This is a genomic window from Streptomyces sp. NPDC006733 (assembly GCF_040636125.1).
In the GTDB taxonomy this organism is placed as follows: Bacteria; Actinomycetota; Actinomycetes; order Streptomycetales; family Streptomycetaceae; genus Actinacidiphila.
The window spans coordinates 1-55,153 of sequence record NZ_JBEYJD010000048.1 but is presented as its reverse complement, the minus strand read 5'-3'; the positions used below and the strand labels follow the sequence as shown (position 1 = coordinate 55,153).

Sequence of the window (55,153 nt, the reverse complement as noted above, 5' to 3'; positions counted from 1 at the left end):
GACCCCGAGCCGCGGGGCACGCACACCGTCCAGGTCCTGCGCACCTACCCCAACCGGCTGTTCACGGGCTATCCGTTCGCGCCCGACGGAGAGCGCAGCATCGCCCGCGCCTATGTGAAGGCGCTGCGGCGGGCCCGCAAACTGATCTACCTCGAGGACCAGTACCTGTGGTCGGACACCGCCGTCCTGCCCTTCGCCCAGGCGCTGGCGGACCACCCGGACCTGCGGATGATCGCCGTACTGCCGCCGCTGCCCGACCAGGAGGGCCGGGTCAGCACCCCGATGAACCTGGTCGGGCGGGTGCGCGCCCTGGAGGTCCTGCGCCAGGCCGGCGGGGACCGGATGGCCGTGTACAGCCTGGAGAACCACGCCGGGACGCCGGTGTACGTCCACGCGAAGGTCTGCGTCATCGACGACGTGTGGGCCTCGGTCGGATCCGACAACGTCAACCGGCGCTCGTGGACGCACGACTCGGAGCTCAGCTGCGCGGTCCTCGACGACACCCGCGATGCCCGGGAGCCGGCGGACCCGGGCGGCCTGGGCGACGGCGCCCGCGTCTTCGCGCGCGACCTGCGCCTGTCGCTGCACCTGGAACACCTCGACCGCGAGGGGGACGCGGCAGCGGCCGCCCTGTGCGACCCGGGGCACGCGTTCGCGGCCTACGCCGATACCGCCGCCGCGCTGGACGCGTGGCACGCCGCCGGCCGCCACGGTCCGCGCCCGCCGGGACGGCTGCGCGCCTACCACCCGCCGCAGATGTCCCGCCTGACCCGGACCCTGACCGACCCGCTGTACCGGTTCGTCGCCGACCCGGACGGCCGCCCGTTCGCCCTGCGCCGGCACGGAGACTACTGACCCCTCCCCTCCGGCCGCGGCAGACCCGCGCCCCGGCCGATGCCGGCCGGGGCCGGTCAGGTCTCCCGGCGCCCTTGCAACGCCTCCACCGCGGCCCGGGCCGCGGCGCCGATCACGGCATCCGCGCGGGGGAGTTTGGTGTCGGCCCGCGCGGCCTGCGTGAAGACCACCGCGGTGTAGGTGCTGCCATCGGCCAGTTCCACGACGCCCGCTTCGTGGCGCAGGGCCCCGAAGCTGCCGGTCTTGCCGGAGACGATGACGTCGTCGTAGGGAAAGCCCGAGCCCAGACGGTGCGCCCACGGCTGCCGGCGCATCACCGTGCGCATGAACGCGCAGCGCTCGGCGGAGGCGGCCTGGTCCGTCCAGATCGCGCGCAGCAGCCGGGCGAGCTCCGCGGGCGTACTGGAGGCCTTGTACGCCGGGTCGTAGACGCCGTCCGGTGCGACGGTGTCGTTGTCCGTCACCTGGGCCAGGGCCGCGTCCAAGGAGGCCGCTCCGGTGTCGGCGAGCAGCCGGCTGAACGTGTTGACCACCCCGCCGTGGATGCGGGTGGCGGGCAGACCCAGGTCCTGGCACATCGCGTCGACCACGTCCGCCCCGACCGCGTGGAGCACGGCATCGGCCGCGGTGTTGTCGGAGATGGTCATCATCAGCACCACCAGGTCGCGCAGTGACATCGTGACGGCGTCGTGCAGCACAGAGATGCCGGTCGGGCCGGGCACGCGGTCCCGGGGGTGCAGTGTCAGCCGGCGGGCCGGGTCGAGCAGCCCCGCGTCGGCGAGCCGGCAGAAGGCCACCATCACCGGCACTTTGTAGATCGAGCCCATGGGCAGCCGCGCGTCGGCATCGATGACCACCTGGGCTTCGGGCCGGTGCACCGCGGCCACGTGCAGCCAGCCCCGCACGCCCGCGTCGTCGAACAGGCCGCGGATGGTCCGCTCCACACTACTGCCGCGCCCAGGTGCGGTCATGACGCCACCTGCCCGGCCAACGTGTCCTCCAGCAGACGCGCGGTGCGGGCGATCTCCGGCGCGCCCGGACGGCGGGGATCCCACGCCACCCGCAGCCGCAGCGGCAACGCGGGATCGGCCGACGGGTGCCGCGCGACACCGGAGGCGGTGAGCGCCGCGTCCGCCGTGACCATCACCGCCTGGCCCGCCGCGACCAAGGCCAGCCCGGCCCGCTCGTCGGAGACCACCACGGTCGCCACATGACGGCCGCGACCGGCCAGGGTGTCGAGGAACAGATCGTGGGCCGCCGGGGCCTCGGCGCGGGGACGCACGGCCACGGGCAGCCGCGCCGCCGAGGGGTCCGGGGCCTCCCCGCTCCCGGCGGGGGACAGCACCCAGGTCGGCAGCAGGATGACGCGACCGGCGGCGAGACCGTGCAGCACCGACGGGTGCAGGACGACGGCGAGGTCCAGCCGCCCGGCCGCCACGTCGCCGAGCAGCGCGACCGTCGACGCCGTGACCAGGCCGATGCGGGCGCGTTCGCCGGCCCGCACCGGGGCGGCTGCCACGTCGGCTGCGAGGGTGGTGGGCACCTCGGGCGCCAGTCCCAGCCGCAGCCGCTGCCCGTCGGCGTGCTCGCGCGCCCCGGTCTCGCGCAGCTCCGCCAGCGCGACCAGAGCCCGGCGGGCGTGCGGCAGCAGCAGCGCCCCCTCCTCGGTCAGGGACACGCCCCGACTGCGATCGAACAGCCGCACCCCGAGCAGGGTCTCCAGCCGGCGCAGGCCCTGCGACAACGGCGGCTGGGTGATGCCCACCCGCTGCGCCGCGTCGCCGAAGTGCTCCTCCTCCGCCAGCGCGACGAAGATCTCCAAATGCCGCTCCGTCAGCACGCTGCCCCTCTCACCTGCACTGATATGGCTTGCGAATGATCTGCTGCACAAGAGCGTATTCGACATGCAGTCCGCCGGCAGGCTTGACTCCCCAGGGAGCCGGCCCGGCGACCGAAGCAGCTCCCTCGCCGTCCCGCGGGGAACCCTGCCCCCTGATCCGCCGACGCCGGACCGGTCTCCGCCGAGCCGATCACCACCGAACCGAACGGAGCGCACCTTGACGTACCCCGACAGCCCGCACGGACTCGCTCCGCGGCGGCGGCCCCGGCGTGTACGGCGACCGCTGATCCTCGCCGGGGCCCTGCTCCTGCTGGCGGGCGGCGGGTACGCCGCCTTCGGCCGCGAAGACGGCCCGCGACCCGAGGACGCGCACGTGGCGGCCGCCCGCCCGGCCCTGACCGCGTTCCTCACCGCGTGGGCCGGGCAGGACGTCCCGAAGGCGGCCGGCTACACCGACACCCCGGACGCCGCCGCATCGCTCCTGACGTCGGTGCTGACCAACCTCAAGCCGTCCCACACCACCATCGCCGCCGGCCCGGGCCGCCCGCAGACGCCCGGCGAGGTGACCTTCCCGTTCACCGTGACCATGGCAGTCCCCGGTGCCGGAGAGGTCACCTGGCGCTCCGCCGCCCAGGTGCGCGACACCGCGGGAACGTGGAAGGTCGCCTTCACCCCGCCGGTGGTCCACCCGGACCTGACCCCCGGACAGACGCTGGCACTGCAGACCGCCACCACCCGGGCGAAGGTCCTCGACGCCACCGGCCACCCGCTGCGCGCGGACAGCCTCGTCGGCACCGTCGACCCCGTCAGCGGCAAGGGCACGTCCGGTCTCGAGGCCCGCTACGACGCCGTCCTGTCCGGGGGCGCGACCGCCGCCAAGTCCCTGGTGATTGCGGACCGGCAGAGCGGACAGGCCGTCAAGAACCTCACCGCCGCCGCACCGGCCACCGGGCGCCCGGTGCGCACCACCATCGACCCGCGCATCCAGCAGGCGGCAGCCGATGCCCTGAGCGGATCCGCGGTCAACGCCGCCCTCGTCGCCATCGACCCGCGCACCGGCCACATCCTCGCCGCCGCCAACCGGCCCGGCGGCTTCAACCGCGCCCTCGAAGGACGCTACCCGCCCGGCTCCGTCTTCAAGGTCATCACGGCGGCGGCCCTGCTCAAGGGCGGCACCCAGCCCGCCGACCCCGCGCCCTGCCCGAAGTTCGCACAAGTCGACGGGCAGCGCTTCGAAAACCAGAACCAGTTCACCCTGCCCACCGGATCGACCTTCACCGACGCCTTCGCCCAGTCCTGCAACACCTACTTCGTCAACGTCCGCAACCAGCTCGCCGCCACCGACCTGCGGGACACCGCCCAGGCGTTCGGCCTGGGCGGCAGCTGGGACGTGGGCACGAGCACCTACGACGGCAGCGTGCCCGTCACGACGAGCGACAACGACAAAGCCGCCGCCACCATCGGCCAGGCCCGCGTCCAGGTCTCCCCGCTGGTGATGGCCTCCGTCGCGGCCACCGTCCGCAGCGGCACGTTCCACCAGCCGGTGCTGGTACCGGACGCGGTGAAAACGCCCTACCAGGCCCCCGTCGGGCTCGACCCCCAGGTCGCGGGCGCGCTGCGCACCTTGATGCGGACCACCGTGACCTCCGGCTCCGCCCACGCGCTGAAGAACCTGCCCGGCCGACCGCACGCCAAGACCGGCACCGCCGAATTCGGCAGCGCCAACCCGCCCCGCACCCACGCCTGGATGATCGGATACCAGGAGGACACCCCGCTCGCCTGGGCGGTGCTCCTCGAGGACGGCGGCTCCGGCGGCGCCGACGCGGGCCCGGTCGCCGCCCGGTTCCTCACCGCTCTGACCGCCCCGCGCCGCTGACCCCGGCCCCGCCCCGGCCCCGACCTCCGTCGAAAGGAACGCCCGCCCCCATGGACCACCGCACCGCCGTCCCTCGTCGCAGGGTCCTCGCCACTCTGGCCGGGATCACGGCCCTGCCCCTGGCCGGATGCACCACCGCGGACACCGCCGCCCCGCCCGCAACCCCCCGCACCCCCTCCGCCGCCCCGCCCTCCCCACCGGCGCCAACCGATCCCCGGACCGCTCGCGCCTTCGCGGACCTGGAGCAGCAGTTCGGCGCCCGGCTGGGGGTCTACGCGCTGGACACCGGCAGCGGCCGGACCGTGACCCACCGGCCCGACGAACGCTTCGCCTACGCCTCCACCTGCAAAGCGCTGCTCGCCGGCGTCATCCTGCACCACCACACGCTGCCGCAGCTCGACCGGCTGGTGCGCTACAGCCGGGCCGACCTCATCAGCAACTCGCCGATCACCGAGCAGCACGTCGCCACCGGACTGACCCTGCGCGCGCTGTGCGACGCCGCCATCCGCTACAGCGACAACGCCGCGGCCAACCTCCTGTTCCGCGAAATCGGCGGCCCCCGCGGCCTGCAGGACGCCCTGCGGGCCCTGGGCGACACCGTCACCCGCTGCGACCGCTACGAGGCCGCCCTCAGCGACGCGGTCCCCGGCGACCTCCGCGACACCAGCACCCCCCGCGCCCTCGCCGACGACCTGCGCGCCTACGTCCTCGGCAGCGCCCTCCCGGCCGACAAACGGGCGCTCCTGACCGACTGGCTCCAGCGCAACACGACCGGTGACCACACCATCCGCGCCGGCACCCCGGCCGGCTGGCAGGTCGGCGACAAGACCGGCACCGGCGGCTACGGCACCCGCAACGACATCGCCATCCTCTGGCCGCCCGCCGCCGCCCCCCTCGTCCTGGCCGTCCTCTCCCGCCGCGCCACCCAGGACGCGACACGCAACGACGCCCTGCTCGCCGGTGCCGCCAAGGTCGCCCTCGACACCCTCAGATAGGGCGTGGCGCCCCGGCTGACGGCCGCGGCCGGACCGGCCCGTGCGGGACCAGGACTGGGTGGCGCGGGCGGGAGGGGGCGGCTGGTCCTCACCCGCTGCCGGTGAGCCGGGTGCGGAAACAGTGCGTCACATACGGCATCGCCAGCTCGTGCGCGCTCGCGAGCGCCGGGTGGGTGGCCAGCAGGTCGCGGACGGCCGCGACGAGCGCCGACCGGTCGGCGGGGGGAAGCGTGATCACATAGCTGCGCGAGGCGACGAGGTCCAACAGCTCAGCGGGCGTGAGGCGGTGGTGCCATTCCACGCGCTGGTGCTCCACGGTGCCGAACGGTGCCGCGATCGCGTCGACGCCCACGCCGCTGGTGGGCGGGGTGCTGTAGGGGTGCAGGATGCGGCCCAACCGCGCGACCCAGTCCTCGCGCTCGTCGCGGGTATTCCACACCAGGCCCAACTGCCCGCCCGGGGTGAGAACCCGCGCGACCTCGGGAAGAGCACGCTCAGGGTCCACCCAGTGCCACGCCTGGGCGATGACCACCGCCTCCACGCTCCGGTCCGGCAACGGGATGTCCTCGGCGGACCCGGCCAGGGCGGGCACCGCCGGCAACGCGCCGGTGAGCTGCTCGCGCATCCCGGCGGACGGTTCGACCGCGACGACATCCAGACCACGCGCGCTCAGTTGACGCGTCAGCTTGCCGGTACCGGCCCCCAGATCGAGGACCCGGCGCGCGGAGGCCGGCACCACCCACGCGACGGCACGGGCGGGATAGGACGGCCGCCCGCGTTCATAGGCGGCGGCCGCCGCACCGAAGGACCGCGCTTGCACTGACCGGTCGCTCATCTCCATGGCCGCCATCCTCACGCACTCTCCCCACCTGCGGCAACGCGCCACCGGGCCCCGTCTCGAGGCACCCGACGGCTCCCCCCGATCCCGACCGCGCCGACGGGCGGCCCTACGCTGACCCAGCCGCCCCCGGTGAGGGGGCGGGCGGTGACGACGATGGGGGTTTGTTGACAGGGCATCACGCGGTAGCAGGGCTGGCGAGCAATCCCGCGGCACCCAGCGCGGTGCTGCTGCGGGTACTCGCGCTGGACGACCGATGGATCAGGTACCGGCTCAAGTATCGCGCTGTGCTGCCGGACGAGGTGGCCGAGGCCATGCTCCACCATCCGGACCGGGATGTGCGGGCCGCTCTGGCGGAGAGCTGCGGCGCGGATCCGGCCCTGCGCGCCCGCCTGCTGGACGGCCCGGCGGCCGACGCCATGCTGGTCGCCGTGGGGCCGCAGCCCTACCGGAGCACGGCACCCGCGCTGCCCGACTGGGCCTATGAGCGGCTGCTGCAGGACGAGCGCTCGATGGTGGCCGCGGAGACGGCCAACTCCGTCAGCATCCCCGCGCACATGCTGACGCCGCTGGCTGTCCATCCGCACTCCTTTATGCGCGAGGCGGCCTGCCGCCGTGTGTGGGACGAACTGTCCGACCCCGTGCGCGCCACGCTCCTCAGCGATCCCGAGCCTGACGTGCGCAACATGGCGGCGCTGCAGGTGATGCGCGAGGATGCCGAGCGCACCTCCCACCTCCTTGCAGCGTTCGCCGGTACCTGGCGCATCATGGACGTGGCGGAACACGGCCGGTTGACGCGGGAGGCCTGCGAGGGGCTGCTGGCCGCAGGCGAGCACCTGGACCAACTCGCGCGCAACCCCACGCTCCCGGCCGACCTGGCGGCCGTCCTCGCCACGCACGAGGACCCGGCCGTGCGGCTCGCCGTCTCCGCCCGCCCCGGCCTCTCCGAGCAGCAGCGCGCCGCCATCGACTGGACGGTCCGGCCGGAAGACCGGTTGGACACCCTGCGCTGGGTCTGGGACGCACGCGACGACCCCCAGACCCTGCGCCAGTGCGCCACCTCGGCACACACCTGGCTGCGCCGCAGCGCCGCGGTCATCCCCGACCTGCCCGACGACTGCGTGCAACGACTCGCCGAGGACGAGGACTTCGCCGTCCGCCTGCTCCTGGCCGAGAACCACCCGAACGCGCCGGCGGAGCTCCTGCTCGACCTGTACCTGCACGGCACGCACCGGGCCGTGGCCATGCTCGTCTCCGTGCCGGGCTTCCCGACCACCGGACTCGCGGCCCGTTTCGCCGACGCACCGGACCACCGGGCCCGGGCGCTGGCCGTCCGTGACCCCGGGGCTTCCCCTGAACTCATCGAGCGGCTGAGCCGGGACCCGGACGCCTGCGTGCGGGCGGCAGCGGCCGGCGACCCGCGGCTGCCGGTGCCCCGGCTCGTCGAACTCCTGGAGGATCCCGTCGTGGGCGCGGTGGCAGCCGCCAACAAGGCGTTGCCGATCACAGCGATGGAGGCCCTCCTCGCACGGGCCGCCGTCCCGGACATCGGCCGCCACACCGACCGGGAATGATGGTGCGAGCGGGTCGCCGACCGGGGCGGGCTCCGTGTGGGGACGAGTTCTGCCCTACGTTCCGGAGGTCTCGCCGCCCGGGGCGGCGGCGTGCAGGAGTTTGACCGCCACGGCCCGGAGGGTGTCGCGTTCCGCGGTGGTCAGGGACGCGGTCAGCGCGGCGACCGCCTGATCCATCTCGGCGGTGCACCGTTCCGCGAGGCTGCGGCCCGCCGGGGTCAGGCCGATCAGGACACCGCGGCCGTCATGGGGCGAGGGCCGGCGCTCCACCAGCCCGCGCTTTTCGGCACGGCCGGCCAGGCCGGTCATGGAGGACTTGTCCAGGCCGAGGTGGCGGGCGAGGTCGAGCATGCCGGGTGTGCGGTCGCGCAGGATGCCGAGGAGGCGGATCTGGATCAGGGACAGGTCGTGCGTGGCGGCGATACGGGCGAGGGCTCCGTGGACCAGGAAGGACAGTTGGACCAGGGCGTCGACGGTGGTCTGGGGCTCGTCCGCGTCCTGGGGGATGGTGGGTGCCACGGGGTCCGCCTCCGGCTGATCTGGTACGTGACGCGAACCACTTGACGTAGTACGTGCCACGAACTACTTTCGAGGTAGTACGTTCCACAAACTATACGCGGTCATGCCGCCCCGGAGGCCCCCATGCACGCCGCCGTCGTCCACTCCTTCGACACCCCGCCCCGCTACGGCACCGTGCCGACGCCCGTGCCCCGAGGCGAGCACGAGATCCTGGTCGAGGTACTGGCCGCCGGCCTGCACCCGCGCGTACGATCCTCCGCCGACGGCAGCCACTACACCTCCTCCGGTGTGCTGCCCCTGGTGCCGGGCATCGACGCCGTCGGCCGCGCGGCGGACGGCGACCTGCTCTACTTCGTCGCCCCGGACACCGCCCTGGGCACCCTGGCCGAGCACGCCGTCGTGGACCGGCGCCGCGCCATCGCCCTGCCGCCGGGCACCGACCCGGTCGCGGTGGCCGCGGCGATGAATCCCGCGATGTCCTCCTGGGTCGCCCTGCGCCGGCGCATCGCCCTTCCGGCAGGCGCCCACGTCCTGATCCTGGGCGCGACCGGCAGTGCGGGCCGCCTGGCCGTGCAGATCGCACGGCACCTGGGCGCCGAGCGTGTGGTGGCGGCCGGTCGTGACCACGAACGGCTTGCCCTGCTGCCCGCCCTGGGCGCGGACGAGACGGTTCTGCTGTCCGGCGCGTCCGGGGAGATCGCCGAACGCCTCGGCAAGAGTGCCGGCGACGTCGACATCGTCATCGACTACGTGTGGGGTGCGGTCACCGAGCACGCCCTGCCGGCGCTGCTGACCGCCCGCCCCGACCGGAGCAAGCCGCTGACCTGGATCCAGATCGGCTCTGTCGCGGGGCCGGACCTCACCTTGCCGTCCTCGCTCCTCCGTGCCGCCAACCTGCAGATCATGGGCAGCGGCCAGGGCTCGCTCACCACCGCCGGAATCCTCGCCGAACTCCCCGCCCTGGCCGCCGAGATCACCTGCGGCACGTTCACGATCGACCCGTCCCCCGAGCCGCTGTCGGAGGTCGAGCGGGTGTGGACCACGCCGACGCCCCCTGGACGGCGCGTCGTCCTCGTCCCCTGAGGTCCCCTGAGCACTCCGCACACCAGGGGGACGGCGGGCCCGTTCGCGATCACGAGACGCTCTCGCGACCGCCTTGCCCACCGCGGCCCCGGGGACGAGATCACGACGGGTCGGCGGCCCGCTGCTGCGACGCCTGCGCGGCCTCGTAGGCCGCCTTGGCCGCCGCGTACTCCGCGGGGTTGCCCTCGACGCAGAACTCATTGCCCGCCGGGTCGGCCATCACCACCCAGCCTCGGCCGTTCGGCTTGCGGCGGTCGTCGTGGATCGTGGCGCCGAGCGCGGTCAGCCGCTCCACCTCCTCGTCCCGCCCCAGTTCCGGCGCGAGGTCGAAGTGCATCCGATTCTTGACCGTCTTGCCCTCCGGGACCCGGACGAACAGCAGGTCCGGATGGCCCTCCGGCGTGAGCACACAGCTCTCGTCGTCGTCCGGGTCGTCCTCCGGGTCGATCGGCAGGCCGAGCACCTGGCTCCAAAACGTCGCCACCCCGTGCGGCGTGACCGGAGGGGCGCAGTCAATCGTGAGGTGCCGAATGAAGGTGGGCACGTCCGAACTCCTTGTCGGTGGGATCGGCGCGGCCGGCGCCGTGGCGGGTGCACGGCCGACGGATCCGGATGAGGGTATAGGTCTTCTGCGCCACGTAGGCGCCCCGGACGAAGACCGGGCACTTCCCTGATCCGACGAAGTAGTCGTGGACGAGTTCCCCTGGACGACCCCGGTCCAGTCGACACAGCCGTCCCCGGGGTAGTAGCGCATCGCCGCCGCGGCGCCGGGGCTGTCGGTGACGTTCGGGCACCAGGCCCGCACGACGTTCGTGGCCCCGCGGGCGACGAAGATGTCATGGATGTGACGGTAGGCGCGGACGTACTTGGCCGGGTCATGTCCGCCCCAGCCTTCCTCCCCGTTCATCTCGGCCGCGAAGTCCAGGAAGAACTCCTTGCCGAGGGCCTTGGCGCCGTCGGCGCGTGCCCGGATCGTCGCGTCGAGCTCTCCGCTGATGATGTCGTCGAAGCCGATGTCGAACGGCTCCCAGTCGGCCAGGGGATGCGGCCGTCGGCGAAGTCGGCGCGCGTGGCCGGGGACGTCGCCCAGCCGTCCGTCCAGTTGTAGTAGGTGAGGTGGACCGCGGGCTTCCTGCCGATGCGGGCGTCGGTCCGGGCGATGCTGCCCGCGCCGTAGTAGTGGCCGAGCAGGGCTCCGTGCGCGGGAGCGAGGTGGTCCGTCGATCCGCTCACCGCCCGGTCGGGGCCTGTGGCGTGGGCCGGTACCCGGTGGCCGGGGGTTGCCCCGGAGCCCGAGCATGCGGTGGTGAGCACGGTGAGGGCCAGTAGCAGGCGCTGGTGCCGAGGAATGAGGTGCGGGATCTCTGCGTGGGTTCAGCATGCCGACCCGAAGATGAGGGGACGATGAGGCGATCAGGTGGGGCCGCGCGCGGGACCCGCGAGAGGCCGGCGGGGATCGCCGCCGGGGGCACCTGGGGTGAGCCGTCCCTGGCCCCGTCGATCTGGTTCAGGCCGGCAGGGAGGCTAGCCAGGTGGTCAGCAGGCGATTGACCTCGTCCGGGCGTTCCTGCTGGATCCAGTGGCCGCAGCCGTCCAGGAGGTGGGAGGAGACCAGGCCGGGGAGGGTGGTCGGGTGGGCGTCGATCGCGTCCGCCATCCAGGTCGTGGAGGCGTCCAAGGCGCCGCCGAGGAACAACGACGGCTGGGGGATCGGGGCTCCGCGGTAGGGCGCGAGGTCGTCCCAGTCGCGGTCCATGCTGCGGTAGCGGTTGAGGGCGCCGGTCAGGCCGGTGCGCTCGAACTCCCCGGTGTACACGTCCAGGTCGTCCTCGGTCAGCCAGGCGGGCAGCCGGCCGGTGGGGAAGCGGTCGCGCAGCCGGCCGCCGTCGCGGGCCACGAAGTGCGGGTCGGGCTCACCCGGGGCGGGCATGGTGTCGGCGGACAGGGCCGCGTAGAAGCCGGCGAGCCAGCCCCGGACGTCGGGTTCGATCTCGGCCTCGGCGCGGCCGGGCTGTTGGAAGTAGGAGACGTAGAACTCCTGCTCGGGGCCGCCGATCCGGCCGAAGAGGTCGGAGGGGCGGGGGCCGCCGGGCGGCGCGTAGGGCACGCTCAGCAGGGCGACGGCCCGGAAGATGCCGGGGTGCAGCAGGGCGGAGGTGGCCGCGATGGTGGAGCCCCAGTCGTGCCCGACGAGCACCGCCGTCTGCTCGCCCAGGGCTTGGACGAGGGCGACGTTGTCCTGCACCAGGTCGAGCATCCGGTAGGCATCCGTTGCGGCCGGCCGGGAGGAGCGGCCGTAGCCGCGCACATCGAGTGCCACGGCCCGGTAGCCCGCCGCGGCGAGAGCCGGCAGCTGGTGGCGCCAGGAGTACCAGGATTCGGGGAAGCCGTGGACGAGCAGGACCAGCGGGCCGGTGCCCTGCTCGACCAGATGCATCCGACCAGCGGGAGCCTCGATCGTCCGGTGGCGCAGGTCGGCGGGCGGCGCGGGATGCATGGGCTTCTCCTCGGTTCACGGGCGGACGTGGCTGCCTGTCGATCATGCGGCCCGGCGGCCGTCCTCCGCGATCGTTCTTGCCATTCTGGCAAACTTGCAGGCAGGGCGGTGGAAGCGGTGCGGCCGTAGTGAGGGGATGACGGTGGTGGACGACGGGATTACCGAGACGCTGGCGGCGATGGGCCCCCGGCTGCGGGCCGCGCGTGAGCAGCGTGGCGCCACGCTCACCGGCGTCAGCTGTGCGACGGGCATCTCGCCGAGCACGCTGTCGCGGATCGAGACCGGGCGGCGCAAGCCGACGCTGGAGGTGCTGCTGCAGTTGGCGCGGGAGTACCGCGTCTCGCTGGACGAGCTGGCCGGTACCGCACCGACCGGACCGCGCGTCCCGGTGTCGCCGCGGTCCCGCGCGGACAAGGCGGTGCTGCCGCTGACCCGGTACGTCGGGGGCCTGCACGCCCACAAGCACGTCCTGCCCGCCGTCGACGCGCCGCCGGCCCGGCCGCGGCAGGTCTCCCACGACGGGCACGAATGGCTGTGCGTCCTGTACGGGCGCCTGTGGCTGGCACTGGGGGACCAGGACCTCGTCCTGACCGCCGGGGACGTCGCCGAGTTCGACACCCGCACCGCGCACGGGCTCGCGAACGCCCAACCCGGCGGACCGGTCGAGTACCTGGTCGTGTTCGGGCCGCAGGGAGAGCGCCTGCGACCGCGCACCCCACCGGTCGCCGGTCGCGGGGCCCGCCGACCGCACCGCGAGCCGATGGATCGCGGAGCGCTGCCGTAGGTCGCGCCCTCCGCAGCGTTCCCGGCGGACGCGTCCGGCGCCCGCGGACCACACCCTAGAGGCGCAGGAGCGCCGTCACCGTGACCGCGGCCACCAGCGCCACCGGGAGCGGGGCCCGGCGCCACAGGAGCAGCGGGACGACCGCGAGTCCGGCCACCACCGTCAGGTCCAGGGACTCCCAACGGGGTCCCAGGACGTCCACGACGATGAAGCCGGCGAGCAGGGTCGGGGCGGTGAGGGCGATCACCGACTGCGCCCGTGGGGGCAGCGCGCGCCCGCCGAACAGGGCAGGGCCGACGGCTTTGCAGGTGAAGCTGAGGACGGCGACGGCGCCAATGGTGAGCCAGAGCATCATGGGGCGACCTCCTCGTCGCAACGAACGGGTGCAGCGGCCCCGGTGGCCGCGTCAGCCTGCCGGGGCACCGCCGTTGCAGCCTCGTCGGGCCGGGTCGGCGGCGTGGCGGGCGCCCTGACGAGGGCGACGAGTGCCGCGAGCGCCGCACCGACCAGGGCGGGCCCGGCGGGCAGGATCACGATGAGGCCGGCCGCGAGGATGGCGCCGAGCAGAGCTGGTAGCCGGTTGACGCGTTCGCGGCGGATTTCGTCGCACAGCAGCGCGACGAAGAGCGCCGGCGTGAGGACGTCCAGTCCGAGCCGGTGCAGGAGCTCGGGGTCGGGGGAGACCGCGACGCCCAGGATGGTGCCCGCCACCCAGGCGGGCCACTGGATCGCGGTGGCCCCGAACAGCAGGTACCGGTCGAACCGTCCGCCGCCGCGATGGGCCGCGGCCCACGATGCGTCGACCACCGCCTGGCCTTCGAGCGCGCGGCGGAACCGGCCGCCGCGCAGATCGCCGGCGACGGCGATGCCCATAGGGATGAAACGGCTGTTAACCAGGGCCGCGGACGTCACGGCGCCGAGCAGCCCGCCGCCGGAGCCCAGGGTGGCCAGCAGGGCGAATTGGGCGGACCCCGAGAACACGACCATCGAGCAGATCACGGGCGCCAGGTGCCCCCAGCCCTGCGAGGCGCTGATCGCGCCGAAGCTGACGGCGAGGAGGAAGGACGCGGCCGCGAGCCCGGAGCCGGTCTTGAGCCCGGTGAGGAAGCTCGCTCGCGGGGAGTCGGCGGCCGGTGCGGAACGGAGACTGCTCATCTTATGAGCCTAACAGGCAAAAGCGCGTATGGACGTTAGAGAGGAGAGTAGGCTGAGACGGTGATGAGCAAGCAGCCGGCGCTTCCCGCCCCCGTCGCCTCGGACAGCACTCCCGACGCCGGGGTGGCACTCGTGGGTGGCCACCCGGTCCTCGACTTCGCCAACACCGTTGCCTGGCGCCTGGATCCCGCCCGCATCGTTGACCGGATCCAGGGCGCCGCGGCCTGGACGACCTGGGCGCTGGCCGCCGGACTGGTCACGGCCGACCAGGCCGCGGCGCTGCTCTCGGCCGCGACGACGGACGCCGCGCCCACGACAGCCGCGACCGAGGAGCTCCTGAACCTGCGCGCCACCCTCTGGCCGATCCTGGACGCCCTCGTCGACGACCAGGAGCCTCCGGCTGAGGCCTGGGAGATGCTGCGGCGGGCGCTGGTCCTCGCCCGCCAGGACGCCGCACTGCCCCCCGCCTTTCCCCTGCGGTGGCAGCCCGCCACCGACCACCCCGCAGGGCTGTGCCACGCTTTGGCGTTGCTGACGGAGGATCTGCTGAGCGGGGACACCCTGGACCGCGTCCGGCGCTGCGCGGGCCCCGGATGCGGCTGGTTCTTCCTCGACCGCTCCCGCAGCGGGACCCGACGCTGGTGCAGCTCACAGGACTGCGGCAACCGGGACCGCGCGAGGCGCCACTACTCCCGGACCCGACAGCACGGATGACCACGCGGTGCCGGCGCCCACCGAACGCTGGACGCGAGCACGCGCCGCAGCCACCGCGCGGTCGTCGGGAGCCCGTGCCCCCTGATGATCATGCGGTGGCCGGTCGATCCTGCCCCGGTCCGACGCCGGTTCGCGACGTCGGACCGGGGCAGCAGCGGGCGAAAGTCGCCCGCGCCCAGCGTGCGCCCACCGCGCCGACCGCGCCGGTCGTGCGCGTCGAAGCGCGGTCACCGGGGGCAGGCAGGTCAGCGCTGCAGGGTGAGGACGCCGGGCCGGTACGGCAGTTGGTCGTAGGGGCCGCTCGCGGAGGGGGACTTGCCCTGGTAGAGGAACTGCAGGTTGCAGGGGTCGATGGTCATGGTCTGGTCGGGGTTGTTGCGGACCAGGTCACCGTGGCTGATGTCGTTGGTCCAGGTGGCGCCGCTGTTGGCCTTGCCCGCAAAGGGGGTGTTCTCGCCGGCGGCCTGCGGGGTCCATGCACCGCTCAGGCTGGAGGCGGTGAAGGAGCGGAAGTACCGCCCGTTCGCCCCCACCGCCTCAACGATCATGAGGTACTGGTTCTGGCCCTGCACCTTGTAGACCTGCACCGCCTCGAACAGGTTGTTCGTCGAGTCGCTCAGGACCGTCGTGGACGCCGCGCCGAAGTTGCCCGGGAAGTTCCCGATCGGCATGCTCGCCCGGTAGATCTTGCCGTTGTCGCCGGCGAAGAACAGGTACATGTTCTGGCCGTCGCCGATCAGGGTCTGGTCGATCGGGCCGGTACCGGAGTTGGTGATGCTTCCGGTGAACAGCGGCTGCGGCGCGGACCAGCCGTTGGGGTTGGCAGGGTCGCTCGACGTGCGGTAGATGAACGGCCACGCGCCCCACTGGTAGGTCAGCACCCAGATGTTCTTGGGTGCGAAGTAGAACAGCGTGGGCGCCACCGCGGACTGGCTCATCCCGCCCTGTCCGCCCGACGCCATGTCCGACCAGTTGGTGAAGGGGCGAAACGCCATCGAGCCGTACGACGATCCCGACACGGTTGACGCGTAGACCAGGTGCTTGCCGTTGTACACCACGGTGGTGAAGTCCTTCAGCGAGACCCACCCGTTCGCCGGCTGCGCCAGCGCACCGGTCGACGTCCACCGGTACGTCGACGGCAGCGCGCACGTGCCGCTCGTCGGGGGCGGGGTGGAGGCCCCGGACGGGCCGGTCCACTTCTGGTTGCCGCCCGACCCGCAGGAGTACAGCTGGATCCTGGTGCCGTTGGCGGTGGCGGCGCCGACCGCGTCGAGGCACAGCCCGGACTGGACGCCGGCGATCGTGCCGTTGGCGTTGACGTTCCACTGCTGGTTGGAGCCGCCGTTGCAGTCCCAGATGACCACCGCGGTGCCGTTGCCGGTGCCCTTGGCCAGGGCGTCCAGACACTTGGTGCCGTAGACCATCAGCTGCTTGCCGGCGGTGTAGGTCCACCGCTGGTTGCTCTGGGCGTTGCAGTCCCACAGCTGCGCCTGGGTGCCGTTGACGGTGCTGGAGCCGTTGATGTCGAGACACCGGCCGGAGGCGACGCCCTTGATCTCCCCGGTGCCGCTCTCTCCGGTGCCCCCGCCCGGGGCGGAACCGAGGGCGTTCATGACGGCGGTGTACGCGGCCTTGGGGCGGCCGTTGGCGTCGAACAGCAGGGGGCTGTCGCCGCTGCGCCAGGAGTCGGTGTCACGGATACCCCAGACCGTGATGCCGGTGCACCGGCTCACGGACAGGCAGGCGTTGACCGTGGTGGCGTACTGGGTGGGCGACGCCTGGGCGATGTCCAACTCGGTGATCTGGACGTCGACGCCCAGGGCGGCGAAGTTGGCCAAGGTGGTCCGGAAACTGGACGGCGGGCCGCCGGTGCCGAAGTGGCTCTGGAACCCGACGCAGTCGATCGGCACGCCGCGGGACCTGAAGTCCTTGACCATGGTGTAGACGCCCTGAGTCTTGGCGTCCGACCAGTTCTCGATGTTGTAGTCGTTGTAGCAGAGCTTGGCCGCAGCGTCGGCGGACCGGGCGGTGCGGAACGCCTCCTCGATGAAGCCGTTGCCCAGCACGTTCTGGAACACCGAGCTGCGGTGCTGGGTGGAGCCGTCGGCGAACGCCTCGTTGACCACGTCCCAGGCGTAGATCTTGCCCTTGAAGTGAGTCATCTCGGTGGTGATGTGGTGGTTCATCACGCTGCGCAGCGTGGTGGCGTCGCGGATGGAGCTGACCCAGGACGGCAGCTGGGAGTGCCAGACGGTGGTGTGGCCGCGCAGCCGCTGGCCGTGCGCCAGGGCATGATGGACGATCTGGTCGGCGGGGCCGAAGGTGAAGGTGCCGCGGGACGGCTCGATGCTGTCCCACTTCATCTCGTTCTCCGGGGTGACCATGGTGAACTCCCGGTCCAGGATCCCGGAGTACGTGGAGTCGCCGAGCTTGCCGGCGGCCACCGCAGTGCCGAAGTACCGGCCCGAGGGGGCCGCCTGCGTCCCCAGGGCCGCGGCCCCTGCGGAGCTGGGCAGGAGTGTGGCGATGCCGGCCACCACGGCCGCGGCCGACAGTCCTGCCACCAGGGCGCGGCGACGTCGGCCGAGCCGGTGCAGGCCTTTCATGACGCTCCCCGGGGGTTGCGGGGCGCAGTGGCGGCCGGACGGATGCGCGCATCGGCCGGCAGGGCTCGATCCGCCGCGTGGTGGGCGCGGTGCAGGACAAGGGGCGATTCCTGCGGGCCGGGCGCCGGGGAAGCGTGGAGGTGTCGCGTCATGGGAGCAGCTTTCTGCCGGGGGATCCGTCAACAAGGGAGTCGGGGTTCCACCCCGCCGGCACGCCGGCACGTGCGGTGGGAGGGGCACCCCATGAGTGGAGGCCCCGCCCGCGGGGCGGCGTAACAAGAAACGTCGCGCCGTCCGCCCGATGACGCTGTGAGGCATCTCGCAGGAGAAAACCGTTACGCCCCACCCCGCGATGGGGCCGTCGCGGCGGTAGTGGTGATCAGGTGGCCGTGCGCGCTGTGCGCGGCCCGGCTCCCGCAGCGGTTCTCAGGCCCAGGCCCGGCGCACGCGGAAGGACGCCTGGCCGGCGAAGGCCGCGGTGCCGTCGGAGCCATCGAGCCAGATGCCCCCGTCGCGGTGGCGGATGACCGACCCGGGGTAGTTGTGCGCGTGCAGGGTCACCGACCCGGCGAGCGCCCCGGGCCGCGGGCAGAACGTGGCGTCCTGACGGAACAGGGCGCTGCCGTCGCCGGCGCTCAGCTGGAGCCGCAGGTCACGATGGCGCAGATAGCGCCCGTCGGCGGCGCGCAAGGTGACGCAGTGCGGGTCGGCCAGCCCCCGCACGACCGTGAACGTCACCCGCTGCCGGGCTTGCACGCTGCTGGCCGCGGAGACCTGGCCGAGGGTCGCGAAGTCCTCGGCGTACGCGAGGTAGCGGCCCGGTTCGTCCACCGACTCCAGCGACCGCGCGCCCAGCGGAACCGTGTCCGCGACGGCCGGGGGACGGGCCGGGGACGATCCGCCCGCAGTGGGGGTGCGCGACGGCTGCGGCGCGGGGTGGCCGCCCGTGGACGGGGCGACGACCGCAGGCCCGCGGTGTGCCGGTTCGGGCCAGGTCACGTAGGCGGTGGTCCCGGCGATGAGCACCGCGCCGGTGGCGAGGCCCACCAGCGGATGCGCGGTCACCGCGGAGAGCTTGCCCATCAGCGAGCCGTGCAGGGTGCCCGCGCCCGTCGCCGTGCCCGTAGCGACCGGCACGCCGGCCAGCCCGGCGGCGCTCGCGGCCGTGCCCGCCAGCAGGCCCTTGGCGGACAGCGCGGTGATGAGGCCGGCCGGGACGGCCAGCGGCGCGAGAGACAGCAGCAGGCGCTCGGGCGGAATCCGTTCGGTCGTCGTCGCCAGGCAGACCGGGCAGGCGCGGGTGTGCCGCGCGATCCGCTTGCGCCACACCGAGGTGTGGCCGCCGTCCCAGCCGGCGAGCGTCTCGGTCAATTGCGGACAGCGCGGGTCGCGCCGCAGCGCGGAGACGACCGTGCGGCTCACGTCCAGTTGCTCACGCATGCGTTGCACGCGGACGCCGACGTGGGCGACGGTCAGCCCCATCGCGGCGGCGAGGTCGTCACGGCTCAGCGAGCCCGCACATTCCTGCCACCACAGCGACAGCAGCACCCGATGGTCCGGGTCGAGCCACCGGCAGGCCTCGACGACCTGCCGGCGCTCGTCCGACACCTGCAGACGCAGAATCGTCACGTCCTCGGATGCGGCGCCGACATCCGGCAGCGCGCTGGCCTCGTCGATGACGGTGGTCCGGTCGGCGACAGTGCGTTGCCGCTGCCAGTACGAGTTGATCTGATGCAGGGCGATCGCCACCAGCCAGGACCGGAAGCTCTCCGGGGCCCGCAGCGCCGGCAGGTCGCGCACCACGCGCAGCAGGGTCTCCTGGACGACGTCATCCGTGTCGGCATGTCCCCTCAGCGCCCGCCCGACGATGTTGTACAGCAACGGCAGGTACGCGGCGATCAGCTCCTCACGCGCCCGATCGTCCCCGGCCTGCGCCGCGACAACCAGTCCCGCGTGGTTCGTATTCATGAGGTTCCACTCCCAGCTCCCGCAGCGGGAGCGATCCGCCGAGTCCGGCGGCACACCTTAGCGGCGGCCCGGGGATGCGCCCAAGTCGGTGGCCGGCTCGAACAGATCAAGCGCCGGTGCTCGGGCTGCGGGCGGCCGACGCGTGGACGACCCCCTTCTGTACGGGTTCGGTGTGGCGCTCACCAGCCCACCGGGGTTCGAGGCCGGGTGCAGGGGTGGTGCGGTTCCGCCAGGAGTGGTCACCGGCGACCGGTCCCGTGTAGGGCGGATCCACCGGCACCCGCGGTCGTCGAACCCTCAGCTCCCGGCACGCATTGCGGTGCGGCGCACGTAGGCATCCGAAAGAGAAAAAGAGGCCTTGACCTGCGCCTTTAAGTCGGTACTTACAGGCTTGTCGGCGCGAAATGCCGTCTGCCAAGGTGGCAACCAGACACAAGATCAGGTCACGCCAACGGAATCTCGCGACACCAATGGCCCGGGCACTTGGGTCCGGGTCCTCATGGAAGGGGAACATCGTATGAGGCGTAGGACCAAGAGCCTGACCGCTCTGACGGGAGCGGCCCTGGGGGCAGTTCTGTTCGCAGCCGGACCGGCCGTGGCGGCACCGTACTGGCAACCCCTGCCGGCCGGTCTGGCTCTGCACAACTGCACAGCGACCAACACTCTTCCGGGAACCAATGTCATCTATCAGGTATGTGTCGTCATCGGACGTTCCTCCGCCCAGTCGGTGCTCATCGTGAAGAACCAGCAGTCGACCAACGTCCGGATCCGGGGAGGTTCCGGGCTCAACTACACCGGCAGCTACGCCTCCTGTTACGAGTCCACCCTCTCGCCGGGCTACCGAACCGTCTGCTTCGCCAACACCGTCAGTATTCCGGCGGGCGCCAATCCGACAGTCTGGCAGTACGACCTCACCGTCGGCTAAGGGCTCCGGGCCACAGGAGACGAGGAGCAGGCGCGTCCAACCAGACCCATCCCACCGAGCGTCAACAGCCCCGGCGAGGGCCGTGCGGCCTTGCGTGTCGACGGCCCGCCTGGCCCCCCACAGGCGCCGGGCCCGGGTCGGTGCCCCGACGCTCGCGTTCCAGGAAGCCGCACTGGCACCGGGGAGCAGACGCAGCACCATCGGTGACAGCCCGGGTGGCCCGTCATCGCGCGAGCCGTACAGCGCACGACAATGGGCCCGGCAGGTAGTCATACTTGCCGGGCCCATTGTCGTGCGCTGTACGGCGCTGTTCGTCGGCTACCAGCGGTACCAGCGGCCGCGGCCGCCGCCGGAGTGGGTGCCGCGCATGACGAAGCCGAGCAGCCACACGACCAGAACGACGACCGCGACCCACCAAAGGATCTTCAGGGCGAAGCCGGCGCCGAACAAGATGAGTGCGAGCAGTAGAACCAAAAGCAGTGGACCCATGGCTATCAACCTCCTGACCAGCGCCTTCCCCTTTTTGCCCCGATCATGCACCGCTGATTTCCGCCCCAGGTCCGGCCGGGCAGGCCCGGTGGCGCCGCCGGCGTCACCACCGCCACGCAGCGTTCCATGCCGCGGCGAACGTCCTCGCCGCACCCGGCCCGCGCGCCCGCCCAGCGCCCTTTCGGCACCGTCATACGCCACCCCGACGGCAGAAACCCCCTGGTCAGGGGCTTTCTGTGGTGCAGCAGTGATGGCTTGCTCGCCACGGGGAAGACGGGTCAAGGTCAGAAACTTGAGGAGGCGGTTGGGATGCGGGACCGGATCGGGCTGGCCGATGTGCTGGTAGCAGCGGAGAGCGCCGCGCCGACGGGCTCACTCGATGTGGTGGCGCGTAATCTGCGCGACCGGTTCGGCGCGCAATCGGTGTCGTTCCTGTTCGTCGATGTCGTCGGTCGGCGCCTGGTGCGCGTCAGTGACCAGGCGAGCAAGGCCCAGGGGCACCTGGCCGAACAGGTATCGCTGGCCGGTAGCGGGGTCTACGACGAAGTCCTGCGCTCGCAGAAGCTGGTGCAGACGGCGGCGAAAGACGGGGAGCAGGGCCAGCGGGTGCTGGCGCCGGTGACCAATCGTGGTGACACCATCGGCGTTCTCGAGCTGTTTCTCCACCAGACGACGCCGCAGGTGCTGGAACAGGTGGAGGAGGCCGCGCACGCGCTGGCGTACATCATCGTCACCGACCGCCGTTTCACCGACCTCTATCACTGGGGCAATCGCACCACCACGGTGAGTCTGGCTGCCGAGATCCAGCGTCAGCTGCTGCCCTCCGCCTCGTCCTGCGAGGCGGCGCAGTTCGCGCTCGCCGGCGGCCTGGTGCCGGCCTCCGACATCGCGGGCGACACCTACGACTACAGCCTGGACCACGACGTCCTGCACCTGTCGGTCACCGACGCGATGGGCCATGACGTCAACGCCTCGCTCATGGCCACCCTCGTGGTCAACGCCTCCCGCGGCGCGCGCCGCGCCGGCGCGGATCTGGTCGAACAGGCCCGCCAGACCCACCAGGCCCTGCTCGACCACGGCCGACGGACCTTCGTCACCGGCCAGCTGGTTCGCATCGCCCTGGACGGCAGCAGCGCCCAACTCGTCAACGCCGGCCACCCGGGGCCGCTGCTGCTGCGCGACGGCGTGGTCGACGAGCTGACGCTGGCGGTGAACCTGCCGTTCGGTGTCGTGGGGCAGGGCACGTACCAGGTGCAGGATCTCGACCTGCGCCCGGGCGACCGCCTGGTGCTGTTCACCGACGGCATGCAGGACCGCGAAGCGGCCGCCGTCGACCTGCCGGGGCTGCTGCGCAAGACCGCCGGTGAGCACCCGCGGGAGGTCGTGCGCACCCTGGTCGCCGCGGTGGCGAGCGCCTACCACGGCCTCCCGCCGAAGGACGACGCCACCGTCCTGTGCCTGGACTGGTACGGCCCCCACACCGCCGGCCGTCCCGCGAGCGCCGACGACCGATAGGCACCCGCCAGGGGTGTCGCAGCCGCGGGCGTTCCCGCTGCGCGAGGGGGACAACCACGCTGCCCCGCGCGGTGCCGGGGATCGTCCACCGGTCACCGCGAGTTGCTGTCCTGACCAAGATCAAGGCGTAGGGTCGAAACGGGATGGGCCGCCCGGGGGGAATGACGGTGGCTCCCCACGGCGACTCTGCTCGGCCGCCTGCCCTTCCTCCGCTCCGATCGAGGCAGCGGCGGTGGCCGAGGCCGCAGGTCGGAGAAGACCGATGCCCGCACCCACCCCAGCCGCCCGCTCGTGCCGCGAGCGCTCAAGGAAAGCCCCCCGCCCGCAAGCGGTGATTCTGGCCGCGTGGTGCCTGGGCCACAGCAGATCCCGCCCAGCGTCTCGCGGGGCCTGCCACACCGACCCTGTAGGGGCGGGACGCGGTGGGCCAGACACCGGCGGCGGACGCCACGCGGGCCCAGCGGGTGTCGCTGTGCGCCGTCGGGCCGCTGGCGGCCCGGGGCAAGGCATTGCGGATCAGCCTCGGAGAGAGTCTGTGTATCGAGGCCTTGCGGGCAGAGGGCGTTGGTCCTCGTCAGCGACTTGGGCGCCCGGACGCCGCCCGGCGCTGGCCCTTCCATGAGGTCCGCACCTCCGGCCCCACCGACCACTGGCCGTGCCCACGGGCACCGCCCCGCCGCGGCCGGCCCATACAACGCATCTCGCGTTCGCCTGCACACTTGACGACTTCCCCTGTCATGCGGTGTGCCAGCCACTACCCTGAAACGGTGCGGTTCGGTGGCCGCCGCGCCCACGGAAGTTCCGAGGAAAGCGTGCGCGGAGATGGTTTCCACGGTCAGAAGATTGCTGGACGGCCTCTCCGCGGCTGCGACCGAAGACGAGCGCCGGGTGTGGGCGGACGCCTGCGCGCACACGCTGGGTCTGGGTGGGATGGCCGTATCCTTGGGGCGCGAACTGGTGTGGTTCAGCGACGCGACCAGCGGGCGTTTGGAGGATCTCCAGTTCGTCCTCGGGCAGGGGCCCGCTCTGCTCTCCGAGGACGCGACGGACGTCCGCGAGGTGCCCGACCTCGAACGGCTGCTGGCCCAGCAGTGGCCGCAGTACGCTGCCGAGGCAAAAGGGTTGGGGGTGGCGGCATTGTTCGTCTGGCCGGTGCACATCGGCGCGCTCCAGGTGGGCACGATGACCGGCTACCGGCGCACGCCCGGGGCGCTCAGCACCGAGCAGTCCGCGCAGGGGTGGCTGATCGCCGACGCCCTGGCCCAGCACGTGTTGAACCACTGGCCGTCCCACAGCGGCGGCGATGATCTCGGTCACGCGGGGGCGGTGGAGTTGCACCGGGCGGTGGTGCACCAGGCCACGGGGGTGCTCAGCGTGAGACTCGACGTCCCGCTGGCCGAAGCTCTGGACCGGCTGCGCGCCCACGCCTACGCGTCCGGCCAGTCCCTGACAGCAGCCGCCCACGTCATCCTGGAACAGCAACTGCCCCAGGACACCCGATAGCTTGGTCTACCGCTCCGGCCAGGCCTGCGCGGGAGTGAGGAGGACACGCACATGAGCAGGGAACAACGCATCGCCCGCACGTTCGTAGAACTGGCCGACACCTTGGTGGAGGACTTCGACGTCATCGACTTCCTGCACCAGATGACCGTCCGCTGCCAAGAACTGCTCGATGTCACCAGCGCCGCGGTCTTCTTGGCCCACCCCGGCCTCCAACTGCACAGCCCCGCCCCCTGCGATTCCGCCCCGGACCTGCAGCGCGTCCTGGAAGCCGCCTGCGACCAGGGGCCGGCGGTGGACGCGCACCGCACCGCCCTGACGGTCGCCACCCACGACGTGGCCGATGCGACGGCCCGCTGGCCGCAGTTCGCCCCGCTCCTGCAGCACGCCGGCTACCCCCAGGCCACCGCCGTGCCGATGCGCCTTCGCCAGGACGTCATCGGCAGCCTCCTGCTGTTGCACACCGGCAACCAACCGTTGAACGCCGACGACCTCGCACTGGTCCAAGCGCTGGCCGATGTCGCCACCATCGGGTTGATCCAGGCGCGCGCCCTCCGCGAGCAACACACCGTCACCGCCCAACTGCACACCGCCCTGCAGAGCCGGATCGTCATCGAGCAGGCCAAGGGCATCCTCGCGGCACGCAGCAACATCACCCCCAACCAGGCGTTCGAGGCACTGCGCCAGCATGCCCGGCACCACCGGATCCTGCTGCGCGCCGTCGCCCGCGATGTCATCGACAACGGCCTCACGCCCGCGACGGCGCCCACCCGGGCACCCCAGGACACCACGGACCGCCAGTAACCCCCGGCGCCGCGCCTTCCCGCACAACACCGCACGGCGCGGTGCGCGGTGCCCCCCGGTGCGCCGGAACGGACCGGTCCCGCGCGGGGGCGCCGGTTCCGTATATTGGGCCACGGCGTTCCCTGGGGCCGGGCAGAAAGCCGGGCCTGACGGGCGGGAGGAAGGGTGGATCTGATGCGGCCGTTGCAGGTACGTACGATCGGCCCTGCCCGCGGGGGCGTGATCGTCCTCGCGGTCTCCGGAGACCTCGACAACGACACGGAACACCTCCTGGCACACGGGGCGGGCGAGGCCCTGGACGCAGGATGCCGACGGCTGATCCTGCAGTGCGCCGGAGTGACGTTCTGCGACTCCCGCGGCCTGAACCGGCTCCTGCAACTGCGCCAGGACGCCCAGCGCCGCGGCGTCGACCTGGTCCTGGCCGCGATCAGCACGCCGGTGCGCCACGTCCTGGAACTCACCGAGGCCCTGCAGGTCTTCGTGCTCGCCGACACCGTGCAGCAGGCCGTGTGCCCGCCGTCCGCAGCCGACACGGACGCCGACACTCCTGGACGGGGTATCCCGACCCTGTGACCCGCCCGCCGCCGCTTCGCGCCGCTGAGCGCTCCTGCGATGCCGCGCTGTTCACCCGCCGGTGCTACGCGGCCAGGTTGCCGCCAGCCTTCCTGAGCTGACCTGCCGGCTCGTGCCGCGACTTCCGGCGAGGAGATGCACCCGGTCAGCGGGTTCTACGGGCGGACCGGGGCCGATCGGGGTTGGTCGGCTCGATGCACCGGGACTGGACGTGCTCGTAGATCATGGTGGTCTGCACGTCGGCGACTTCGCGGCGTTCGGTGAGCCGGTCGATGACGAAGGCATACACGCCATCGACGTCAGGGACCGCGATGTGGATGAGGAAGTCGTGAGCACCCGACGTGACGAACAGCCCGATCACCTCGGGCAGTCGCGCGGCCCACTCCCGGAATCCCTCGATGACGGGACGGGCGGGCGGCCGGATCCGCACCGAGATGAGCGCTTGGACGGGACGGCCGGCCGCGTCGAGGTCCAGGGCCGCGTGGTAGCCGGTGATGACGCCGCGCTCGCGCAGCACCCGGACACGCTCCAGTGAGGTGGAGGGGGAGACCCCGGTCTTGGCCGCGAGGTCGCGGTTGGTCTGCCGTGCATCGTTCTGCAGCTCCCGCAGCAGGGCTCGGTCCAGTGCATCAAGTTCCATGCGATCCAGCGTATGCCCGACGAAGTTCGGCGGGCGGCGAGCCGTGCTCGACTTCAGCCAGGCATCGCGGTCGGGGGTGCCCGCTCGACCGGGCGGCTGTGGCCGCCTGCGTCGGCCGCGCAGGCAGCCTCGTCGCAGCGATCACCCCGTGCGTGTCCGCCCTGCCGCGCCCTGCGCTCCGCCTTACGAAGGGCGGGGTTTCCGCCCGATCACCGCATGACGTTCCCCAGCGGCCCCGCAGACGCCCGCTATGGCGAATGAAGTCCAGCAGTAGCTTCGCCAAGCGGCACATCCACCTACCATTCCCGGATCCGTCCGCATGAATGAAGAGGATTGCCATGTCTGTGATGAACGGACCGAGCGCGGCGCCCGTGGGCTTCGCGCCGGAGGAGATGGACTTCCGTCTGCCCACCCGCCAGGCCCGGCTGAAGTGGGTCATCGTCGTCAACGCCGACCTGCCTCCGGGCCGGGCCGCCAATGCCGCCATCTGCGCCGCAGCCCCCACCGCGGCGTCGGTCCCCGGGCTGCTGGGCGCCGCGGCCACCGACGCGGAAGGCGCCACCCACCCGGGCCTGCCCTGGGCAGGCTGCTCGGTGCTGGTCGCCGACGCCGCCACGCTGCGCACCCTCCGCGCCAAGGCAGCCGCCCGCACGGACATGTTCCTGGCCGACGTGCCCGTCGCGGCCCAGAGCACCCGTGTCTACGGCGATTTCATCGCGACGGTGGGCGAGACCCGGACCACGGACCTCGACTACTGCGCGGTCAGCATCGTCGGCCCCCGCAACCCGGTCGACAAGATCGTCGGAAAGCTTCCCCTCATGCCCTGACCCTGCGGAGAAGTCGATCCGTGCGCGGCGGGCGACGCCGGTACCGGAGGGCGGCTACCGTGGTTCAGCGACTGCGTCCGCGGCACGGCACCCCGGGTCCGGCAACGCCCCCCCGCCCACCCGCGCGTTGCTCTGCCGCCGACCGCAGGCGAACGTTGCTGGATACGGTTCTGGCGTGGATCATGGGGCGCTGGAACGCAGGGGGAATCATGGAACTTGAGATCGCTGCCCTCGCGGCCTCCGCGGGGACGAGCATCGTCACGATGGTCGCGACGGACGCCTGGCAGACGGCGCGGGACGGACTGGCCGCGCTGTGGCGGCGCGTGCGACCCGAGCGGGCCGAGGCCGTCGTCACCGCGCTGGACGCCACGCGGGACGAGCTGCTGCAGGCACGGAGCGCCGGGGACGACGAAGCGAGCGCGACCCGGACCGAGCTGGCGGCCGAATGGCAAGGACGGGTACGCCGGCTGCTGGCCGGCAACCCGGAGGTGGCCGATGACCTGCGGGCACTCCTGGCCGAGCTGGCACCGCAGACACCGGCCACGGCGCCGGGCGTCACCCAGAGCGCCACCGCATCGGGCAGCGCCCGGATCTACCAAGCCGGCCGGGATCTGCGGCTGAACGAGCAGTGACCGGCCGCTTCGAGGCGCACGGCCAGGCCGACGGCCAGGGCCGGGTCTACCAGGCGGCGGGCGACCAGCACATCATCGAGCACCATCACCACAGCCCCACCTGGACCAGCCCGGACTCCGTCCGGCATCCGGCGGTGGGCCGGATCTCGCTGATCCTGCGCGACCGTACGGAGCTGATGGCACGTCTGCGTGACGCGGTCGCCCCGGACGCGGGCGGCGACGCGTACGTCCTGCACGGTCTGGGCGGCAGCGGCAAGACCGCCGTCGCCTACGCGCTCTTCCGCCACGCCACCGCCCACACCGGCCGGGTCGGCCTGTGGGTCAATGCCTCCGACACCGCCTCCCTGCGCACGGGCATGCTGGCGGTCGCCGCGGACCGCGGCGCGGACGAGGGCGCACTGACCGCGGCGCGCAGCGGCCTGCGGGCCGCCGCCGACCTGGTGTGGGACAGCCTGCAGCACTCCGCGGAGCCGTGGCTGCTCGTCCTCGACAACGCGGATGACCCCACGGTCATCCGCGACGGCGGCTGGCTGCGCACCAGCCCACGCGGCACCGTGCTCGTCACGACCCGCCAGGCCTCCCCGCACTGGTGGCCCGACACCCGCCTGCTCAGCGTGGGCGTCCTGCCGCGCGAGGCCGCCGCCCAGGTGTTGTGCGACCTCGCCCCGGAGACCGGGACACCGGACGAAGCCGCCGAGGTCGCCGACCGGCTGGGCCGACTGCCCCTGGCGCTGACCCTCGCGGGCGGATTCCTCTCCCGCCAGGTGATCGAGCCGTGGACCATGACCCGGTACAGCAGCGTTCTGGACGACCGGCGCGAGGTCGACCCGATCGAACTGCTCGACCAGGGCGCATCGGCGACCGCACAAGGCCCCCGCCACCTGGTGCGCACCACCTGGCAACTGTCGTTGGACGCCCTGGAGGCCCAGGGCCTGCCCGAAGCCGTCACGCTCCTGCGCCTGTTGTCCTGCTGGGCCGGTGACCCGCTGCCCGTGTCCCTGCTGGCCGGCGTCGACGTCGGTGCGCGCGGCGCCGAAACAGCCCTGCACGGACTGCTGGATCACTCCCTCACGGAACTGGTGGCGCAACAGGTGCGCTGCTTGCGCACCCACGGCGTACTGCTGGACAGCGTGGCCCGTGGCATCCCGCCGGAGCAGCGCGAGCAACTGGTCGCGGCGGCCGCTCGGCGCCTGGACGCGGCATTGCCCGAGATTCCCGAACGCCAGTCGCCCGACCCCCGCTTCACCCTGCTCGCACCGCACGCGCTGGCCCTGCTCCGGCGAGCGGTGAGCTGGCCGGACATCGGGCAGGCGGCGTTCGAGGCCGCTGCGGACTGCGCGCTGCGGCTGACGGTAGCGCTGCACCGGTCCGGGGACTACGCCTCCGCTCTGATCCTGGTGAGCCAGGCCAGGGGCCTGGCCGGGCACCGCCTTGCCGGCGATCACCCGGTGATGCTCCGGCTGCGCCGACGCGAAGGACGGGCACTGGACCGGCTCGGCCGGTTCGCAGAGGCGGAGACCGTGCTCCGTGCGACCTTGGCCGACTGCGAACGCGTCTGCGGGCCGGAGGGGCTCGACACCCTGGACACCTGTCTCAACCTCGCCGTCACCCTCTGGCACGGGGACGCCGACCGCACCCCGGAAGCCGTGGCCCTGGTGCGACGTGCCACGCACGGGCGCACCACCGCCCTGGGGCCCGCGCACCCCTTGACGTTGCTGGCCCGATCCCACCTGCTGTGTCTGCCCCCGGGACCGGAACTGCAGCACGAGCTGGTGTCCCAGGCAACGCTGGTCGCCGAGTGCCAGAGCGTCCTCGGTGAACATCACCCGATCGCCCTGGCGGCCGCACTGGACTACACCTACGCGCTGTACGCCACCGGCCGGCTCGCGGAGGCGCTTCCCCGGGCACGGACCGTGCTGGCGGCACACCAGCGGCGCTACGGGCCGGATTTTCCGATGACGCTGGCCGCCTGGAACGTGCTCGGCCAGATCCTCACCGGGTTGGGCGCGCACGCCGAAGCGCTCGAAGCCACGGCAGCCGTGGTGGAAGCCCGCGTCCGGGTACTGGGACCGACGCACCCCTACACCCGCGAGGCCCAAGAGCGCCTCACCGGTCTGCGCACCGCGTAACGGCACGCGATCAGCCGGAGCCCGCCGTCAGCTCGGTGAGGGCTGGGACGGCGGTGACGGCCGTGCCGGCGGTGAGGGCACTGGTGGTCGGGCCGGGAGCGGGGCTTGGAGCCCCCGTTCTCCTCCAAGCCCCGCCCCGACCAGACCCGCCTGTGCGGCGCCCTCACCGGCACGTTAGCCACGTCGGGATCGCCTGGACCACTCATTCGAAGGAGGTGGAAACGATGGCCAGGCGGGGAGGTCGCGTGGTAGAGGGCAGGATGTCCTGGGGCAACTGGCCTGGGACGATCCGCCTGCCGCGTGGGCCGTTGCTTCTCCCCGGGGAGGGATGGCGTCTGCGGGCGGAACCGGGGGTCGGGAGCTCAGCCGCCGAGGCGGTCCTGGGCGGCCATGACCTCATCGCCGTGCTCGAAGGCCCACGCGCCCAGGGCGCCGATCGGGTCGAGCAACGTCCTTCCCAGGGGGGTGAGTTCGTACTCGACCCGCGGCGGCGCCGCGTCGTGGGCGTGGCGGATGACCAGCCCGTTGAACTCCAGCCGCCGCAGCGTCTCGGTCAGCACCTTGGGACTGATCCCGCCGATGCGTGCGCGCAGTTCACCCGGGCGCTTGGGGCCGTCCCGCAGGACCCAGATCAGCACCGGGTTCCAGGTGTTGGACAGGAGATCGAAAGCGAGGCGGGCGCGGCAGTCGGCGAGGTAGGCGTTGGTCGTCACGTACCAAATGGTGCCCGAGCGGTTTCCTAGTGTCGTCCCCAAGGCGGTCGAAACCCAGGAGAGGGGCGGAACGATGAAGATCGGTGTGCTGGGGACAGGACATATGGCGGACGCGTTGGCCACGCAGTGGGCGCGGGCCGGGCACCAGGTGCGCGTCGGAGGCCGGAACGTGCGGAACGCTCAGCGGCTCGCGACGCGCATCGGGGGCGGCGCGGAGCACGGCGGGCTGCGTGAGGCGGTCGACTTCGGCGCGGTGGTGCTGGTGGCGCTGCCGTACGGTGCGGGGACGGATGTGGTGGGGGAGCATCGAGCGGCACTGCAGGGGAAGGTCCTGCTCGACTGCGCCAATCCGGTCGGGCCCGGCTTCCGGCTGCTGACCGACGGTGGCCCCTCGGCGGCGCAGCGACTGGCTGCCGCGGCACCGGGCGCGCACGTGGTCAAAGCGTTCAACCTCTGCCACGAGGACGTGTGGCGGATGACCCCGCCGGTCTTCGACGGTCAGCCCCTGCACGTTCCGCTGTGCGGCGACGACGCGGCGGCCCTCGCCCTGGCCCGCGCGCTGGTGCGGGACATGGGCGGCGAGCCGGTGAGCGGGGGCGGCCTGGACCGCGCGGGGCTGCTGGAGGCGACCGCCGCGCTGTTCATCGGCCTGTGGGTGGGGGAAGGGGCGGACGTACGGGCGATCGCGCCGCCGCTGGCCTATGCGACCGGTCCCCGCACGGACAGCGCGTGAGGCCCCGCCGGCATCGCGTCGGGACGTCGACGGCGCCGCTCGGTTCCGGTGCCGCGGGCGTGCGGGGTGCCCTGGCCGCGCGCCGAGGACGCTGCGCGCCGGGAACGCCGTGACAGGCCACCCGGGCGGTGCGCGCAACGACAAGCATGTGTGCGCAGAGGCCGTAGACCACGCACGGGAGTTGGGGGCCTCCTGCGCGGGCGCGGTCCTGAGGGCGTGGGCGGGGGACAGCGTTCGTCCCCCGCCCCGGCTCGGATCGAACGACTGCACCACCTTCATCAGCCAGGCACTCCGGGCCGGCGGCTGGGCGGACGAGGCGAACGGACCGTACCCGTCGAACGACCAGAACAGCTGGTGGTACAACCCGTGGCACATCCATAATCAGACACTCACGTGGATCAACGCGCACTGGTTCTCTTTCTACGCCTCCTATTGGAGCGGTCGCACGGACCTGCTCGACAACGTCTGGTACATGGGCGACGGGGACGTCCTCCAAGCCGACTGGCAGCACAACGGCCAGGAGATCGACCACACCATGATGATGACGTGGTACTACGACGGCATCGGGCCCGCCCTGAGCTACCACAGCAACGACACGATCAACCGATCGCTCCAGAGTATTCTGGTCGCCGAACCCGATGCTTGGTGGTGGCTGCACCGCACCTGACCTTGCACCCCAACCCGAGAGCGGTACCGGGTCCGGGTGGCACCTCGGAGCCGGCTCGACCACGTGGTGCCGGCCCGCACGGAAGCGTGAGGATTGCTCCGCGGGTAAGGCTGGGCACATGACGACAACGCTCGGTGCCTTTGTTCTCGGTACGCCCGATCCGCCCGCACTGGCCGACTTCTACCGTGTCCTGCTGGACTGGCAGGAAGTCGATCGTGCCCCGGAGTGGGTGCGCCTGAGGGCTCCGGGGCAGGAACGCCCCGGCCTCAGCTTCCAGTTGGAACCGGATCACACCCCGCCGGTGTGGCCGCAGCGCCCCGGTACGCAGCAGATGCAGGCGCATCTGGACCTGCAGGTCGATGACCTGGAGAAGGAGACCGCGCGGGCGACCGCCCTGGGTGCGACCGTGCACGAGCACCAGCCGCAGGAGGGCGTGCGCGTCCTGCGCGACCCGCACGGCCATCCGTTCTGTCTGTTCCTGCCCGGCGCCTGAGCGCGGCCGCCCGCGTGCGGGTGCCGGGTCCCGTGGGTCAGGCAGGCCAGGAGCGCAGTACCGCGGCGATGCTCGCGGTGGTGCCGTCCTCACGGCGGATCTCGTCCACGAGGGCGCCGATCTCGTCCCGGCCGGGCTTGACCGTGCGGCCGGCTGCCTGCAGGTATGCCACGGTCACCGCGACGGCCACGGTCATGTTGGAGCGCTCCAGCCACCGCAGCCGGCCGAGGGTGTGGGCGAGCGCGGCCGCGCGGGCGACCGGCCCGTCGTAGACGGTCTTGTCCAGGAGCGTGGCCTTGTGGCGCTCGACGGCCGCGACGGGCACGCCGAAGTCCGTGGGGGCGGGGTCGCCCTCGCCGGCGCGCTGGGCCACGGCCAGGATCCACCCCAGGTCAACGGCGAGGTGCATGGGCCCGCTCCTCGATGAAGTCGCCGAACTCGGAAATGACGTTCTCGGCTGATCCCAGGAAAGCGGCGCGCAGCGGGTCGACGTCGTTGCGCACCAGGTAGGCGATGTAGTCCTGCACGGACGTCCGCCTGCTCGCGGCGGCCAGCTTGGCGGCTTCCGCGAGCTCTGCTTCGAGTCGGACGTTGAGCTGAGTCTTGGCCATACCGCCGATGCTAGCTGTTGCTAGCTGGCCTGGGAACCCGCACCGGTCGGGCGGGATGATCCGCTGTACGCAGCGGTGCCGGATCCGTGGGCGCAGGGGCTCCCCGGGGCCCCGGCCGCATGGGCGGGGCAAGCGGGTGGCGGTGCTCGCCGAGGCAGGCCACGTGGCCCAGCGCAAGACGATCCGGGACACCCGCCCGCGAGTCCAGTCGCGGCTGGCCAGCGAAGGGCGCCGCGCCTACCGCGCCCGCGTCGCCGCCCCGCGAGCGATCGTCGACGCGGATCCCGGTGACCGTGCGCCCCGGACATGACCGCCTGCGCTACGGCCCGAGGGGAGCTGGGCGCGCCGACCCCACGGCGCCGCCCTGCCGCCCGCACTTCCAACCCGCCCCTGGCAGCGTGTCCTCAGCCGGCGTCTTCGGCCCTCCTCAGTTGCGCCACCGCAGCGTTCTCCGTGCCGGCAGGAGACCCGCCGAGTCGATGGACCACAACCCAGCGGCCCGTCGCCGGGACAGCTCCGGCAAAGACCGAGGCGTCGCGCGTTGCCCCGTTGTGCCAGATCAGCGGGCCGGACGCTTGCCAGGACAGGGCGGGAGGACCCAACACCCGGTCCAGGAGCAAGCGGGTGAGCAGGTCCGCCGCGGCGCGCGGCGTCGCCCACATCCCGCCCGCGGGCAGGATCGCTCCGCTCATCGTCCACGGGGCGCGTTCCCTGCCCCACCGCCTCGCGCACAGGCGTCGGTCGGCGGGCGGCTGGGCCGTCACCTCGTGCACACCGAGCGGGGCGAGCACGTGCTCCTCCACGAGCTGCGCGTACGGTGCGCGGGCCGCGGCGACCAGGGCGGCGCCGAGGACGGCGTAGCCGAAATTGGAGTACTCCTCGCTCTGTCCGGGGGGCGTGGCGGTCAGGGAGCCCAACTGGTCCAGGAGCGCGGACAGCGCCTCCTGGTCGAAGGCCGCGTAGGGATCCTTGCGCGCCAGGCCGGGCGGCAGGCGGGGCAGTCCCGAGGTGTGCGCGGCCAAGTGCCGCAAGGTGATGCCGGTGCCCGCCGGTACCCGGCCGAGCCAGCGCTCCACCGGATCGTCGAGGCCGAGCAGGCCCGCAGCGGCCATGCGGGCGAGCGCGGTGCCGGTCAGGACCTTGGTGAAGGAACCGATCTCCACGAACCGGTCCAGGCCGTGCCCGCCGCGGACGACGGGCGGAGCGCTGCTGCTCAACACGCAGGTGGGTAGGGGGCGCACGTCGATCGAAGTCCCTTTCTCGGAGGCGGGTACTCCCCAACTGTGCGCGATCCACGGGACGAACCCGTTCCGTACCCGTCGCATGTCCGGCAGCGGGCGCAGTCGGAGCCGAACACGCCCCTTCTGCCGCCCGCGAACCTGTGACAGCCTTGTGACGGGAACCCCGGCCTCCAGCAACCGCCCACGGTCCGCGCTGTGATCAGATGATCGGATGCGCAGACCCACCCCTCTCCGCCTGGCTCCGTCGCGGACCGCCCCCTTCGTGTCGGCACTCGCCGCGACCGCCCTGCTGCTCACCGCCTGCGGAACGCAGCATGCCGGCACCGCCGCGACCGCGTCGCCGTCCCGGACCAGGGTCGACGATGCGGGCAAGGACGGTGTGCGGATCACCTGGCTGACCCTCCCGGCAGCCACCCCCACGCCCTCGCCGACGCGCAGCCACCCCGTCGCCGCCGAAACGCTCACCTTCCCGACGGACTCCGGCATCTCCGCCGAGTACGAGGTCACCAACGCGAGCGCCGCGGCCCTGACCTACTCGATCACGTTCACCTTCATGAGCGCTGACGGCGGATCCATGGGCAACCCGACCGCGACCGTGCGCGATGTCGGCCCGGGCAAGACCGTGCGGGGCACGGTCCGCGCCGGGATACTGCCGCCCGGCACCCCACGGGTGACGCGGGCGAAGGTGTCCACCGTGACCGCGGTCCCCGCGAGCGAGGCACCGGCGGCGCCGGGCGCCTGCCCGGCCTCCGGGATCAAGGTCAGCGCCGACCAGGGCGACGCGGCCATGGGCCTGCGCGTCGTGGGCCTGCATCTCGACAACTGCGGCAAGCGCGACTACACCGTCCAGGGCTACCCGCTGCTGACACTGCTGGACGACGACCGCAAGCCCGTCACCGGCATCGCGATCCTCAACGGCAGCCGCGAGATCACCAGCAGCGCCGGGGACGACAAGCCGCCCCGCGCCATCACCCTCAAACCCGGCGAATCGGCGACCGCCGCCCTGGTCTGGCGCAACACCACCCAGTCCGGCACAGCGGTGAACGTGCCCTACGTGCAGGTCCGCGCGAAGGCCGGCGCCGCCCCGGTGACGGTGACGCCCAACCTCGACCTGGGCACCACCGGACAGCTCGGGGTCCGACCGTGGGAGAAGGTGCAGCGCTAGCCCTCCCGGCGCAGCGCCCCTGCGCCGGGCCCAGCCCCGGTTCCCGAGCCGCAGCACACGGGCCGAAGCGTCGCCCCCGGCGCCGCAGGACGTTTCCCGTCACGCCAGGTGGGCCGGTCCGGCGTCACCCTGGCAGGACGACGAGGTCTGGGGCTGGGCGGGTGGGGCGGTCGGATCGAGCAGCAGCATCGCGTCGTGGTCGGGGGTGCCGGGCTCGGCGGTGTAGACGCCGAAGCGATGGCCGGGGGTGCCTTCCAGGGCCATGCCCTGGAAGTGCAGGGTGATCCCGGCGAGCGTGGCCAGTTCCTCGCGCCGCAGGCCCGGGGTGCGGCGGACACCGGGGCCGGGGTCAGGCCGGCGGACTGGGGACTGGTCCGGGTGCGGCGGGCGCGCAGGAAGCGTGCCAGCTCGTCGCCGCTGCTGTGCTGCTCGGGTGCCATACCGCCGGTGTCTCTCCGCCGCGGGTACGCCGTGCGCGTCGAGGGGGCCCTGCCATGCCCCCGCTGGCCACCCCCTGGACCAGCTCGGTCTGCCTGCGGTGGCCGCAGCCGGGCAGGGTGGATGGTGTCGCACCGTGTCCGAGCGCCCGCCGTCCCGCACCTCCCGCCGGCTCCCTCTGCACTGGCGTACCCCGGGTGCACGGGAAACGGTGGACCGGAGGCACGGCGACCTGACCGGTCACAGTGCCCGCGCCGGGGCTCGTAGAGCGGAAGGGAATGAGCATGACGGACGGGAACAGCGCCGATCAGGCGACGAGCCCTGCGGCTGGGGAACCGCACCTGGCCTCCGAACGGTCCAACGGCACCCCGCCGCCCTGTGCCGCGAACCCCGGCGACCGGCCGCTCCGCGCCCCTGTACTGCTTCGGGCGCCGCGACGACCGCGATGACGGCCATCGAGCCCTACCCCCACTGAGACGACAAGGAAGAGTCCCATGCTGAGCGTCACCCTGAACAACGGCGTCGAGATGCCGATCCTCGGCTTCGGCGTCTACCAGATCCCGTCGGACCGGACCGAGCGGGCCGTTTCCGACGCGCTGGCCGCCGGCTACCGGCTGCTGGACACCGCGGCCGCCTACGGCAACGAGGAAGCCGTCGGCCGGGCCATCGCGGCGAGCGGCATCCGGCGCGAGGAACTGTTCGTCACCACCAAGCTGTGGATCCAGGACGCCCCCGCCGAGCAGAACACCCGGCGGGCCTTGGAAGCGTCCTTGGCCAAGCTGGGACTGGACCACGTCGATCTCTACCTGGTGCACCAGCCCTTCGGAGACGTCTACGGGCAGTGGCGCGCGATGGAAGCCGCCCACCGGGAGGGCCTGGTCCGGGCGATCGGCGTCGCCAACTTCTACCCCGACCGGCTCCTGGACCTCGTCCTCAACAACGAGATCGTCCCGGCGGTCAACCAGATCGAGACCCACCCGTTCTTCCAGCGCACCACCGACCAGGCACTGATGCGCGAGCACGGGGTGCAGCACCAGTCCTGGGGCGGATTTGCCGAAGGCAAGAACGAGCTGTTCACCCATCCGGTCCTCACCGCGATCGGCAAGGAGCACGACAAGTCCGCAGCGCAGGTGGTGCTGCGCTGGCTGATCCAGCGCGCCATCGTCACGATCCCCAAGTCCGTCGACCCCGGCCGGATGGCGCAGAACCTGGACGTCTTCGACTTCGAGCTGACCGACGCGCAGATGGCGCAGATCGCCGACCTCGACACCGGCACCACGCTGTTCTTCGACCACCGCGACCCCGAGATGGTCGCCTGGCTCAGCGCGCGGCGCCTGGACAGCTGACCGCCGGAGCACGCCGCCCGCCCCGGCGGGCACCGAGCCTTCCACCCGACCACAGGGGCAGCACGCATGCGGCACATCAAGCTCGGCGACCTGGACGTCTCCCGCATCGGCCTGGGCGCCATGGGCATGTCCCACGGCCCGACGGGCGCCGGAAGCGACGACGCGGAGTCCATCCGCACCATCCACCGCGCCATCGACCTCGGGGTCACCCTGCTCGACACCGCGGAGATCTACGGCCCCTACATCAACGAGGACCTCGTCGGCCAGGCCCTCAAGGGCCGCCGTGACCAGGTCGCGCTCGCCACCAAGTTCGGCATGATCGACCACGGCGGTGCCGGCGCCTGGAACCTCAACTCCCGCCCCGCCAACATCCGCACCGCCGTCGAGGGCTCCCTCACGCGCCTGGGAACCGACCACATCGACCTGTACTACCAGCACCGGGTCGACCCGGACACCCCCATCGAAGAGACCGCCGGCGCCGTGGCCGAACTGATCCACGAGGGCAAGGTCCGCCCCTTCGGCCTGTGGCCATCGCCGCCGACGTGGGCGCCACACCGGCCCAGGTCGCCCTCGCCTGGCTGCTCGCCCAGGGCGACGATCTCGCCCCCATCCCCGGCACCAAGCGCGTCACGCGGGTGGAGGAGAACACCGCCGCCTACCGCCTGCAGCTCACCGACGAGGTCCTGGCGCGCCTCTCCAGCCTGCCGCCGGCCGCCGGCGAGACCCACACCGAAGCCGGCCGCCGCATGCTCGAGCGCTGACCCCACCGCCGTACGTCCCCGACCCGCACGAGAGCAGGAGGCACCCCATGGAATTCGTCACGCCGCAGCCCACCGGCAAGGGACCGGAGGACTGGTTCCACGGCGACGTCTGGTTCGATGTCATCCACGCAGGCCAGGAACCCTCGCGCCTGCGCGCGAACATGGTGCGCTTCGCCCCCGGCGCCCGTACCGCCTGGCACCGTCACGCCGTCGGCCAGACCCTGCACGTCGTGGCCGGCGCCGCCCTGATCGGCACCCGCGACGGCACCGTCTACGAAGCCCAACCCCGGTGAGACCGTGACCTGTCCGCCCGGCGAGGAGCACTGGCACGGCGCCACCGAGGACCGGTTCATGCAGCACCTCGCCCTGTGGGACGGCACCGCTCCCGACGACGACCGGCCCGAGACCACCTGGCTGGAGCGCCTCACCGACGCGCAGTACGGCGCCCCCCCCGCACCCGCGCGCTCTGAGCCACCCGCCGCGGGTCCAGACGCCGTTCGCGGGCGCGGGCAGGCCGGGTCCGGTGCGACCCGACCTGCCCCGGGTTGCACCAGGGGTCAGCCGGTCGCGCGGGCGGCCTGGACGATCAGGTTCGCGACCCGGGCGGGGTGGGAGAGCATGACCAGGTGGGACGCGTCGTCGATCACGACGGTGTGGGCGCCGGCCCGCTGGGCCATGAACTTCTCCGTCGCGGCCGGGATCGCCCGGTCCGCGCCGGCGACCAGGTACCAGGACGGGATCGTCTTCCACGCCGGGACACCGCTCGCTGCCTGAAGGGCAGCCAGATCCACCGGGCGCTGTTCGGCGGCCAGCAGCTCGGCGTCGGCGGCCTTCAGGTCGGCCCCCATGACGGCGCGGAACTTCGCCGGATCGACATAGCCGTCCGCGCCGCCGCCCCCGGCGACCGCGTAGGGCCGTACGACGAGCGCCGCGCCGAGCTGACTTCCGGGGTTCAGCCCGGTCAGCGCCAGCCCGCTCTCGCCCTGGGCGGGAGCGAAGGCCGCGATGTAGACCAGGGCCTTGACGTTGGGGTGCCCGACGGCGGCGTTGGTGATGACTTCGCCGCCGTAGGAGTGGGCGACCAGGACCACCGGTCCGGGGATGGTGGCCAGGAGGCTGGCGACGTAGGCCGCGTCGGAGTCCAGGCCCCGCAGCGGGTTCGCCGCGGCGATGACCGGGAAGCCGTCGTGCCGCAGCCGGCCGACGACCCCGCCCCAGCTGGAGGAGTCGGCGAAAGCGCCGTGGACCAGGACCACGGTGGGCTTGGGAGCATGCCGGGCGGGCGCGGCCACCGCGGTCGGAGCCGCGGTCGGCGCGGCCGAGGAGATGGTGGGGACGGTCACGACGGCGGCGGCCAGCGCGGCCGGGATCATCACGCGCCGGTGGAACCAGCGGTGTCGGCGTGCCGGGACGGACACGGGTGCGAGCATGGCGGAGCCTTTCTCATGGTCGGTGCGGACGGACGGGGCGAACGGGATCGCACGCCACGGCGAGGTGGTGCGCGGGCCGTGGCGTGCGATCCGGGTGAGGGCAGGGACGCCGCCGGTCAGACGGTCGGCGGGGGGCCCGTGACGCTCACGTGGAACGCCGCCGCGGAGGTGAGGATGGCCCCGATGTCGAAGGTGGGAGCCACGTCGTCGAGGCGGGTGGCGGGGGTGCCGTTGGAGCTGAACCACTCCTCGATGCGGGACGGCGTGAACGCCACGGCCAGGTGCGCGGTCGCGGAGCGGACCAGGTAGCTGTGGGGCGTACCGCGCGGGCCGAAGGCGATCTGACCGGCCTGCAGGTCCAGCCGCTGGTCCCCGACGAAGAAGGAGACCTCTCCGTCGAGCACCGTCCAGAGCTCGTCCTCGTCCGCGTGAAGGTGGTGCGGGGGCGCGTGGCCGGCGGTGTCGAAGAACTCCAGGACGCTCAGGGCGCCGTTCGTCCGGCTGCCGGGGAGAAGGATCCGCGCGCGTCCGCCGAGGAACCAGAAGGGCTCGGCGTCGGCTTCGGGAAGGGTGTGATCGGGGAAGGGCGCGATCATGACGTTCCCCCGAGGAAGGTGAGCAGGATCCGGGTCATCTGCGCCGGGTGTTCCTCGTAGATCCAGTGGCCGGAGTCGGGGACGACGAAGGGGGTGACCTTCTTCGCGTACTTGCGGACCTGGTCAGGGACCGCGTCGCGAAGGCTGCCCGAGGCGCCGATCGCCAGCACCGGCATGGTCAGCTTCGTCCGCCGGCTGATGGCGTTGTCCTTGATGTCCTGCGGGAAGGTGCGGAACCACGCGAAGCTCGCCGCCAGGTGGGCCGGGTCCTTCAACGCCCCGGCGAACACCGCGATGTCGTCCGGGGTGACAGCCCCCTTCTGGACTTCGAGGCTGTCCATGAAGCCGCCCACCCACGCCTCTTCGCGCCCCGACACCATCGTCTCGGGCAGGCCGTTGGTCAGGGAGAAGAAGCCGAAGTTCCAGACGCCCGGACCGGCGGCGGTCAGGGACGGGAACTGGTAGATGCTCGGGTCCGGGATCGGGGCCTCGCTCAGGACGAGCTTGGTCACCTCGCGGGGGTGCGCGGCGGCGTAGGCGTAGGCGACCATGGAGCCGATGTCGTGGCCGACCAGCCGGATGTCGTCGGCGTGCCCGATTTTTGCGAGCAGGGTGTGGATGGCGGCGGCCATGGATTTCTTGTCGTACCCGGTGGCCGGGGCGTCGCTCTTGCCCGCGCCGGGCAGGCTGGGCGCGATGACGGTGTAGTGCTGGGCGAGGGCCGGCAGAAGGCCGCGCCACTCGTACCAGGTCTCCGGATAGCCGTGCAGCAGGACCAGGGTCGGGCCGTGGCCGCCGATCACGTAGTCGATGCCGGCGACCTTGTGCTCGCTGAACCCCGCCGGGACCAGGCTCGCGGCCGCCTGGTTGGCGACGGCCACAGACTGCTGCGCGGTGTCCGTGGGCCGGGCCGGGGCGGTTTCGGGCTGGGCCTGGGCCGTGACGGCGGTGGCGCCGAGGCCGATCGCCGCTGCGATCGCGAGCGGGGTCAGGACCCGGGGGCGGAAGAAGGCATGACGGTGCTTCACACGGTGCTCCAAAAGAGGGTGCGGGGGAGGGGTTACAGGGTGCTGACGAGGCCGCCGTCGATGACGAAGTCGGACCCGGTGATATTGGCGGCCCGGTCACCGGCCAGGAACACCACAACGTCCGCGACCTCCTCGGGGTCGGTGAACCGGCCGGTGGCGGCGTCGGCGGCGGCCTGCTCGGCCACATCGCGGGCGGAGTGGCCGGTGGCGGCGGCGACCGTCGCGGCCACACCGTCGTGGGCCAACCACAGACCGGTGGTGACGGGTCCGGGGCTGTGACGGTGTTGACGCGGATGCCCTGGGGTCCCACCTGCTTGGACAGGGACTTGCAGAAGTTCGACAGGGCGGCTTTGGCCGCGCTGTAGTCGATGACGAGCGGGTCGGGCAGGAACGCGTTGACGGAGCTGACGGTGACGACGCTCCCCGCGCCGCGCGCGAGCAGATGCGGGAGCGCGGCCCGGGTGGTGCGCACGGGGGCCAGAAGGTTGACGGCCAAGGTGGCGGCCCAGTCGGCGTCGGTCACCGCGAGGAACCCGTCGACGCGGGGCCGAACAGCTCCCACGTTGTTCACCAGGATGTCCAGGCCGCCATAGGCGAAGGCCGCGGCGGCCACGAGTTCGTCCGGCCCGTCCGGCGCGGTCAGATCGACCGCGACGGGAAGGACCTCGCCGTCGGCGGCCAGCGCCTGCAGCGCGGGAGTGATCTCCCGCGCGCCGGCCACGACCCGGGCCCCCTCGCGCAGCAGCGCCCGGGTGACGGCCAGCCCGATACCGCGGCTCGCGCCGGTGACGACCGCGGTCCTGCCGGTCAGGTGGAGATCCATGCCAAAGCCCTTCGGCGGTGTCGGGGGTGAGGATGCGTTCGGTGGCGTGCCGGGTCAGAAGGAGTGCCGCCGCAACCAGGCCAGCGCGGCGTCGGCGACCTCGCGCCAGCCGCTGTCGATCGTCAGGGAGTGCCCGCGGTCGGGGAAGTCGGTGATGTCGGTCACGGCCTCGGAGTGCCGGTACTGCTTGAGGGTGGCCCTGACCACCGCTTCCGGCACCGTGTGGTCCTTGCCGCCGGTCATCAGCAGCAGCGGCCCCCGCGAGCTGTTGGCGGTGTCGACCTTCGCCGGGGAGTGCGGGTTGAAGTTGGCCGCGGCCGCCTCGAACAGCGGCTTGCCCGGCGCGGGAATCGCCCACCGCTCGAACAGCTCCGCCGACTCCGCCGCAGACACGGCATTACCGAACGCGAACCGGAACTGATCAGCTGTCAGAGAGACGGCCCGGTGCTTGTTGCCGGGGTTCTTGAACACCGGCAGCGTGGCGCGCAGCGCGGACAGCGGCAGCGGCAGGACACCCTTGATCTGGGCCGCGTCGATCGCGACAGCGGCCGCGGCCAGGTTCTGCCCGAGGAGCTTTTGCGCGATCATGCCACCGAAGGAGTGCCCGATCACCACGGGCAGGACCGGCAGCGTGCGGATGATCGCCGCGTAGTGGTCCACCACCTCGTCGATGCCGTGGTCGGCGATGCTCTCCGGGTTGGCGCGGGCCTCCTCGACGCTGTCGGGGTCGCCGGGCCAGCCCGGTGCCGACGCGGCGTAGCCCTCCTGCTGGAACAGGTCGAGCCAGGGGGACCAGGACGTGGCGTGCAGCCACAGGCCATGGATGAAGAGGACTGGAACGGGGCTCGGTGTGGTCATGGCGACCTCTCGGTGCGGGCGGTCGTGCCGGATGCGGCGTCGGGCCAGCACACCACGCGGTCAGGGGCGTTCGTACTGGGGAAAGACCCCAGTGCGTGCGGAGCGCCGGCGGGGGACTGGGGTCGGCCGTGGGCGGGGCAGGCCGTCGCGTTCACCGACTATGCTCAGGTTTCCGTGGTCGCTACCTGCGCCGAACCGCCCCGAGGGAGTGCTGTGGTACTGCTCGGGCGAGCGGCGGAGACCCAACGCCTCACCGGCCTGATCGCCGATGTCCACGAGCGCGGCGGCGCCTTGGCGGTGCGGGGCACGGCCGGCATCGGGAAGTCCGCGCTCCTGGCCTACGCCACCGCACACGCCACCGCGGCGGGCATGCGCGTGCTGACCACCGCAGGGGTGGAGTGCGAGACACACCTGCCCTACGCCGGGCTCCAGCAACTGCTGTATCCGATCCGTACGGCCGTCGAGCTCATCCCCCCGGAGCAGCAAGAAGCCCTGCGGGCGGCGCTCAGCGGCACCGATCGGGCCGCACCGGACCTGTTCCTCGTCGCCCTGGCGGTGCTGAACGTGGTCGCCGAGGCAGCCGAAGGCGCACCGGTGCTGCTGGTCGCCGAGGACTCGCACTGGCTGGACCCGTCCACCTCCCATGTCCTGGGCTTCGTCGCCCGCCGGTTGGAGTCGGAGCCGATCGTGCTGCTGGCCGCTGCCCGCGAGGGGTTCCACTCCTGGCTGGACGACGCCGAATTGCCCGAGCTGACGCTGTCGCCGCTGGACGCCGCCGCGGCGGACGCCCTGCTGCGCGTCCACGCCCCGGACCTGGAGCCCGCGCTGCGCACGCGCCTGCTCACCGAGGCCGCGGGCAACCCCCTGGCCTTGACGGAACTTCCGCGGGCGACCCGCGATCCGGCCGCGGACGGTGCGCCGCTGCCCGCCTGGCTGCCGCTCACCGAGCGCCTGGAGCGGGCGTTCACCGCCCGGCTGTCCGGCCTGCCGGCGGCGACCCGGACGCTGCTGCAGGTCGCCGCGCTCAACGACAGCGTCTCGCTCGCCGAGAGCACCGGTGCGGCGCAGGCCGTCACCGGCGGGCGGACCGACGCCGCCGTCCTGGTGCCGGCGATCACCGCAGGACTGATCGACATCGAGCGGGGCGAACTGCGCTTCCGCCACCCCCTGATGCGCTCGGCGATCCACCAGAGCATGACCCTGCCCGAACGCCAGGCGGCGCACCGGGCCCTGTCCGCGGCCCTGATCGGCCAGGAGGACCGCAGCGTGTGGCACCGGGCGGCCGCCACGGCGCTGCCCGACGAAGCCGTCGCCGCGGCCCCGATGCCGCCGCGGTGCGGGCCGAGCGCCGCGGCGGCATCGGGGCCGCGGTGGCGGCCCTGGACCGCGCCGCCCGCCTCAGCGAGGACCAGGCGCTGCAGGCCGACCGGCTGCTGCGCGCCGCCCACCTGGCCGTCGAACTGGGCTCGCGCGAGGTGGTCACCCGCCTCCTGGACGCCGCAGCGCAGTTGGACCTCTCGGCGCAGCAGCGGGCCCGCGTGGTGTGGCTGCGGGGCAGCTTCGACGAGGGGCTGCACCATCAGAGCACCGAAACCCGGGATCTGGCGCAGCTTGCCGAGGCGGTCGCCGCGGCCGGTGACCAGGACCTCGCGGTCCGGATCTTGTGGAGTGCGGCGCAGCGCTGCTTCTGGAGCGAGCCGGGCCCTGCGGCCCGGCGGTACGTGGTCGCCGTCGCCGAAGGCCTGGCGCTGGACGAGCACGACCCGTGGCTGCTGGCGATCCTCGCGTACGCGGCGCCGGTCGAGCGGGGCGCGGTGGTGATCGAACGCCTGGGGCGCCTGGCCTCCTCCCAAGGCCACGACGCCCGCACGGACCGCTTGTTGGGCACCGGTGCGCTGATGGTCGGCTCGTTCGACCTGGCCCGCCGGTTCTCCGGCGCCGCGGTGGCCGGGCTGCGCGTCCAGGGCCGCTTGGGGATCCTGGCCCGGTGCCTGGGCGCCACGGCGTGGAGCGCGGCGCAGCTGGGCGACTTGAGCACGGCCATTCCCGCGGCGGAGGAGTCCTGCCGCCTGGGCCGCGAGACGACCCAGCCCTACCTGCACGCGCTGATCCGGTCGATCGAGGCCGTGATCGCCGCCCTGCGCGGTGAGGTGCAGCGGGTCGGGGAACTGACCGCGGAGGCGGAGCGGGTCGGCGTGGCCATCGCCGCCCGCCCGGTGCTGGCCCGGGCGCAGCTGGCGCGCGGGCTCGCGGCGCTGGGCGGCGGGCAGTTCGGGGAGGCCTACACCCACCTGCGGCGGCTGCACGACCCGGTCGACCCCTGCTACGAGCTCGCCCTGCGCTGCTACGTGGTCGCGGACCTCGTGGACGCCGCCGTGCACTGCGGCCGCGCCGAGGGCGTCGAGGAGATCATGCGGGAGATGGAGGACGCGGCGCTGCGGTCCCCGTCACCGGCCCTCCACGCCGGCCTGCGCTTCGCCCGCGCGCTCCTGGCCGACGACGCGGAGGCCGAGGAGCTGTTCGGGACGGCGCTGCGCGCGGATCTGACGGCCTGGCCGTTCATCAGGGCCCGCACCCAGCTGGCCTACGGGGAGTGGCTGCGCCGCCAGCGGCGGGCCGCCGACTCGCGCGCCCACCTGCGCGCCGCCCGCGAGACCTTCGACGCGCTGGGTACCCGGCCGTGGGGCGACCGGGCGCGCCGGGAGCTGCGCGCCTCCGGCGAGTCGAGCGGCCACCGCAGCCCCGACGCCCGGGACCGGCTCACCCCGCAGGAACTGCAGATCGCCCAGATGGCCGCGGAAGGGCTGACGAACCGGGAGATCGGCCAGAAGCTCTACCTGTCGCACCGCACGGTCAGCTCCCACCTGCACCGGATCTTCCCCAAGCTGGGGATCACCTCGCGGTCCGCACTGGGCGCGGTGCTGCGACCGGCGTCGTGACGGGTCGCAGCCCAGGCACGCGGCCGTCGCAGCCGGCTCGGACCGGCTCGGCCCGGTCCGGACGACCGTCACCTGACGCTCGCGACGCCGACCGCGCCCTGCCTACCGTCGGCCGTATGAGCACCAGCCCCTTCTCCCCGCACCACGGATCGACCCGAGAACCGCACCCGTCCACCCCGCCGTTGCTGGGCCGGGCCGACGAGCGTCGTGCCGTCGACGAGCTGCTCGGCGCGGTCCGCGAGGGGCTCAGCGGGGCCTTGGTGTTCGTCGGCGAGGCCGGCATCGGCAAGTCCCGGCTCCTCGCCCACGCGGCCGACACCTCCGACGCCGTGCAGACGGCGGAGGTCACGGGCGTGGAGGCCGAGGCCCAGCTCGCCTTCGCCGCACTGCACCGGCTGCTGCTGCCCTTCCTCGACCGGCTCGACCAGCTGCCCGAACCGCAGCGCGACGTGCTGGGCTCGGCATTCGGCCTGCGCGCAGGTCCGCCCGCCGACCGCTTCCTGGCCGGTCTGGCCACCCTCACCCTGCTGTCGGAAGCCGCCCGCAGCCGCCCGCTGCTGTGCCTGGTCGACGACGCCCAGTGGCTGGACCGCGAATCCCTGGAGGTGCTGGCCTTCGTCGGCCGCCGCCTGCACGCCGACGGCGTCGGCCTGGTGATCTGCGCCCGCGACGGCCGCTCCGACGCCTCACCCCTCGACGGACTGCCCACGCTGCGCCTGACGGGCCTGTCGGACGCGGATGCCCTGCAACTGCTGGCGGAGACACCGGCCGGGCGACTGGGACCGCAGGACTTCGCCCGGATCGTCGCCGAGACCGCGGGCAACCCGCTGGCCCTGATCGAACTCGCCGGGCGGCTGCCGGACGGAGCCCTCTCGCTCGCACCGCTGCCGATCGGCCCGCAACTGGAATCCCACTTCCTGCGCCAGGTCCGCGCGCTGCCCCAGGAGACCCAGGAGCTGCTGCTGGTCGCCTCGCTCGCGCCCGTCGACGACCCGGCCGTGCTGTGGCGGGCGGCGACCGCTCTCGGCCTGTCCGCCCACGCTCTGGACGCCGCAGTGGCCGACGGGGTGCTGCTGCGGGGCCGTCAGCCGGCGTTCCGGCATCCGCTGATCCGTTCGGCCGTCCACGCCGGCGTCGTGCCCGCACAGCGGCGCCGGGTCCACCGGGCGCTCGCCGCCGCGACCGACCGGGAAGCGTCGCCCGACCGGCGGGCCTGGCATCTGGCGGAAGCGACCGTCGGACTCGACGAAGGGGTCGCGACCGCGCTCGAGGACGCCTCGGAACGCGCGCGCGGACGCGGCGGCTATTCGGCCCAGGCCGGCTTCCTGGCCCGCGCCGCCGAGCTGACCCCAGACCCGCTGGACCGGGCTCGGCGCTACTGCGTCGCGGCGCAGGCCCACCTGGTCCTCGGGGACGCGGCCATGGCCCGGACGGTGCTCGACCAGGCGGAATCCGGTCCCGGCCGGCCGGCGACGCGGGCCACGACCCAGCGGCTGCGCGCGTCGATCGAATGGCTCGAGGGCCGGGCCCGCACGGCGCCCGCGCTGCTGATGGCCGCCGCGGCGGACGCGGTGGCATTCGATGAGCGGCTGGCCCGGGACATGGTGTTCGAGGCGCTGTCCGCCGGGATGCAGACGAGGGAGCACACGGTCGGCCTGACCTTGGAGGAGCTCGCCCGCCAAGCCCTGGACATGCCGTGGGATGCGGCGCTGCCGCCGACGCTCCCGGACGTGGTCGCGGGCGCCTACTGCGTCCGGATCGCCGAGGGGTACGCGGCGGCGGTGCCGCAACTGCGGGCCGCGGTCGTCGCCCTGCGGACCGGCGAGCTGGTGGAGACCGGCATGCCGATCGCGTTGATGGCCTACGCCGCCACCATGGACCTCTGGGACGAACACGGACACTGGGCCGTGCTGGACCGGCTGGCAGCCGCCAGCCGTGCGCAGGGCGCCCTGCACGCGCTCGGCGTGGTGATCAACACCCGGGCCGCCGCGGAAGTCTGGGCCGGTCGGTTCGCCGCCGCGGAGGCCTCCTACGACGAGGCCGACGAGATCGGCCAGGCCCTGGGGCTGCCACCGCAGGGACCGTCACACCGGGTGGAACTGCTGGCCTGGCAGGCGCGGGCCGCGGAATTGCGGGTCGGCGTGGACCGCTCGATCCACTTGTGGGGCGAACAGCTCGGCTTCGCCATCGTGGCCAACCACGCGCACCACGCGCTGACCATCCTGGAACTGGGGGCCGGCCACTACCAGGAAGCGTTGGACTGGGCCCGGCGCGGCTACCACAGCGACGCTCCGGGACAGGGCAGCCGACTGCTGCCCGACCTGATCGAAGCCGCGGTCCGGGCCGGCGACCGCACCACCGCCGAGCGGGCACTGGCCCGCCTGACCGAACGCGCCGCGCTCAGCGGCACCCCGTGGGCCCGCGGTGTATCGGCCCGCTCCAGCGCGCTCATGGCCCCGGATCAGGAGGCCGAAGCCCTCTATGAGGAAGCCGTGAAACACCTTCAGGACACCGGCATCGCCACCGAGCTCGCGCGGACCCACCTGCTGTACGGGGAGTGGCTGCGGCGCCGCAAACGGCGCGTCGACGCCCGCGTGCAGCTGCGGACGGCGCACGAGATGTTCACCGGCATGGGAGCGGCCGGATTCGCCGAACGCGCACGGATCGAGCTGGCGGCCACCGGTGAGCGGGCCCGCAAGCGGAGCGCCCAGGCCGACCACGACCTCACACCCCAGGAACGGCAGGTCGCGCTCCTCGCCGCCGCGGCGGCGACCAACGCCGAGATCGCCACGCGCCTGTTCATCACCACCTCGACCGTCGAGTACCACCTCAACAAGGTGTTCCGGAAGCTCGACATCACCTCCCGCCGCCAACTCGCCGCCCTGCTGCACGACGACGGCGGCAGGGGGTGACACGCCGCTCCGCGCGACCCCCTGTCCTCCGCCGCCCGGCTACGGGCGGGTACCGAAGGGGCCGAGCAGCCCGGCGTCGATCCGCAGGGACTCGAGCATGGTCGCCGCGTTGTCGAGCGTGAAGACATCCGCGGCGGCCAGCACTCCGGTGTACTTGGCAATGACCGGATCGGCCGCCTGCCGGGCGACGGCGTCCAGATAGGTCTTGAAGATCGCCCACGAATTGCCGGCCGGGCCGTACTTGTCGAAGAACGGCGCCGGGTCGAGAGTCATCGCGGCCTTCACCCCGGCGGTGAGGTCGGCGACGTACTGCCGCTGCACATCCCCGTCGGCGCGCACCCCCAGCCGGCCCAGGTGGCCGCCGACCAGGGTCGTCCACGGGTACTCCATCGCGATGTCCTGGGCCTTGACCCAGGCCGGAATGTCCTGCGAGACGGCAAGGTTCTTGAACGGCACCCAGCCCGGATACAGGACATCCACGACCATCAGCGTCGCGTGGTCGGGCGCGTAGACGAAGATGTTGTCCGGTGAGTGATTGGGGCCGTGGTAGGCCAGCTGAAGGCGTTCACCGCCGACCCGCAGGTCGTAGCGGTCGTCGAACGTGACGTTCGGGACCGGCCGGTTGGGGTCGGCGTCCAACCGCAGCAGGCGCCGGGTCTCGCTGTGCGCGATGCGTACGACGTGCTTGCCGAAGAGGTTGGCGGCGCCGATGTGGTCGGCGTGGGTGTGGGTGTAGATCAGATGGGTGACCTTCGACGGCCGACCGTTGGCCCGCGTGACCTCGGCGATGGCGCGCAGCAGGTTGTGACCGATGGTCGGCGGCGCGTCGACCAGCACGACGCCCTCCCGGGTACTGAGGAACATCGCCTGGTAGTACGAGTCCGTCACCCAGTACAGGTTGCCCTTGATCCGCCCGACGAAGTAGCCCTGCTCGTTGAGGGCAGGACCGGTCGAGGCGGCGGGAACGGGCGCGAAGTCGGGCAGGTCCGTCGCGGTGTCGGCGTGTGCTGTGCCGGCCGGCCCACCTCCGACCAGAACGGCGGCGGTGGGAACCGCCAGCGCGGCGGTCGCGGTCCTGAGGAACGTCCGGCGGTTCGCCGTACCGGGCGGGAGGAGTTCCGATGTCATGGGTTCTGACCTTCCCAAGGGAGTGTGCGGACGGGGCCGTCCGGGCGGCGGGAGCAGCAGGGCCGGCAGGCGCGGACGGCCGCCTGCCGGCCCTGCTGCTCCGCTCGGCGCGGCGACTGCAGGACATCACCCGCGCTTCCCGCTTCGCACCGGGGAAAGACCCCAGTCCCGCCCCGCACCCCGGCCCGCACGGGGAGTGGTCGCGTTGCGCAACGTGGCGCCCCTTCCCCCAGGGGATCAGCCACGGAGCCGGTAGGCCGCGTTCCGGGGCAGTGGGGACTTCGATGTGCGCCCCACCGCCCACCGTCGGTCGTGGGTTCAGTGCTCGCAGAGGGAGAATTCCCGCTCGAAGAGCTGGTCGTTGTGTTCGTTGACGAAGAACTTGCGTTCCTGCATGAGCTGTTCGCGGTAGGTCTTGGCCTGCTCCAGTGTCATGGTCGAGGTCTCCGACCACGGTTGCTGCGGGGGAACGTCGGAGGTCGAGACGATCGTCTCCGACGGGTCGACGAGGAAGAACGCCAGGATCTTGCGGTATCCCGGGCGGGTGGCGTCCGTGAGGCCGAAGGAGCCGACGCGGTGTTGCAGGATGTTCGGGAACGCCAGGCAGCGGCCGGCCGGGGTCGCGGCGGATCCCAGCACCTGGTTCAGCGGTTCCTCGTTCTCCAGACCGTAGACCTCCCGCATGCCGTTGTCGTCGCTCTGCTCATAGGACGGGTCGTCGAGGGCTGTCCGGAAGCTCAGCCGGCTCTCGGTGATGTTCTCGCTGTCCCAGTAGTAGATGCCGGTCGAGACGATCCGCTCGTTCATCATCCCCTCGACATGCCAGGTGCCGCCGGCGTACTCGGGCTTGTCCGGGGTGAGATGAATGGTCGCGAGTTTGACGATGACCTGGAGGCGGCGGCCGCGCAGGTCGACGCGGGCGGATGCGTCGGGCACCTCGGGTGCGGTGAAGGCCGGGGCGTCCGGAATGGCCGGACGACGGGTTTCCCACCAGTCGTCATGGGCTGCGCTCCACGCCTGGGTGGCCGCTTTGTAGGCCTCGCTGTCGTTGTAGGAGGCCTTGTTCGGATACTCCGGCTCCGGGCCGTACCACCCGTACGGATCGGCCTCGATCCGCAGGGGCCGCGGGTGGCGCAGATCGGTGAGCACGTTCTCCCACAGGGGGCGCATCCGCGCGAACACGTCGGGCAGGACGGAGACCAGTTCACGATGCGTCTCGGGATGGACGTTGTTGACGTACGAAGCGAAGGTGACCGCGCCGTCGTCGCTGACATCGACGTCTGTGGGCAGCCACTGGAACCGCTCCGAGAACTCGTATGTCGAGTAGCGGTCCGTCGGGTTCTGCCACGCCCGCCCGGGTGCCCCGCTCACCTCTTTCACCAGGCAGAACAGGGAGGGGTGCACCAGATCCAGTACCTGGCCGTCGGATCCGGGATGCCAGTCCTGCGCCTCCGCGGGCACCTGTTCCAGCACCCGCACCGCCGCGCGCAGCCGGGACCGGAGCTGGTCGTCGATCAGGGTGTCGGACTGCCACACGCCGTCGACGGCGGACACCTCGATACCGGTGGATCCGTCCCGCAGCGCGGCGTAGTGCGCGAGTTCGGCCAGCACGTACTGCACCTGTGCTTCGGTCAGGCCCTGGGCGGACGCCTCCTGCGTCCACCGGGCGACGATGTCGGCATCGTTCCGCTTGTCGAACCATCCTGGCTTCGCCCGAAGGTGTGCGCTGCACTGCAGCATCTCCAACTCCCGCAGCGTGCGGGGTTCCGCGAACGCCAGGGAACGGGACGCTTGGAAGGGCAGTGGGAAGGCGGGCAGGCCGGTCACGTCTGAAAGTCCTCCGGAGTCGGTGTGCGGTGCCGGGAAGGATACGTCAGCGGACTGACATCTCCGCTGTGGTCCCTTTCCCCGCTGGCGACCCCGGCCGCGATGTGCGGTGCTCGAAGAACCCGTGCGGCCACTGTCCCGTTACTGCTGCCCGCAGGACGAAGCATGGGCCCGAGCGTCAGGGCCTCAGCAGTCCGCCTACCCACCAGTCGTGCGGCTTGCCATCGTTGGCGATGTTGCGATTGCGCAGTGTCCCCTCGACGGTGAAGCCGAGGCTCTCGGCGACGGCCCGCGAGCCGGTGTTCCCGACCATGGCCCACCACTCGATGCGGTGCACGTCGAGTGTGGCCCAGCCCCAGTCGCACAGGGCCCGAGCGGCTTCGACCGAGTACCCGCGTCCGCGCTGCTCCTTGACCGCCCAGTAGCCGAGCTCCCAGACGCCGCGGCTGATGAGGGTCAGGCAGTACGAGCCGACCAGGGCGCCGGTGTCCTTGCGGAACGCGCCGAGGGTGTAGTCCTTGTCCTCGGCCCACTGGGCGGGCAGCTTTTCGCCGACGAGCTGCTCCGCGTTCGCACGCCGGTACGGCACTGGCACCGGGGTGTAGAACTGGATGCTTTCGTCCTGACAAGCCGTGTACACCGCATCCACATCGTCAGGTGAGAAGGCCCGCAGGAGCAGCCGGTCGGTCTCGAGCGTTACTGGATCCATCGCGGCAGTATGAACCCGTCAACAGACGGCGACCAGCGAATATCCCGACCGGGCACCGCGCGTCACCACCCCTCGGGCCGGTGGCCACCCGTAGCACCGCAGATCAGCTGGCCTCGGTTGCGGCGAACTGCGCGAAGCGGGCGGCCCAGGTTTCCAGCGGAAGGCGGAGGCCGTTGGTGATGGAGGAAATGGTGCGGTAGTAGCCGCAGAGCATGAGGATCTCCAGGAGCGCGTGCGGGGTGAAGAACCGCAGGCCGTCCGTCCAGTCGGCATCGTTCAGGGTGCAGTCGGCGTCGATGCGGTCGCACAGCCGCAGCAGGCAGCGTTCTTCCTCGGTCCAGCAAGCGTCGTCGGGCCCGCCGGCGCACGTCGAGGCGATCTGGTCGCGGGTCAGTCCGGCCTTCTCCGCGAAGGCGCTGACGTGGACGCCCCACTCGTATTCGCTGCGGCAGCGGGCGGTGATGCGGTCGATGACGATCTCGCGCTGCTTGAGCGAGAGGTGCCCGCGGTCCAGCAACCCGCCGCTGAACAACCGCTCGAAAAGCCGCTGATCCGTGGCCAGGGTCGTGAACAGGACGAGCGGGTCACCGCCCGGCGAGGCGAGGCGCGCCAGCCGCTCCTGGGCGTATGCCGGATAAGGCCTGGATGCGGGAGCGATCCGAGCGGCCATCTTCTTCTCCCTTGTCGTCGCCTGCGGTAGCCGCCGCGGCCGTGGAGCGCGGGTGGCACCGCCGAACCCAGTGCTTCGTTTTTCGAAGCAGGAACCATGTTAGCGTTTCGGAAAACGAAGCACTAGGGGAAAGGGTGGGCCACGTGGCGGAGACCCCCAGGCCTGGGCGCCCGGTCCGCGGTTCGACCAGCGGCCGCCCCATCATGGCGGCACTCGACCTGTTCGGGCGGCGTTGGAACCTGCGCATCCTGTGGGAGCTGCACCAAGGCCCCGCGGGCTTCCGTCCCTTGCAGCAGCGCTGCGACGGCATGTCCTCCAGCGTCCTGCGCCAGCGCCTTGTCGAACTGACCGAGGCGGGCGTCGTCGCGCAGCAGGGTGACAGCAGCTACACCCTCACCGCCCTCGGCGAGGACGCGTACCGTGCGCTGAGCCCGCTCAACCGCTGGGCCGACACCTGGGCGGACACCTGGGGCGAGCCCCGCGCCGGTGCGGCCGAGGGTGCCGGCGGTCCGGGAGCGCCTGGGACGCCCGCCTAGGCAACGGGCCGTCACCGTCCGGGCGCACGGCTCAGCTGTTTCCCGCCGCCCGGATCAGCCCCGACTCGTACGCGGTGATGACCAGTTGGGCGCGGTCGCGGGCCGCGAGCTTGCCCATGATGCGGCTGACGTGCGTCTTGGCGGTCAGCGGGCTGAGCCCGAGCGCCTCGCCGATCTCGGTGTTGTTCAGGCCCCGGCCGACGAGGGTCAAGACCTCCCGCTCCCGGTCCGACAGGCCCGGCAGACCGGTCGGGGCGGGGCCGGGCGGGGGCCGGTCGGGCAGCCGCAGGACGCGGGCGATGAGGCGGGCGGTGGGGCCGGGCGACAGCAGCGCGTCGCCCGCGGCGACGGTGCGGATGGCGTTCAGGAGGTCCGCGGGCCGGGTGTCCTTGACGAGGAACCCGCTGGCCCCCGCCCGCAGCGCTGCGACCACGTGTTCGTCGGTGTCGTACGTGGTCAGGACCAGCACCCGCACCGCGGCGAGGGCGTCGTCCGCGGCGATGATCCGGGTGGCCTCGATGCCGTCGAGGTCGGGCATCCGGATGTCCATCACCACCACGTCGGCGCCGGCGCTGCCGGCCAGCGCCGCGGCCTCCCGGCCGGTCCCCGCCTGCCCGACCACCTCCATGTCGGCTGCGGACTCGACCAGCATCGCGAACGCGGCCCGCACCAGCGTCTGATCGTCGGCGAGCAGCACCCGAATCGTCGGTGGAGCGGGCGGGGGAGGGGCTGTCGGGGACGTCATCGGGGGGCTCCTTCACGGGCGGTGGCGCGCGGGGTGGTGCCCGGGGCCTCGGGCCGGGCTGCCGGTGACGGTACGGGCGGGTCGTCGCCGTCCTCGGGCGTGCCCGCGAGGGGGAGCACGGCCGTGACGGCGAATCCGGCACCGTCCGGCCGGGGCGCGGCCGTCAGTCGGCCGCCGACGCTGCGCGCCCGCTCCCGCATGCCCACGATGCCGTAGCCGTCCGTGCGGGCCGGCTCGCGCGGGGCGGCCGGGGCCGGACCGTCGTCCAGGACGGCGACGTGCAGCGCCGCCCCGGAGCGGGTCAGCGTCACCCGGACCGGCGAACCACCCGCGTGGCGGGCGGCGTTGGTCAGCGCTTCCTGCACGATGCGGTAGGCGGCGGCGCCGACCGCGGGCGGCGCGTGGTCCGCACCGTCGCCGACGACGAGGTCCACCTGCGTTCCCGCCGCCTCGGCGGCCCGGATCAGGTCGGGGACCACGGGCAGCCCCGGCAGCGGGCCCGCGGACTCCCGCGCGCCGTGGTCGGCGTCGGCGGTGTCGGAGCGCAGGACCCGCAACGTGGCGCGCAGCTCCGCCCGGGCGTCGCGGCAGGTGCCGGCGATGGCCTCCAGCGAGGCGGCGATCGCCTGGCGGTCCAACTTGTCCGGGTCGGCGATCAGGACGTGCGCGGCCACCGAGGTCTGCACGCCCACCAGCGTGATCGTGTGGGCCAGCAGATCGTGCAGATCGCGGGCGATCCGCAGCCGTTCCTCGGCGACCCGGCGAGCCGCCTCCTCCTCGCGGGTGCGCTCCGCGCGCTCGGCCCGCTCCACGATGGCCCCGATGTACTTGCGGTGGATCCGCACCGCCTCGCCGACCAGCCCGACCGCGACGAGCCAGCCGGCGCTGCTGAGCATGTGCGCGCCCGGGTCGGCCCGGTCGAGCGTCAGCGTCATCACCCCGGCCATCAGGCCGATCATGGTGGGGACCACCAGGATCGTGCGCAGGGGTGGCCCGGCGACCGCCAGGCTGTACAGCGCGACCATGGTGGCGGGGATGACCGCCTGGTGGAGGTTGTCCAGACCGTGATAGGCCGCCACGCACAGTGTCAGCGCCAGCAGCGTCAGCAGCGGGGCCCGCCGCCGCCACACCTGGACCAGGCAGACGGCCGCCAGCAGCGTCCACCCCAGGGCGTCCGGTCGCCGGCCGGCTCCGCCGGAGGCGGGCAACGCCAAAGCCATGACCGTCTGCACCGCCAGCAGGCCGGCGGCGAGCAGTAGATCGTTGCGCGTCAGGCGCGGCGCGGGGGTGGTTCTCATGGCGGACACCGTTCCATCCTGCCGTGGGGGTGACAACCGGTCGCCGGGCGGGCCGGGGGGGGGGCCCCCCCCCCCGCCACGGGTTTAGCGGGGCCCGGCAACGCGCCGGGGCCCAGTTCGCCGACACCACCCCCAACCGCGACCCCGC

General features: G+C 72.7%; 52 protein-coding genes and 4 pseudogenes (1 of these 56 cut by a window edge). 27 read left to right on the top strand and 29 right to left on the bottom strand.

The features are described 5' to 3' along the window. A protein-coding gene (locus tag ABZ721_RS33005; RefSeq protein ID WP_358792454.1) for a phospholipase D family protein crosses the window boundary here: on the top strand, positions 1-855 show its 3' portion. Its footprint begins 753 nt before the window's first position; only the last 855 of its 1,608 coding nucleotides appear in the window; its start codon lies beyond the left edge, outside the window; it ends in the stop codon at positions 853-855. Positions 856-911: 56 nt separating this feature from the next. On the opposite strand, the gene ABZ721_RS33000 is transcribed toward ABZ721_RS33005, so the two are convergent. Both ABZ721_RS33000 and ABZ721_RS32995 read right to left on the bottom strand, forming a co-directional pair. After that, complete coding sequence (locus ABZ721_RS33000; protein WP_358792453.1) at positions 912-1,826, bottom strand: serine hydrolase; 915 nt, start codon at positions 1,824-1,826, stop codon at positions 912-914. After that, complete coding sequence (locus ABZ721_RS32995; RefSeq protein ID WP_358792452.1) at positions 1,823-2,695, bottom strand: LysR family transcriptional regulator; 873 nt, start codon at positions 2,693-2,695, stop codon at positions 1,823-1,825. Before ABZ721_RS32995 ends, ABZ721_RS33000 begins: the two co-directional genes overlap by 4 nt. A 283-nt stretch (positions 2,696-2,978) precedes the next feature. On the opposite strand from ABZ721_RS32995, the gene ABZ721_RS32990 reads away from it, so the two are divergent. Together ABZ721_RS32990 and bla are read left to right on the top strand one after the other, a co-directional pair. Continuing rightward, positions 2,979-4,571, top strand: a complete 1,593-nt coding sequence (locus ABZ721_RS32990) for a penicillin-binding transpeptidase domain-containing protein (RefSeq protein ID WP_358792461.1) — start codon at positions 2,979-2,981, stop codon at positions 4,569-4,571. Between the two features lie 50 nt (positions 4,572-4,621). Next, complete coding sequence (gene bla / locus ABZ721_RS32985; protein WP_358792451.1) at positions 4,622-5,566, top strand: class A beta-lactamase; 945 nt, start codon at positions 4,622-4,624, stop codon at positions 5,564-5,566. A gap of 88 nt (positions 5,567-5,654) precedes the next feature. Here bla and ABZ721_RS32980 read toward each other — a convergent pair whose 3' ends face one another. Then, a complete protein-coding gene (locus ABZ721_RS32980) occupies positions 5,655-6,407 on the bottom strand; it encodes a class I SAM-dependent methyltransferase (protein ID WP_358792450.1) in 753 nt (250 codons plus the stop codon). 161 nt (positions 6,408-6,568) lie between these two features. On the opposite strand from ABZ721_RS32980, the gene ABZ721_RS32975 reads away from it, so the two are divergent. Further along, positions 6,569-7,978 (top strand): hypothetical protein, encoded by a 1,410-nt coding sequence (locus ABZ721_RS32975; RefSeq protein WP_358792449.1) that lies wholly within the window; start codon positions 6,569-6,571, stop codon positions 7,976-7,978. Positions 7,979-8,032: 54 nt separating this feature from the next. Here the strand turns inward: ABZ721_RS32975 and ABZ721_RS32970 are convergent, their stop codons facing one another. Then, positions 8,033-8,497 (bottom strand): MarR family transcriptional regulator, encoded by a 465-nt coding sequence (locus tag ABZ721_RS32970; protein WP_358792448.1) that lies wholly within the window; start codon positions 8,495-8,497, stop codon positions 8,033-8,035. A gap of 123 nt (positions 8,498-8,620) precedes the next feature. On the opposite strand from ABZ721_RS32970, the gene ABZ721_RS32965 reads away from it, so the two are divergent. Next, a complete protein-coding gene (locus ABZ721_RS32965; RefSeq protein ID WP_358792447.1) occupies positions 8,621-9,580 on the top strand; it encodes a zinc-binding alcohol dehydrogenase family protein in 960 nt (319 codons plus the stop codon). 100 nt (positions 9,581-9,680) lie between these two features. Here the strand turns inward: ABZ721_RS32965 and ABZ721_RS32960 are convergent, their stop codons facing one another. Continuing rightward, the gene (locus ABZ721_RS32960) at positions 9,681-10,124 is read right to left on the bottom strand and encodes a VOC family protein (protein WP_358792446.1); all 444 of its coding nucleotides are present in this window, start codon (positions 10,122-10,124) and stop codon (positions 9,681-9,683) included. Between the two features lie 294 nt (positions 10,125-10,418). On the opposite strand from ABZ721_RS32960, the gene ABZ721_RS32955 reads away from it, so the two are divergent. Continuing rightward, a complete protein-coding gene (locus ABZ721_RS32955) occupies positions 10,419-10,688 on the top strand; it encodes a hypothetical protein (RefSeq protein WP_358792445.1) in 270 nt (89 codons plus the stop codon). 399 nt (positions 10,689-11,087) lie between these two features. Here ABZ721_RS32955 and ABZ721_RS32950 read toward each other — a convergent pair whose 3' ends face one another. Continuing rightward, positions 11,088-12,077 carry an alpha/beta hydrolase gene (locus ABZ721_RS32950; protein WP_358792444.1) on the bottom strand — a complete coding sequence of 330 codons (990 nt, stop codon included), beginning with the start codon at positions 12,075-12,077 and terminating at the stop codon, positions 11,088-11,090. 136 nt (positions 12,078-12,213) lie between these two features. On the opposite strand from ABZ721_RS32950, the gene ABZ721_RS32945 reads away from it, so the two are divergent. Next, the gene (locus ABZ721_RS32945) at positions 12,214-12,861 is read left to right on the top strand and encodes an XRE family transcriptional regulator (RefSeq protein ID WP_358792443.1); all 648 of its coding nucleotides are present in this window, start codon (positions 12,214-12,216) and stop codon (positions 12,859-12,861) included. Between the two features lie 55 nt (positions 12,862-12,916). Here the strand turns inward: ABZ721_RS32945 and ABZ721_RS32940 are convergent, their stop codons facing one another. Continuing rightward, positions 12,917-13,216 carry an AzlD domain-containing protein gene (locus ABZ721_RS32940; protein WP_358792442.1) on the bottom strand — a complete coding sequence of 100 codons (300 nt, stop codon included), beginning with the start codon at positions 13,214-13,216 and terminating at the stop codon, positions 12,917-12,919. Next, the gene (locus ABZ721_RS32935) at positions 13,213-14,016 is read right to left on the bottom strand and encodes an AzlC family ABC transporter permease (RefSeq protein ID WP_358792441.1); all 804 of its coding nucleotides are present in this window, start codon (positions 14,014-14,016) and stop codon (positions 13,213-13,215) included. The genes ABZ721_RS32940 and ABZ721_RS32935 overlap by 4 nt, the downstream gene beginning before the upstream one ends. 63 nt (positions 14,017-14,079) lie before the next feature. Here ABZ721_RS32935 and ABZ721_RS32930 point away from each other — a divergent pair, with 63 nt between their 5' ends. Then, positions 14,080-14,730: a CGNR zinc finger domain-containing protein gene (locus ABZ721_RS32930; RefSeq protein ID WP_358792440.1), complete on the top strand. Its 651-nt coding sequence runs from the start codon at positions 14,080-14,082 to the stop codon at positions 14,728-14,730. Between the two features lie 245 nt (positions 14,731-14,975). Here ABZ721_RS32930 and ABZ721_RS32925 read toward each other — a convergent pair whose 3' ends face one another. After that, positions 14,976-17,336 (bottom strand): non-reducing end alpha-L-arabinofuranosidase family hydrolase, encoded by a 2,361-nt coding sequence (locus ABZ721_RS32925; protein WP_358792439.1) that lies wholly within the window; start codon positions 17,334-17,336, stop codon positions 14,976-14,978. Positions 17,337-17,762: 426 nt separating this feature from the next. Next, a complete protein-coding gene (locus ABZ721_RS32920) occupies positions 17,763-19,304 on the bottom strand; it encodes a sigma-70 family RNA polymerase sigma factor (protein WP_358792438.1) in 1,542 nt (513 codons plus the stop codon). 517 nt (positions 19,305-19,821) lie between these two features. Between ABZ721_RS32920 and ABZ721_RS32915 the strand changes: the two genes are divergently transcribed. Then, positions 19,822-20,229 (top strand): hypothetical protein, encoded by a 408-nt coding sequence (locus tag ABZ721_RS32915; protein WP_358792437.1) that lies wholly within the window; start codon positions 19,822-19,824, stop codon positions 20,227-20,229. 318 nt (positions 20,230-20,547) lie between these two features. Here ABZ721_RS32915 and ABZ721_RS32910 read toward each other — a convergent pair whose 3' ends face one another. Beyond that, positions 20,548-20,718, bottom strand: a complete 171-nt coding sequence (locus ABZ721_RS32910) for a hydrophobic protein (RefSeq protein WP_358792436.1) — start codon at positions 20,716-20,718, stop codon at positions 20,548-20,550. A gap of 309 nt (positions 20,719-21,027) precedes the next feature. On the opposite strand from ABZ721_RS32910, the gene ABZ721_RS32905 reads away from it, so the two are divergent. The 4 genes from ABZ721_RS32905 (at position 21,028) to ABZ721_RS32890 (ending at position 25,110) form a co-directional block, all read left to right on the top strand. Then, positions 21,028-22,233 (top strand): PP2C family protein-serine/threonine phosphatase, encoded by a 1,206-nt coding sequence (locus tag ABZ721_RS32905; RefSeq protein WP_358792435.1) that lies wholly within the window; start codon positions 21,028-21,030, stop codon positions 22,231-22,233. Positions 22,234-23,163: 930 nt separating this feature from the next. Next, on the top strand, positions 23,164-23,736 hold the full coding sequence (locus ABZ721_RS32900; protein ID WP_358792434.1) for an ANTAR domain-containing protein: 573 nt from the start codon (positions 23,164-23,166) through the stop codon (positions 23,734-23,736). Between the two features lie 51 nt (positions 23,737-23,787). Continuing rightward, positions 23,788-24,537, top strand: a complete 750-nt coding sequence (locus ABZ721_RS32895; RefSeq protein WP_358792433.1) for an ANTAR domain-containing protein — start codon at positions 23,788-23,790, stop codon at positions 24,535-24,537. 183 nt (positions 24,538-24,720) lie between these two features. After that, on the top strand, positions 24,721-25,110 hold the full coding sequence (locus tag ABZ721_RS32890) for an STAS domain-containing protein (protein ID WP_358792432.1): 390 nt from the start codon (positions 24,721-24,723) through the stop codon (positions 25,108-25,110). Between the two features lie 145 nt (positions 25,111-25,255). Here ABZ721_RS32890 and ABZ721_RS32885 read toward each other — a convergent pair whose 3' ends face one another. Then, on the bottom strand, positions 25,256-25,750 hold the full coding sequence (locus ABZ721_RS32885) for an Lrp/AsnC family transcriptional regulator (protein ID WP_358792431.1): 495 nt from the start codon (positions 25,748-25,750) through the stop codon (positions 25,256-25,258). A gap of 347 nt (positions 25,751-26,097) precedes the next feature. Here ABZ721_RS32885 and ABZ721_RS32880 point away from each other — a divergent pair, with 347 nt between their 5' ends. The 3 genes from ABZ721_RS32880 (at position 26,098) to ABZ721_RS32870 (ending at position 29,338) form a co-directional block, all read left to right on the top strand. Continuing rightward, on the top strand, positions 26,098-26,577 hold the full coding sequence (locus ABZ721_RS32880) for a DUF2000 domain-containing protein (protein WP_358792430.1): 480 nt from the start codon (positions 26,098-26,100) through the stop codon (positions 26,575-26,577). 209 nt (positions 26,578-26,786) lie between these two features. Continuing rightward, a complete protein-coding gene (locus ABZ721_RS32875; protein ID WP_358792429.1) occupies positions 26,787-27,209 on the top strand; it encodes a hypothetical protein in 423 nt (140 codons plus the stop codon). Continuing rightward, positions 27,206-29,338, top strand: coding sequence for a tetratricopeptide repeat protein (locus ABZ721_RS32870; RefSeq protein ID WP_358792428.1), 2,133 nt, complete (start codon positions 27,206-27,208; stop codon positions 29,336-29,338). Before ABZ721_RS32875 ends, ABZ721_RS32870 begins: the two co-directional genes overlap by 4 nt. Positions 29,339-29,700: 362 nt before the next feature. Here the strand turns inward: ABZ721_RS32870 and ABZ721_RS32865 are convergent, their stop codons facing one another. Continuing rightward, a complete protein-coding gene (locus tag ABZ721_RS32865; protein WP_358792427.1) occupies positions 29,701-30,051 on the bottom strand; it encodes a helix-turn-helix domain-containing protein in 351 nt (116 codons plus the stop codon). 73 nt (positions 30,052-30,124) lie between these two features. Between ABZ721_RS32865 and ABZ721_RS32860 the strand changes: the two genes are divergently transcribed. The 3 genes from ABZ721_RS32860 (at position 30,125) to ABZ721_RS32850 (ending at position 31,944) form a co-directional block, all read left to right on the top strand. After that, positions 30,125-30,784, top strand: a complete 660-nt coding sequence (locus ABZ721_RS32860; protein WP_358792426.1) for an NAD(P)-binding domain-containing protein — start codon at positions 30,125-30,127, stop codon at positions 30,782-30,784. A gap of 181 nt (positions 30,785-30,965) precedes the next feature. After that, positions 30,966-31,451: an amidase domain-containing protein gene (locus ABZ721_RS32855; protein ID WP_358792425.1), complete on the top strand. Its 486-nt coding sequence runs from the start codon at positions 30,966-30,968 to the stop codon at positions 31,449-31,451. Positions 31,452-31,569: 118 nt separating this feature from the next. Continuing rightward, positions 31,570-31,944, top strand: coding sequence for a VOC family protein (locus ABZ721_RS32850; RefSeq protein WP_358792424.1), 375 nt, complete (start codon positions 31,570-31,572; stop codon positions 31,942-31,944). Between the two features lie 37 nt (positions 31,945-31,981). Here ABZ721_RS32850 and ABZ721_RS32845 read toward each other — a convergent pair whose 3' ends face one another. The 3 genes from ABZ721_RS32845 to ABZ721_RS32835 all read right to left on the bottom strand — a co-directional run bounded on the left by ABZ721_RS32845 (position 31,982) and on the right by ABZ721_RS32835 (position 33,775). Further along, complete coding sequence (locus ABZ721_RS32845) at positions 31,982-32,353, bottom strand: fic family toxin-antitoxin system, toxin component (protein WP_358792423.1); 372 nt, start codon at positions 32,351-32,353, stop codon at positions 31,982-31,984. Further along, entirely contained in the window at positions 32,337-32,555 is a 219-nt protein-coding gene (locus ABZ721_RS32840) for a hypothetical protein (protein ID WP_358792422.1), read from the bottom strand. Before ABZ721_RS32840 ends, ABZ721_RS32845 begins: the two co-directional genes overlap by 17 nt. Before the next feature lie 404 nt (positions 32,556-32,959). Further along, positions 32,960-33,775 (bottom strand): serine hydrolase domain-containing protein, encoded by an 816-nt coding sequence (locus tag ABZ721_RS32835; protein WP_358792421.1) that lies wholly within the window; start codon positions 33,773-33,775, stop codon positions 32,960-32,962. 232 nt (positions 33,776-34,007) lie between these two features. Here ABZ721_RS32835 and ABZ721_RS32830 point away from each other — a divergent pair, with 232 nt between their 5' ends. Then, on the top strand, positions 34,008-34,961 hold the full coding sequence (locus tag ABZ721_RS32830) for a DUF4232 domain-containing protein (RefSeq protein WP_358792420.1): 954 nt from the start codon (positions 34,008-34,010) through the stop codon (positions 34,959-34,961). Between the two features lie 99 nt (positions 34,962-35,060). Here the strand turns inward: ABZ721_RS32830 and ABZ721_RS32825 are convergent, their stop codons facing one another. After that, on the bottom strand, positions 35,061-35,225 hold the full coding sequence (locus ABZ721_RS32825; protein ID WP_358792462.1) for a hypothetical protein: 165 nt from the start codon (positions 35,223-35,225) through the stop codon (positions 35,061-35,063). A 6-nt stretch (positions 35,226-35,231) separates the two neighbouring features. After that, positions 35,232-35,401 (bottom strand): annotated as a pseudogene (locus ABZ721_RS32820) (transcriptional regulator); the annotation flags it as partial. Between the two features lie 492 nt (positions 35,402-35,893). Here ABZ721_RS32820 and ABZ721_RS32815 point away from each other — a divergent pair. The 3 genes and pseudogenes from ABZ721_RS32815 to ABZ721_RS32805 all read left to right on the top strand — a co-directional run. Next, complete coding sequence (locus ABZ721_RS32815) at positions 35,894-36,745, top strand: aldo/keto reductase (protein ID WP_358792419.1); 852 nt, start codon at positions 35,894-35,896, stop codon at positions 36,743-36,745. Between the two features lie 66 nt (positions 36,746-36,811). After that, positions 36,812-37,506: pseudogene (locus tag ABZ721_RS32810) on the top strand (aldo/keto reductase). Between the two features lie 47 nt (positions 37,507-37,553). After that, positions 37,554-37,950 (top strand): annotated as a pseudogene (locus ABZ721_RS32805) (cupin domain-containing protein); the annotation flags it as partial. Between the two features lie 113 nt (positions 37,951-38,063). Here ABZ721_RS32805 and ABZ721_RS32800 read toward each other — a convergent pair. The 5 genes and pseudogenes from ABZ721_RS32800 to ABZ721_RS32780 all read right to left on the bottom strand — a co-directional run bounded on the left by ABZ721_RS32800 (position 38,064) and on the right by ABZ721_RS32780 (position 42,241). Then, complete coding sequence (locus ABZ721_RS32800) at positions 38,064-38,936, bottom strand: alpha/beta hydrolase (RefSeq protein WP_358792418.1); 873 nt, start codon at positions 38,934-38,936, stop codon at positions 38,064-38,066. Between the two features lie 116 nt (positions 38,937-39,052). Next, a complete protein-coding gene (locus tag ABZ721_RS32795; protein WP_358792417.1) occupies positions 39,053-39,532 on the bottom strand; it encodes a cupin domain-containing protein in 480 nt (159 codons plus the stop codon). Next, positions 39,529-40,560, bottom strand: coding sequence for an alpha/beta hydrolase (locus ABZ721_RS32790; RefSeq protein ID WP_358792416.1), 1,032 nt, complete (start codon positions 40,558-40,560; stop codon positions 39,529-39,531). Before ABZ721_RS32790 ends, ABZ721_RS32795 begins: the two co-directional genes overlap by 4 nt. A gap of 32 nt (positions 40,561-40,592) precedes the next feature. Then, a pseudogene (locus ABZ721_RS32785) lies at positions 40,593-41,383 on the bottom strand (oxidoreductase). A 54-nt stretch (positions 41,384-41,437) separates the two neighbouring features. Beyond that, a complete protein-coding gene (locus tag ABZ721_RS32780; protein ID WP_358792415.1) occupies positions 41,438-42,241 on the bottom strand; it encodes an alpha/beta hydrolase in 804 nt (267 codons plus the stop codon). 213 nt (positions 42,242-42,454) lie between these two features. On the opposite strand from ABZ721_RS32780, the gene ABZ721_RS32775 reads away from it, so the two are divergent. The 3 genes from ABZ721_RS32775 to ABZ721_RS32765 all read left to right on the top strand — a co-directional run bounded on the left by ABZ721_RS32775 (position 42,455) and on the right by ABZ721_RS32765 (position 48,092). Next, positions 42,455-44,062, top strand: coding sequence for an AAA family ATPase (locus ABZ721_RS32775; RefSeq protein ID WP_358792414.1), 1,608 nt, complete (start codon positions 42,455-42,457; stop codon positions 44,060-44,062). Continuing rightward, a complete protein-coding gene (locus ABZ721_RS32770; RefSeq protein ID WP_358792413.1) occupies positions 43,963-45,180 on the top strand; it encodes a LuxR C-terminal-related transcriptional regulator in 1,218 nt (405 codons plus the stop codon). The genes ABZ721_RS32775 and ABZ721_RS32770 overlap by 100 nt, the downstream gene beginning before the upstream one ends. 116 nt (positions 45,181-45,296) lie before the next feature. Next, positions 45,297-48,092 (top strand): AAA family ATPase, encoded by a 2,796-nt coding sequence (locus tag ABZ721_RS32765; RefSeq protein ID WP_358792412.1) that lies wholly within the window; start codon positions 45,297-45,299, stop codon positions 48,090-48,092. Positions 48,093-48,131: 39 nt separating this feature from the next. Here the strand turns inward: ABZ721_RS32765 and ABZ721_RS32760 are convergent, their stop codons facing one another. From ABZ721_RS32760 to ABZ721_RS32745, 4 genes are all read right to left on the bottom strand, one after another. After that, positions 48,132-49,220, bottom strand: coding sequence for an MBL fold metallo-hydrolase (locus ABZ721_RS32760; protein ID WP_358792411.1), 1,089 nt, complete (start codon positions 49,218-49,220; stop codon positions 48,132-48,134). 318 nt (positions 49,221-49,538) lie between these two features. Beyond that, complete coding sequence (locus ABZ721_RS32755; protein WP_358792410.1) at positions 49,539-51,047, bottom strand: DUF4246 domain-containing protein; 1,509 nt, start codon at positions 51,045-51,047, stop codon at positions 49,539-49,541. Between the two features lie 178 nt (positions 51,048-51,225). Further along, positions 51,226-51,756, bottom strand: a complete 531-nt coding sequence (locus tag ABZ721_RS32750) for a GNAT family protein (RefSeq protein ID WP_358792409.1) — start codon at positions 51,754-51,756, stop codon at positions 51,226-51,228. Positions 51,757-51,859: 103 nt separating this feature from the next. Then, a complete protein-coding gene (locus tag ABZ721_RS32745) occupies positions 51,860-52,426 on the bottom strand; it encodes a carboxymuconolactone decarboxylase family protein (RefSeq protein ID WP_358792408.1) in 567 nt (188 codons plus the stop codon). A gap of 203 nt (positions 52,427-52,629) precedes the next feature. Between ABZ721_RS32745 and ABZ721_RS32740 the strand changes: the two genes are divergently transcribed. Further along, a complete protein-coding gene (locus ABZ721_RS32740; RefSeq protein WP_358792460.1) occupies positions 52,630-52,962 on the top strand; it encodes a helix-turn-helix domain-containing protein in 333 nt (110 codons plus the stop codon). A 31-nt stretch (positions 52,963-52,993) separates the two neighbouring features. On the opposite strand, the gene ABZ721_RS32735 is transcribed toward ABZ721_RS32740, so the two are convergent. Then, entirely contained in the window at positions 52,994-53,707 is a 714-nt protein-coding gene (locus ABZ721_RS32735; protein ID WP_358792407.1) for a response regulator transcription factor, read from the bottom strand. After that, a complete protein-coding gene (locus ABZ721_RS32730) occupies positions 53,704-55,005 on the bottom strand; it encodes a sensor histidine kinase (protein WP_358792406.1) in 1,302 nt (433 codons plus the stop codon). Before ABZ721_RS32730 ends, ABZ721_RS32735 begins: the two co-directional genes overlap by 4 nt. Positions 55,006-55,153 lie beyond the last annotated feature (148 nt).

What these genes read in the sequence shown, in the direction of transcription:
- ABZ721_RS33000 (WP_358792453.1), bottom strand. Translation starts at nt 1,826, where the DNA reads ATGACCGCACCTGGGCGCGGCAGTAGTGTGGAGCGGACCATCCGCGGC.
- bla (WP_358792451.1), top strand. Translation starts at nt 4,622, where the DNA reads ATGGACCACCGCACCGCCGTCCCTCGTCGCAGGGTCCTCGCCACTCTG.
- ABZ721_RS32980 (WP_358792450.1), bottom strand. Translation starts at nt 6,407, where the DNA reads ATGGAGATGAGCGACCGGTCAGTGCAAGCGCGGTCCTTCGGTGCGGCG.
- ABZ721_RS32965 (WP_358792447.1), top strand. Translation starts at nt 8,621, where the DNA reads ATGCACGCCGCCGTCGTCCACTCCTTCGACACCCCGCCCCGCTACGGC.
- ABZ721_RS32955 (WP_358792445.1), top strand. Translation starts at nt 10,419, where the DNA reads ATGGATGTGACGGTAGGCGCGGACGTACTTGGCCGGGTCATGTCCGCC.
- ABZ721_RS32950 (WP_358792444.1), bottom strand. Translation starts at nt 12,077, where the DNA reads ATGCATCCCGCGCCGCCCGCCGACCTGCGCCACCGGACGATCGAGGCT.
- ABZ721_RS32945 (WP_358792443.1), top strand. Translation starts at nt 12,214, where the DNA reads ATGACGGTGGTGGACGACGGGATTACCGAGACGCTGGCGGCGATGGGC.
- ABZ721_RS32940 (WP_358792442.1), bottom strand. Translation starts at nt 13,216, where the DNA reads ATGATGCTCTGGCTCACCATTGGCGCCGTCGCCGTCCTCAGCTTCACC.
- ABZ721_RS32935 (WP_358792441.1), bottom strand. Translation starts at nt 14,016, where the DNA reads ATGAGCAGTCTCCGTTCCGCACCGGCCGCCGACTCCCCGCGAGCGAGC.
- ABZ721_RS32930 (WP_358792440.1), top strand. Translation starts at nt 14,080, where the DNA reads ATGAGCAAGCAGCCGGCGCTTCCCGCCCCCGTCGCCTCGGACAGCACT.
- ABZ721_RS32925 (WP_358792439.1), bottom strand. Translation starts at nt 17,336, where the DNA reads ATGAAAGGCCTGCACCGGCTCGGCCGACGTCGCCGCGCCCTGGTGGCA.
- ABZ721_RS32920 (WP_358792438.1), bottom strand. Translation starts at nt 19,304, where the DNA reads ATGAATACGAACCACGCGGGACTGGTTGTCGCGGCGCAGGCCGGGGAC.
- ABZ721_RS32915 (WP_358792437.1), top strand. Translation starts at nt 19,822, where the DNA reads ATGAGGCGTAGGACCAAGAGCCTGACCGCTCTGACGGGAGCGGCCCTG.
- ABZ721_RS32910 (WP_358792436.1), bottom strand. Translation starts at nt 20,718, where the DNA reads ATGGGTCCACTGCTTTTGGTTCTACTGCTCGCACTCATCTTGTTCGGC.
- ABZ721_RS32905 (WP_358792435.1), top strand. Translation starts at nt 21,028, where the DNA reads ATGCGGGACCGGATCGGGCTGGCCGATGTGCTGGTAGCAGCGGAGAGC.
- ABZ721_RS32900 (WP_358792434.1), top strand. Translation starts at nt 23,164, where the DNA reads ATGGCCGTATCCTTGGGGCGCGAACTGGTGTGGTTCAGCGACGCGACC.
- ABZ721_RS32895 (WP_358792433.1), top strand. Translation starts at nt 23,788, where the DNA reads ATGAGCAGGGAACAACGCATCGCCCGCACGTTCGTAGAACTGGCCGAC.
- ABZ721_RS32885 (WP_358792431.1), bottom strand. Translation starts at nt 25,750, where the DNA reads ATGGAACTTGATGCACTGGACCGAGCCCTGCTGCGGGAGCTGCAGAAC.
- ABZ721_RS32880 (WP_358792430.1), top strand. Translation starts at nt 26,098, where the DNA reads ATGAACGGACCGAGCGCGGCGCCCGTGGGCTTCGCGCCGGAGGAGATG.
- ABZ721_RS32875 (WP_358792429.1), top strand. Translation starts at nt 26,787, where the DNA reads ATGGAACTTGAGATCGCTGCCCTCGCGGCCTCCGCGGGGACGAGCATC.
- ABZ721_RS32860 (WP_358792426.1), top strand. Translation starts at nt 30,125, where the DNA reads ATGAAGATCGGTGTGCTGGGGACAGGACATATGGCGGACGCGTTGGCC.
- ABZ721_RS32850 (WP_358792424.1), top strand. Translation starts at nt 31,570, where the DNA reads ATGACGACAACGCTCGGTGCCTTTGTTCTCGGTACGCCCGATCCGCCC.
- ABZ721_RS32845 (WP_358792423.1), bottom strand. Translation starts at nt 32,353, where the DNA reads ATGCACCTCGCCGTTGACCTGGGGTGGATCCTGGCCGTGGCCCAGCGC.
- ABZ721_RS32840 (WP_358792422.1), bottom strand. Translation starts at nt 32,555, where the DNA reads ATGGCCAAGACTCAGCTCAACGTCCGACTCGAAGCAGAGCTCGCGGAA.
- ABZ721_RS32830 (WP_358792420.1), top strand. Translation starts at nt 34,008, where the DNA reads ATGCGCAGACCCACCCCTCTCCGCCTGGCTCCGTCGCGGACCGCCCCC.
- ABZ721_RS32825 (WP_358792462.1), bottom strand. Translation starts at nt 35,225, where the DNA reads ATGGCCCTGGAAGGCACCCCCGGCCATCGCTTCGGCGTCTACACCGCC.
- ABZ721_RS32815 (WP_358792419.1), top strand. Translation starts at nt 35,894, where the DNA reads ATGCTGAGCGTCACCCTGAACAACGGCGTCGAGATGCCGATCCTCGGC.
- ABZ721_RS32800 (WP_358792418.1), bottom strand. Translation starts at nt 38,936, where the DNA reads ATGCTCGCACCCGTGTCCGTCCCGGCACGCCGACACCGCTGGTTCCAC.
- ABZ721_RS32795 (WP_358792417.1), bottom strand. Translation starts at nt 39,532, where the DNA reads ATGATCGCGCCCTTCCCCGATCACACCCTTCCCGAAGCCGACGCCGAG.
- ABZ721_RS32780 (WP_358792415.1), bottom strand. Translation starts at nt 42,241, where the DNA reads ATGACCACACCGAGCCCCGTTCCAGTCCTCTTCATCCATGGCCTGTGG.
- ABZ721_RS32765 (WP_358792412.1), top strand. Translation starts at nt 45,297, where the DNA reads ATGAGCACCAGCCCCTTCTCCCCGCACCACGGATCGACCCGAGAACCG.
- ABZ721_RS32760 (WP_358792411.1), bottom strand. Translation starts at nt 49,220, where the DNA reads ATGACATCGGAACTCCTCCCGCCCGGTACGGCGAACCGCCGGACGTTC.
- ABZ721_RS32750 (WP_358792409.1), bottom strand. Translation starts at nt 51,756, where the DNA reads ATGGATCCAGTAACGCTCGAGACCGACCGGCTGCTCCTGCGGGCCTTC.
- ABZ721_RS32745 (WP_358792408.1), bottom strand. Translation starts at nt 52,426, where the DNA reads ATGGCCGCTCGGATCGCTCCCGCATCCAGGCCTTATCCGGCATACGCC.
- ABZ721_RS32740 (WP_358792460.1), top strand. Translation starts at nt 52,630, where the DNA reads ATGGCGGCACTCGACCTGTTCGGGCGGCGTTGGAACCTGCGCATCCTG.
- ABZ721_RS32735 (WP_358792407.1), bottom strand. Translation starts at nt 53,707, where the DNA reads ATGACGTCCCCGACAGCCCCTCCCCCGCCCGCTCCACCGACGATTCGG.
- ABZ721_RS32730 (WP_358792406.1), bottom strand. Translation starts at nt 55,005, where the DNA reads ATGAGAACCACCCCCGCGCCGCGCCTGACGCGCAACGATCTACTGCTC.